This window comes from Streptomyces sp. NPDC043878 (assembly GCF_056435735.1).
In genome coordinates this window covers 93,311-148,402 of the sequence record NZ_JBWKDW010000020.1, presented here as the reverse complement: position 1 = coordinate 148,402, position 55,092 = coordinate 93,311, and the positions used below count along the sequence as shown (strand labels likewise).

Genomic DNA, 55,092 nt, shown 5'->3' with positions numbered 1-55,092 from the left:
ACCTGACCGTCGACGGCTACGACTTCGCGCCGTCCTTCAGCATCTGGACCACCATCGAGGAGTGCCTCAACCCGCCGGTGGTCTACGAGGCCGACCGCGGCTGGTTCACCACCGAGCCGTTCAGCGAGCCCGAGATCTTCGACTTCCCCGAGGGCATCGGTCCGGTGGAGTGCGTCAACGTGGAGCACGAGGAGGTGCTGCTCGTGCCGCGCTGGGTCGACGCGCGCCGCGTCACCTTCAAGTACGGCCTGGGCCGCGAGTTCATCGACACGCTCAGGACGCTGCACCTGCTGGGTCTGGACAGCACCACCCCGGTGACCGTGGGGAGCGCCGCCGGCCCGGTGGCGGTCTCCCCCCGGGACGTGGTCGCCGCCTGTCTGCCCGACCCGGCGACGCTCGGCGAGCGGATGCGCGGCAAGACCTGTGCGGGCACCTGGGTGCGGGGCGTGAAGGACGGGGCGCCGCGCGAGGTGTACCTGTACCACGTGGTCGACAACCAGTGGTCGATGGCCGAGTACGGCTGCCAGGCGGTGGTCTGGCAGACGGCCGTCAACCCGGTCGTCGCGCTGGAACTGCTGGCCACGGGCGTCTGGTCGGGCGCCGGCGTCCTCGGTCCCGAGGCCTTCACGGCCGGCCCGTTCCTGGATCTGCTGACCGGGTACGGCTCCCCGTGGGGCATGCGCGAGCAGTGAACACGTATGTTCCGGGCAAAGTCTTGTTTCACCGGCGCGTCGACAGGTGACCCGAAAGCGAGTAAGCCATCCCCGAGGGCACGATCAGATCGCAGGTGACTTTCATGGACAACTGGCGCGAGCACGCCGTGTGCCGCCACGAGGACCCCGACCTCTTCTTCCCCTTCGGTACCACCGGCCCCGCCCTGGTGCAGGTGGAGGAGGCGAAGGCCGTCTGCCGGCGCTGCCCCGTCCAGGAGCAGTGTCTGCAGTGGGCGCTCGACACCGGGCAGACCATCGGCGTGTGGGGCGGAACCGGTGAGAACGAGCGCCGCGCGCTCAAGCGGCGGGCGGGCGCCCGGCGCAGCGCCGGGTGAGCCGGGCCCCGGTCAGCCGGCCGTGCGGCGCAGCGGTCCCCACGGGTTCGCCTGCCGGGCCACCTCCGCCCGCGCCTCGTCGATGACGCCGGGGGCGATCCGGCCCACGGGCCTGACCTCGGCCACCAGTGGTTCGTTGTCGGGCCCGCGGGCCGCCTCCCTGCCCTCCAGGAGCCACGGCCGTACGCCGGGACCCTTCTCGTGGGGCAGATGGCCGTAGTCGTGCAGGCGCCGGGCCACCCACAGCTCCACGGGCCGGTCCTGCCACCATTCCTCGATGTCGAGGGGGTTCGCGGACAGTCCGGGCAGCGGGATGCCGGTCAGGTCGTCCTTGCTGGAGACCTGGGCGAGATCGATCGCGGGTCCGCGCGACCAGCGGACGTACAGGCCGCGCCGCGTCTCGACCAGGCCGGCGAGTTCGGCGAGGGTGCGTACGACCGGCAGGCCGTCCGGTGTGCTCATGGGAAAAACCTCTTTCTTCTCCTCGTCCTCGCGCGGTCGGAGTACCCGCGCGGGACGAGGAGAACCGGCCGGGTCCTCAGTCGCCCACCGGTGCGGGTGTGCCGGGAAGGGTGAGGGTGAACACGCTGCCGGCGCCGGGTTCGCTCGTCACGCCGGCCGTGCCGCCGTGGGCGGCGACCAGGTTGCGGACGATGGCCAGGCCCAGGCCGCTGCCCCCGGTGCGGCGGCTGCGGGACTGGTCGGCTCGCCAGAAGCGCTCGAAGACGTACGGAAGGTTCTCGGGCGTGATGCCCGAGCCGGTGTCGGCGACGGTGAGCACGACGTCGTCGCCGTCGCGCCACGCGGTCAGGGTGACGCTGCCGCCGGCGGGTGTGTGGCGCAGCGCGTTGGAGACGAGGTTGCCGAGTACCTGGCGCATGCGCACCGGGTCCGCGTCCAGCCAGAGGGTGTCGCCGGCCTTGGCGGGCAGGGCGACCCCGGCCGTGTCGGCGGCGACGCGGTGGGCGGCGACGACCTGGTCCAGGAGGTCGTCGACGCGCACGGGTTCGCGGTGCAGGCGCAGGGTGCCGGCGTCGGCTGCGGCGAGGTCCTGGAGGTCGTCGATGACCCGCTGGAGAACCATCGCCTCCTCGTGCAGGGACCCCAGCAGCGCCGGGTCGGGGTCGACGAGACCGTCCCGGGTGACCTCCAGCCAGCCGCGGATGTTGGTGAGGGGGCTGCGCAGTTCGTGGGCGATGTCGCTGACCATCGCCTTGCGCTGGGCCTCCAGGCGTTCCCGGCGCTCCGTCAGGTCGTTGAACGCCTCGGCCAGGATGCCGGTCTCGTCGTTGGTCGTCACCGGCACCCGGACGTGCAGTTCGGGCGGCTGCTGCGCCGCCTCGGTCAGGGCGCGCAGGGGCCGTACCAGACGGGTCGCGACGACGGCCGTCACGAGGACGGTGAGGGCGAGGACTGCGGCGGCGGCGCCGACGACCTTGGTCTTGTTCTTCGCCGACACCTCGAAGCGGGGCGCGATGCTGTTCCCGCCGCCCAGGAACAGCTCCGCCACGGGCGCGACATACGGGTCCAGCTGGGCGCGGCGCGCCTTGTCGGTGCAGGACCGCGCCTTTCGTACGTCGTCCTCGTCGCCCAGTTTCGCGTAGGCGCCCAGGACGTAGCGGGAGGTGAGACTGCTGTCCGCGATGTCGACCCCGAAGGACGGCGTCCGCAGGTCCTGGCCCACCAGGGGGCCCAGACAGTCACGGGCGCGCTCCATCAGGTCCTTCAGCGCCCTGCTCTCGGTGGCGGTGGGGGTGTTGAGCCGTCCGTCGGCGCACTTCAGGGGCACGTAGTCGGAGGAGGCGGTGCCGTCCGGGTCGGTGAGGACGGGGCGGCCGCTCGGCGTGGTCGAGAGGCTCCGGACGGCGCCGAAGAGGGCGAAGCACTTCTGCCGTTCCCTGGCCAGCTTCTGCAGCCGGGTGCGTTCGGCGGCGGGCAGGAGGTAGGGCCCGACGACCCGCGGGTCGATGCCGCTGCGCTGCGCGCCGGGTTCCGTGTAGGTGTCGGTGTGCAGCGGGTCGACGGTGGCGGCCGCGCGCGGCGGCAGGGAGGTGCCGTGCGGCGCGGAGTCGGCTATCAGGGAGCGGTCGGAGGCGGTGAGGGCGATGCGCCGGCCCATCTTCCGGGACAGGGCACGGAGCGTGGGGTCGACGCCCTTCCAGTCGGGGTGGGTCGCGGCGTATCCGCTCAGCCGGGCGAGGATGCGCATGTCGTCGGCGAGGTCCTGTCCCTGCTCCTGCTGGATGGCCCGGGTGGTGGTCTCCACCGCGAGCCAGGCCGTCGCCGCCACCGAGCAGAGCGCGATGAGCACGGTGGCGACGAGCAACCGGAACAGGAGCCTCTTGTGCACCGGTATCCGGGCTCTCACTCGCGGCCTCCACTGAGTTTGTAGCCGAAGCCGAACACCGTCACCAGCCGGACGGGCCGGCGTGGATCGGCTTCGGTCTTCCTGCGCAGGTTCATGATGTGGACGTCGATCGCCCGTTCCGTGGACGCCCGGTCGAAGCCCCGGGTGCACTGCAGCAACTGCCGCCGGGTGAAGACCCGTTCCGGTTCGGAGGCCATCGCCAGCAGAATCTCGAACTCGGCCGGCGTGCACTCCACCGGCACCCCGTCGCAGCGCACCTCGTGCCGCAGCCGGTCGACGGACAGACCCCCCGCCCGTACGACGGTGTCCTCGCGCCGGTCCCCGGCGGTGCGGCCGCTGCGCCGCAGGACCGTGCGGATGCGGGCCATCAGCTCGCGCGGGCTGTACGGCTTGGTCATGTAGTCGTCCGCGCCGAGTTCCAGGCCGAGCAGAACGTCGTCCTCGGTGGAGCGCGCGGTCAGCATCAGTACGGGGATGTCGTCGTCGCCGCGCAGCGCGCGGCACACCCCGAAGCCGTCGATCACCGGCAGCATGAGGTCGAGCACGACCAGGTCCGGCCGCGACCGCCGGGCCTCGTCCAGGGCGGCCCGTCCGTCGTGGACCACGGTCACGGTGTGGCCCTCCGACAGCAGGGAACGCCGGATGAGTTCGGCCTGCATCTCGTCGTCCTCGGCGACCAGCACGTATGCGCACACTCGGCGGATCCTAGGCGCTCACCGGGCGAGGGACGCGGCGTCCCCCATGACCACGACGGGATGCCGGGCGGGGTCCAGCTCCCGCAGCAGTTGCCTCATGTGGTCCTCGGCCAGGGACACGCAGCCGTGCGTGGGGCCGCCGTGGTCGACGTGGAGCCAGATGCCGCCGCCGCGCCCCGCGCCGAGCGGGCGGGTCCAGTCGAGGGGCGAAGTGCCCGGCCGCCGGTTGTAGTTGATGGCGATCACGTAGTCGAACGACCCGGCCAGCGGCTCGCCCTCGAAGCCGGTGCCGGGTGAGGTGAAGCCGGGCCCGCGGTCGTACGTCAGCCGGGTACCGGGGTCGCGGAGCAGCCCTCCGGCGTCGGTGAGGGTGTAGACGCCGGTCGGTGAGCGCAGGTCGCCGGCCGTGTGGTGGTCCGACCAGCCCTTGAGCGCGTTGTGCGCGGGCCAGTTCGCGCCGGGTTGCCAGCCCCGCTCGGTGCGCTCGTACAGGACGACCGTGGACCGGGGGGAGTTCACGCCCCGTCCGGTCACGAGGACGACCTGCCGGGTACGGGCGGGTATGCGGGCCAGCGTCCTGGGACCGACGCCCGACAACCGTGCGGGGGCCGCCTCGGCGGACATCCTCGCCGAGGGCGAGGAAGTGACCGAAGGAGTGGGGGTGGCCTCGGGGGCGGCCGAGTCGCCCGTCGCCGCCACGACGCCGCCGCCGCATCCCGTCAGGAGCAGGGACGCGGCGAGCAGCGCGACGCGGGGTGTGCGTGTGATCATGAGTCGACCATGACCGACGCATGTGAGGAACTCGTCAGGTCCTCATGGGGTGTTCGGCTTTCCCGCGGCGTACAACCAGGTGTGGAACAGGCTGTCGAGGTCCTGGCCCGACTCCCGCTCGGAGAGGCGGACGAACTGCGCGGTCGTGCCGTGGCCGTCGCGGTGACCGGTCGCCCAGGCCCGCAGGATCCGGCGGAACGCCTGGTCGCCGACGGCCTTGCGCAGTTCGTGCAGGGCCATCGCCCCGCGCGCGTACACGGGCGTGCCGAAGATGTTGGCGCCGCTGCCCGGGTTGCCGGGCGGGAACGCCCACAGGTCGTCACCGGCCGGACGCGCGTAGAGCTGGTCGAACGACTTCTGCGCGCTGTCGCCGCCGTGCTGCTCGCTGTAGAGCCACTCGGCGTAGGTCGCGAAGCCCTCGTTGAGCCAGATGTCCTTCCAGGAGGTCAGCGACACGGAGTCGCCGAACCACTGGTGGGCGCTCTCGTGGACGAGGGTGCTCAGGTCGGGCGCCGAGTCGTAGACGGGACGCGTCTGCGTCTCCAGCGCGTACCCGACGTCCGGGGCCTTGTCCACGATCGAGCCGGCGGCACGGAACGGGTAGGGCCCGAAGAGCCTGCTCTCCCACTTCAGGACGGAGGGCAGCTTCTTCAGCACGGGGGCGGCCGCGGCGGCCTCGCGCGGGTCGACGGCGTTGTAGACCTGGATGCCGTCGGCGGTGGTGTAGCGCTCGACCTTGAACTTCCCGACCGTGGCCGTGGCCAGGTAGGCGGCCATGGGTTCCCGCTGGCGCCAGCGGAACGTGGTCTTCCCGTGCGCGGTCCTCGCCCCGAGGTAGACGCCGTTGGCGACCGCGGTGCGCCCCTTGGGCACGGTGAGGGTGAAGTCGTACGACGACTTGTCCAGCGGGTGGTTGTTCGCCGGGAACCAGGTCATCGCGCCCTGCGGCTCACCGGCGACGAAGGCCCCGTCGTCGGTGGGGATCCAGCCGTCGGCCGAGCCGTCCGGGTCGGTGACCGGCTTCGGGGTGCCCTTGTAGGTGACGGTGACCTTGAACGTCTGGCCCTCGCGCAGGGCGTGGCGCGGGGTGACGACGAGTTCCTGGCCGGAACGCCGGTAGGCGGCCCTGGTGCGGCCGACCGTGAGGCCGGTGATCTTCAGCCCCTTGAAGTCGAGGTCGAAGCGGGTCAGTTTCCGGGTGGCGACCGCGGTCAGGACCGCCTTGCCGTCGAGGTGGCGGCCGGCCGGGTCGTAGCCGAGGGTGAGGTCGTAGTGCTCGACGTGGTACCCGCCGTTGCCCGCGAGCGGGAAGTACGGGTCACCCGCACCGGACGCGCCGATGGTGCCCGCCGCGGCGGGCCCGGCGGCCGCGAGCAGCGCCGCCAGGGCGACGGGGACGGTCACGACCACGGCCTCCCGGCGGAGGACGGCGGTACGTCTGAGGGCCTGTGTCACATGCGCTCCTGCGTCTTGCGGGGTGGACAACCGCCCCAGCGTAGGGGCCACCCGGCTCGAAATCCCCCTCGATCAGGTCAAGTCGCGCCGTGTGACCCGCTGTGCACCACCGTCTCCCGGACCCCGGCAGTACGCTCCCGGCACACCGCCGGACCTCGCAGAAGGGCTCCGTCCATGACTGTGCGCGTGCGTCGCGTCTACGAACCGCCCGAGCCCGGCGACGGGGTGCGGGTCCTGGTCGACCGACTGTGGCCGCGCGGCCTGTCGAAGGACGCGGCGCGGGTCGACGAGTGGCCCAGGGATCTGACGCCGTCGACCGGACTGCGGCGCTGGTACCACACGGACGAGGCGTCCTACGAGGAGTTCACCCGCCGCTACCAGGCGGAGCTGGACCGCCCCGCGGCCGCCGAACTCCTGGACCGGCTGCGCGCGTCGGCGGACCAGGGTGCCGTGACGCTGCTGACCTCCGTCAGGACACCCGAGCGCAGCCACGCGTCGGTGCTGGCCCGTCTCCTCCAGGCGTGAGGAGACGGGCCACCCGGCACGCTCAGGCGGTCTGCCGGGCCGCCGCCCGCCCCGCCGCCCGGCCGGAGAACAGGCAGCCGCCGAGGAAGGTGCCCTCCAGGGCGTTGTAGCCGTGCACGCCGCCGCCGCCGAACCCGGCCACCTCGCCGGCCGCGTACAGGCCCTCGATCGCCTGCCCGTCGGCGCCCAGGGCGCGGGAGTCCAGGTCGGTCTGGATGCCGCCGAGCGTCTTGCGGGTGAGGACGTGCAGCCTGACGCCGATCAGCGGGCCGGCCGCCGGGTCGAGGATGCGGTGCGGGGTGGCGACCCGGCCGAGGCGGTCGCCGATGTAGCGGCGGGCGTTGCGGATGCCCTGGACCTGCGCGTCCTTGCTGTAGGCGTTGGTGATCTGGAGGTCGCGGGCTTCGATCTGGCGGCGCACCCCGGCCGCGTCGAGGAGCGGCTTGTCCGTCAACGCGTTCATCTTGTCGACGAGTTGCTCCAGGTTGGGAGCGGTCACGAAGTCCGCGCCCCTGCGCAGGAACGCGTCGACCGGTCCCGGCGCGCCCTTGCCGAGCACCCGCTCCCTGAGGAATCCCGCGCGGTCCTTCGCGGTGATGTCCGGGTTCTGCTCGGAGCCGGAGAGGGCGAACTCCTTCTCGATGATCTTCTGGGTGAGGATGAACCACGAGTGGTCGTGGCCGGCGATGTCCTCGGTGGTGCGCAGGTGTCTGAGGGTGCCCAGCGTGTCGTAGCCGGGCAGGCAGGGGTCGGGCAGCCGGCGGCCCAGGGCGTCGAACCACATGGAGGACGGGCCGGGCAGGATGCGGATGCCGTGGCCGGGCCAGATCGGGTCCCAGTTCTGCAGACCCTCGGTGTAGTGCCACATGCGGTCGCGGTTGACCAGCCGTACACCGGCCTCCGCGCTGATGTCGAGCATCCGTCCGTCGACGTACGCCGGGACGCCGGTGACCATCTCGGCGGGCGCGGTGCCCAGCCGCTCGGGCCAGTGGCGGCGGACGATCTCGTGGTTGGCGCCGATGCCTCCGGTGGTGACGACGACGGCCTGCGCGGTGAGTTCGAAGTCGCCGACGCGGTCACGGTTGGAGGCGACGCCCCGCGCCGAGCCGTCCTCGGCCAGCACGGTGCCGCGCACCCCCCGCGCCGTCCCGCCCTCGATGACGAGTTCGTCGACCTGGTGGCGGTGGTGGAAGGTGAGCAGCCCGTCGCGCGCGGCCTGCCGGGCGTAGCCGACGAAGGGCTCCACGACACCCGTGCCGGTGCCCCAGGCGACGTGGAAGCGGGGGACGGAGTTGCCGTGGCCGTCCGCGCGCAGGTCGCCCCGCTCGGCCCAGCCGACCGTCGGCAGGAAGGAGATGCCGTGGCCGCTCAGCCAGGACCGCTTCTCCCCCGCCGCGAACTCGACGTAGGCGCGCGCCCAGCGCAGCGCCCACGCGTCCTCGTCGTCGGTCCGGTCGAACCCGGCGCTGCCCTGCCAGTCGTTCCAGGCCAGGTCGAAGGAGTCCTTGATGCCGAGGCGGCGCTGTTCGGGGCTGTCGACGAGGAACAGCCCGCCGAAGGACCAGAACGCCTGTCCGCCGAGGTTGGCGGCGTTCTCCTGGTCCACCAGCGCGACCCTCCTGCCGCGGCTGGTCAGTTCGTGCGCGGCGACCAGGCCGGCGAGGCCGGCTCCGACGACGATGACGTCCGCATCCATGGCGACCGTTCCCTTCTTCATCCGGGGGTGCGACTGCCGTCGGTCAGCAGCGCGGTGAGCAGCTGACCGAGCCAGGCGCGAGCGCGCTCGACGTCCTTGTCCAGCAGCAGTTGAGTGGTGACTCCGTCGTACGCGGCGACCACGGCGCGGGCGGCGCCGTCGACGTCGCCGAGGACGGCGGGCAGTTCGGTGTGGCCGCGGGCCCGGGCGAGCCGGTCGGCGACCGCCTGCCGCAGCCGCTCCCGGTGCTCCAGCAGGGTCTGCGCCACGTCGGGGTCGCGGGCCGCGTGCACCAGGAAGTCGGTCTTCACCAGGAGCCAGTCCAGGTCGAGCAGGAGCACCTCGGTGACGCGGTCGACGGCGGCCGGCACGTCCAGTCCGGGGCCGTCCAGGGCGAGCGCGTCGGCCACCTGCCGGGCGATCAGGTCGGCCCGGTCCCGGTAGAGGGCGAAGAACAGCGCGTCCAGGCTGGCGAAGTTGGAGTAGAAGGCGCCCCTGCTGTAGCCGGCGGCCTCGCAGACCTCCTCGATGGAGACGCGGCCGAACCCCTTGGCCGCGAACACCTCGAACGCGGCGTCCAGCAGTCTGGCGCGGGTCCGGACCCGGCGCCTGGTCACGCGCGGGGTCGGGTCGTTCCCTGCCATCGGCCGCCTCCGTTCGATACATGAATGTATCCGATACACCAACGTATCCAACAGGTCCCGGCAGAGACGGTTCGACCCGCCTCCCGACATCCAGGATGGAACACATTTTCGAATACGGAGTACGCTGGCCTCATGACCAGGCACCTCCAGGGCTCCCTCTTCGACCAGAGCGACCAGTTGCGGCTCGGCTCCCTGCGCGGGACGCACCGGACCTCGCTCGGCCGCGGCGCCTGGATCGACGTGCTGCCCGGATGGCTCGGCGGCTCCGACGCACTGTTCGAACAGCTGGCCGCCGAGGTCCCGTGGCGGGCGGAGCGCCGCACCATGTACGACCACGTGGTCGACGTACCGAGACTGCTCTCGTTCTACGGCGCGGACGACCCGCTGCCGCACCCCGTGCTGGACGAGGCACGCGAGGCGCTCTCGGCGCACTACGCCGGGGAACTGGGCGAGCCGTTCACCACGGCCGGGCTGTGCTACTACCGCGACGGCCGCGACAGCGTGGCCTGGCACGGCGACCGGATCGGGCGGGGCGCCCGCAGGGACACCATGGTCGCGATCCTCTCCGTCGGCGCGCCCCGCGACCTGCTGTTGCGGCCGGCGGGCGGCGGCGACACGGTCCGGCGTCCGCTCGGACACGGCGACCTCATCGTGATGGGCGGCTCCTGCCAGCGGACCTGGGAGCACTGCGTCCCCAAGTCCAGCCGCGCCACGGGACCGCGCGTCAGCGTCCAGTTCCGCCCGCACGGCGTCCGCTGAGACCGCGGGGCGGGTACCCGCCGCCCGTTGGGACCCGGGAGGCCGGACCCGCCGCGTCCGCCTCCGCGCCGATCTGCTTTGCTGACTCCGTCGGGCAGACACCTCACCACCCGGGGACGAACATGCAGACGGACGTGCGGCACGTCGCCGACGGCACCTACCTGGTGCACGGCAGCGACACCAACTGGGTGATCCTCACCGAGGGCGACGCCGTGACCCTGGTCGACACCGGCTACCCGGGCGACCGGGAGCGGCTGCTCGCCTCCCTGACGGCGGTGGGCAGTTCACCCGAGGCGGTCACCGCGGTGCTCGTCACCCACGCCCACAACGACCACCTCGGCTCCGCCGAGTACCTGCGCACCACCTACGGCACGCCCGTCTACCTCCACGAGGCCGAAGTACCGCACGCGCGCCGCGACTTCCTGCACCAGGTGTCCGTCGGGACCGTCGTGAGGAACGGCTGGCGGCCCGGGGTCCTGCCGTGGGCCGTGCACGCGCTCCGCTCGGGCGGCACGGCCGAGGTCCCCGTGACCGCCCCCGAGCCCCTCCCCTCGGCCGGGCCGCTCGACCTGCCCGGCCGGCCGGTGCCGGTGCCCACGCCCGGGCACACCGACGGGCACTGCGCGTTCCACCTCCCCGGCACCGGAGTGGTGATCTCGGGCGACGCCCTGGTCAGCGGTCACCCCACGTCCCGGCTGAAGGGACCGCAGCTGCTGCCCGACATGTTCCACCACGAGCGCGCCCGCGCCGTGGACTCGCTGCGGGCCTTCGAGGACCTGACGGCCGACATCATGCTGCCCGGCCACGGACCGGTGCACCGGGGCTCCGTGCGGGAGGCGGCGGCCCTGGCCCGGGAGCGGGCGGCCTGAGCGCCGACCCAGGCTCTAAGGTCGGGCCATGGCCCTGCAGATCAACGCGACCAACCCGGAGCACCCGGCGCTCCTGCTCGAACTGCCCTGGCAGCTGCCCCTGGAGGAGTGGCCCGAGGAGTACCTCGTCCCGCTGCCCCGCGGCATCTCCCGCCACGTGGTGCGCTACGCCCGCGCCGGCGACGAGGTGATCGCCGTCAAGGAACTCGCGGAGCGGCCCGCGCTGCGCGAGTACGAGCTGCTGCGCGACCTGGACCGCCTCGGCATCCCCTCCGTCGACCCGCTGGCCGTGGTCACCGGCCGGGCCGGCCGCGACGGCGAGCTGCTGGAGCCGGTGCTGATCACCCGGCACCTGGGCGGCTCGATGCCCTACCGCTCGATGTTCGAGACGACCATGCGTCCGGCGACCATGCACCGGCTGATGGACGCGCTGGCCGTGCTCCTGGTCCGGCTGCACCTGGCCGGGTTCGCGTGGGGGGACTGCTCGCTGTCCAACACCCTCTTCCGGCGCGACGCGGGCGCCTACGCCGCCTATCTCGTGGACGCCGAGACCGGTGACCTGCACCCGCAGCTCAGCCCCGGCCAGCGCGACTACGACCTCGACCTCGCCCGGGTGAACATCAGCGGCGAGCTGCTCGACCTGGAGGCCTCCGGGGCGCTGCACCCCTCGGTGGACCCGATCGAGTTCGGCACGGAGATCTGCGCCCGCTACGGGGCCCTGTGGGAGGAACTGACCCGCGTCTCCGTCTACCCGGCCGGCAAGTACCACTACATAGAGCGCCGCATCCGGCGCCTGAACGAGCTGGGTTTCGACGTCGCCGAGATGCAGATCGAGCACTCCTCCAACGGGGACACCGTCACGTTCGTGCCGAAGGTCGTGGACGCGGGCCACCACCAGCGCCAGCTGCTGCGGCTGACCGGCCTGGACACCGAGGAGAACCAGGCACGGCGGCTGCTGAACGATCTGGAGAGCTGGATGGCCACCCAGGACGACTACGCCCCGGGCGACCCCCTCGCCGCCCGCCCGGAGGTGCTGGCCCACCGGTGGGTGCGGGACGTGTTCCGGCCCACCGTGCGCGCCGTACCGCCGGAACTGCGCGGCTCCATGGACCCCGCGGAGATCTACCACGAGCTGCTGGAGCACCGCTGGTACCTGTCGGAGCGGGTCCAGCACGACATCGCGCTCGACGCGGTCGTCGAGGACTACGTCCGCACCATCCTGCCCACGGCCCGCGAGACGCTGGTGCCCACGACGCCCGAGTGAGCCCGGCGCGGCGGCTCAGCCGTGCGGGACCACGGCGACCGGGCAGCCCGCGTGGTGCAGCACGCCGTGCGCCACCGAACCGATCCGGGCCCCGACGGCGGTGCGGTGGGCGCGCCGGCCGACGACCATCAGCTGGGCCCGTCCGGCCAGCGACAGCAGCACCTGCCCGGCACTGCCCATCTCCACGTGCTCGACCACCGCGACGTCCGGGAAGCGCTCCCGCCACGGCCGCAGCGCCGCGTCCAGCGCCTTCTTCTCATACGGCTCCAGGCCGCCGGCCTCGTCGAGGAGCTTGAGGGAGCCCGGGCTGTAGGCGAACACCGGGGGCAGGGTCCAGGCCCGCACCGCCCGGACGCTCGCGCCGCGCGCGGCGGCCGTCTCGAAGGCGAACCGCAGGGCCTCGGCGCTGTCGTCGGGCTCGCCCTGCTGGCCGACGACGATCTCCCGGCCGGCCGCCTCCGCGGCCGGGTCGTCCCCGGCCCGCACCAGGACGACGGGCCGGCCCGCCTCGGCGATCACCTGCTGTCCGACCGAGCCCAGCAGGAAACCGACGACCGGTCCGTGGCCGCGCGAGCCGAGCACCAGGACCTCCGCCTCAGCCACCGCGGCGACCAGCGCCTCGACGGGGCTGCCCTCGAGGACGTCGGTGGAGGCGTCGAGCCCGGGATGGTGTCCGGTGACGGTCTTCGCGGCCTCGGCGAGCGTCTCCCGCACCCAGCCGGCCTCCGTGGCCGGATCCGCCGCCCCGATCGCCTCGTACGGCTCGAACTGCCAGGCGTGCACCACGCGCAGGGCGAGCCCGCGGCGGACCGCCTCCCGGGCCGCCCAGGCCAGCGCGGCCAGGCTCTCCTCGGTTCCGTCGACCCCTGCCGTGATCCGGCGCGTCATGCGGTGCCCTCCCTCTGTAGCGATCACTCGGTACGGAGCCAGTCTTCACTACGCTGGTGACATGACCTTGGAGTGGGAGCAGGTTGTCGTGGACGCGGCCGATCCGGGTGCCCTGGGGCGCTGGTGGGCCGAGGCGCTCGGGTGGGTGGTGGTGGGCGACCTGCCCGACGAGTTCGAGATCCGTCCCGCCCCGGACCGGCTGCCGGGCCTGCTGTTCGTGCCCGTCCCGGAGGCCCGGTCCGGCAAGAACCGCCTGCACCTCGACTTCCGGCCCGTCGACCAGGAGGCGGAGGTCGCCCGGCTGCTCGGCCTCGGCGCCCGCCGTGCGGACATCGGCCAGGGCGAACAGGCCTGGGTGGTGCTCGCCGACCCGGAGGGCAACGAGTTCTGCGTGCTGGGGCCGCGCCGCGCCTGAGGCCCGGGCCGGCCGCACGGTATGTCCGAGCGGAGTGCGACGATCGAACATACGATGGGCGGGAACCGGCGCGGTGGGGACGGGGAACACCGCGCCGCGCATCCGACCGCTCGGGGTGGAGACGTATGGCACAGGCCGCGGACGCAGCGCGGACCGTCATCATGACCGTGGACGACGACCCGGGAGTCTCCCGCGCCGTCGCCCGGGACCTGCGGCGGCGCTACGGCGAGTCGTACCGCATCGTGCGCGCGGAGTCCGGCGAGTCCGCGCTGGAGGCGCTGCGCGAGCTGAAGCTGCGCGGGGACCTGGTGGCCGTGCTGCTGGCCGACTACCGGATGCCGCAGATGAACGGCATCGAGTTCCTCGAGCAGGCCCTGGACGTGTACCCGGGCGCCCGGCGGGTCCTGCTGACCGCGTACGCGGACACGAACGCGGCGATCGACGCGATCAACGTCGTCGACCTGGACCACTACCTGCTCAAGCCCTGGGACCCGCCGGAGGAGAAGCTCTATCCCGTTGTGGACGACCTGCTGGAGGCCTGGCGGTGCAGTGACCACCGGTCGGTGCCCAGCACCAAGGTGGTCGGACACCGCTGGTCGGCGCGCTCCTCGGAGGTACGGGAGTTCCTGGCCCGCAACCAGGTGCCCTACCGCTGGTACTCCGCCGACGAACCGGAGGGCCGGCGGCTGCTGGCGGCCGCCGGCGCCGACGGGCAGCGGCTGCCGCTGGTGGTCACCCCGGACGGCACGCCCCTGCTGGAGCCGGAGGCGCCCGAGCTGGCCGCCCGGGTGGGTCTGGCGACGACCCCGACAGCCGACTTCTACGACCTCGTGGTCATCGGCGGGGGCCCCGCCGGACTCGGCGCGGCCGTGTACGGGGCGTCCGAGGGACTGCGGACCGTGCTCGTGGAGCGGTCGGCGACGGGCGGACAGGCGGGCCAGAGCTCGCGGATCGAGAACTACCTCGGCTTCCCGGACGGCGTCTCGGGCGCGCAGCTCACCGACCGGGCCCGCCGGCAGGCCGGCAAGTTCGGCGCCGAAGTCCTCACCGCGCGCGAGGTGACGGGCCTGGAGGTCAACGGAGCCGCGCGGACCGTGCGCTTCTCCGACGGCTCGGCGATCGCCGCGCACAGCGTGATCCTGGCGACCGGCGTGTCCTACCGGCAGCTGGACGCGCCCGGCGCGGACGACCTGTCGGGCCGCGGGGTCTACTACGGCTCGGCGCTCACCGAGGCGGCCTCCTGCCAGGGCCACGACGTGTACATCGTCGGCGGCGCCAACTCCGCCGGGCAGGCGGCGATGTACCTGGCCAGGGGCGCCAAGTCGGTGACCCTGCTGGTGCGCGGGCCCTCGCTGACCGCGTCGATGTCGTACTACCTGATCCAGCAGATCAACGAGGCGCCCAACATCACCGTGCGCTGCGGCACCGTGGTGGACGCCGCCCACGGGCCCGACCACCTGGAGCAGCTGACCCTGCGCGACGTGGAGAGCGGGCAGACCGAACTCGTCGACGCGCAGTGGATGTTCGTGTTCATCGGCGCGGCCCCGCTGACCGACTGGCTCGACGGCACGGTGCTGCGCGACGCCAACGGGTTCATCCTGACCGGGCCCGACCTCACCCCCGACGGACGGCCGCCGCAGGACTGGGAGCTGGACCGGCCGCCGTACCACCTGGAGACCAACATTCCCGGCGTGTTCGTCGCGGGCGACGCCCGCGCGGAGTCCGCCAAGCGGGTCGCGTCCGCCGTCGGAGAGGGAGCCATGGCCGTGATGCTCGTCCACCGTTACCTGGAGCAGTCGTGAGCGGCGAGTGCGTGCCGTGCAGCCCCCAGGAGATCGGGGCGCTGTTCCTGTTCGAGAAACTGTCCCCCGAGCAGCTCGGGCGGCTGTGCGGCGAGGGGCGGGTGGAGCTGTTCCAGCCCGGGCCGGTGTACGCCGAGGGTGAGCCGGCGACCTGCTTCTACGTCATGATCGAGGGCACGGTCGTGTTGTCCCGCCGGGTCGGCGCCGACGACGTGGAGGTCTCCCGGACCTCCCAGAGCGGGGTGTACTCGGGCGCCATGCAGGCGTACCTGGGCGACCGGGTGATGCAGGTCTACAACAACTCGATGCGGGTCACGGAACCCACCCGGTTCTTCGTGCTGCCCTCGGACGTCTTCGCGAGCATCATGCGCGAGTGGTTCCCGATGGCGGTGCATCTGCTGGAGGGGCTCTTCTTCGGTTCGAAGAGCGCCCAGCGGGCCGTCGGGCAGCGCGAACGGCTGCTGGCGCTGGGCTCGTTGTCGGCCGGCCTCACGCACGAGCTGAACAACCCCGCGGCGGCCGCCGTCCGCGCCACCGCCACCCTGCGCGAGCGGGTGGGCAAGATGCGGCACAAGCTCGCCGTCATCTCCTCGGGCCCCTTCCCGCGGGAGGTGCTGGCCAACCTCATCGAGATCCAGGAGCGCACCGCCGAACGCGTGGCGAAGGCGCCCGTGCTGACCCCGCTGGAGGCCTCGGACCGGGAGGACGCGGTCGGCGACTGGCTGGAGGACCACGACATCCCCGAGGGCTGGCGGATCGCCCCCACCTTCGTGCAGGCGGGGCTGGACCTGGACTGGCTGGACCAGGTCGCGGCGGCCGTGGACCCGGAGATCCTCCCGAGCGCGATCGGCTGGCTCAACTACACCGTCGAGACCGAGCTGTTGATGGACGAGATCGAGGACTCCACCACCCGCATCTCGCACCTGGTCGACGCCGCCAAGCAGTACTCCCAGCTCGACCGGGCGCCCTTCCAGAACGCCGACGTCCACGAACTCCTCGACAGCACCCTGCTGATGCTCTCGGGGAAGACCGGCCGGCAGATCAAGGTCGTCAAGGACTACGACCGTACGCTCCCGAAGATCCCGGCCTACCCCGCGGAACTCAACCAGGTGTGGACCAACCTGATCGACAACGCGGTCTCCGCCATCAACAGCGCCGGCGGCGAAGGCACGTTGACCGTGCGGACGGCGCTGGTCGGCGAGCAGCTGCTGGTCGAGTTCCGCGACACCGGACCCGGGGTGCCCGCGGAGATCCGCGGCCGGATCTTCGACCCCTTCTTCACCACCAAGCCGGTGGGCGAGGGCACCGGGCTGGGCCTGGACATCTCCTGGCGGATCGTCGTGAACAAGCACCACGGCAGCCTCCAGGTCGAGTCCGAGCCGGGCGACACCCGTTTCCAGGTCCTCCTTCCCCTCACCGCAGCCGAGAGCGACACGCCAGAGGAGCCCGCATGACCGGCGACACCCCCATCGACCCCACCGTCCCGCCGAGCGGCGCCGGCTGCCTCGACTGCGACGCGGCCGGCGGCTGGTGGTTCCACCTGCGGCGCTGCGCGGCCTGCGGCCACGTCGGCTGCTGCGACTCCTCCCCCTCCCAGCACGCCACCGCCCACTTCAAGGCCACCGGTCACCCGGTGGTCTCCAGTTTCGAACCGGGCGAGGACTGGTTCTGGGACTACTCCGCCAACGAGATGTACGAGTCGGGCCCCGAGCTCGCCCCGCCCGTCAGCCACCCCGAGGACCAGCCGGTGCCGGGCCCCGCCGGGCGGGTGCCGGCGGACTGGACGCGGTCCCTGCACTGAGCCGCCCGACAACGGGCCCCAGGTCACGGGCCCGTTGTCGGTCCCGCGTGCCAGGATGACCCCGTGTCGCAGATCCCGTTCACCACTCCGCTCATCGGCCGGCAGGACGAACTCGCCCACCTCGCCGGTGTGCTGGAGCGTGCCCGGGACGGCGAGGCCCGCGCCGTCCTCGTCGCCGGGGACGCCGGCGTCGGCAAGACCAGGATGCTCGACGAGGTCTCCGGGCAGGCGGCGCGGGCGGGCATGACCGTGCTCACCGGGCACTGCGTCGACCTCGGGGACGTCGGTCTGCCGTACCTGCCGTTCACCGAGATCCTCGGCGTGCTCGCCGCCGACGACCGGTTCGCGGACGTCCTCGCCGCGCACCCGGTGGTGGACCGCCTGCTGGGCGCGGGCACCGACACCGCCCGGGACGTGGGCGGACGGCTCAGGCTGTTCGAGCAGATGGCCGGGCTGCTGGCCGGTCTGGCGGACATCGCGCCGCTGCTGCTCGTCCTGGAGGACCTGCACTGGGCCGACCAGTCCTCCCGTGACCTGCTGCGCTTCCTGCTCAGCCGGGGCATCCTCCAGCGGTCGGCGGGCGGCGCGCCCACCCACCGGCTCGCGGTGCTGGCCTCCTACCGCGCGGACGACCTGCACCGCCGGCACCCGTTGCGGCCGCTGCTGGCCGAGCTGGTGCGGCTGCCCGCCGTCGAGCGTCTGGAACTGCGCCCGATGGCCGACGCCGAGGTGACCCGGCTGGTACGGGCCCTGCAGAACCGCCCGCTGCCGGACACCACGGTCCGCCGGATCGTCGAGCGCGCCGAGGGAAACGCCTTCTACGCCGAGGAACTGCTCGCGGCGACCGACCCGGAGGCGGGCGGGGTGCCCAGCGGCCTGGCCGACGTCCTGCTGATCCGCTTCGAGCAGCTCTCCGACACCGCCCAGCAGGTGCTGCGCACCGCCGCCGTCGCCGGGCGCCGCGTCGAGCACGACCTGCTGCGGGACGCCGTCGGCCTGCCCGAGGAGGAGCTGGAGGCGGCGCTGCGCGAGGCCCTGGGCCGCCAACTGCTGGTGCCGGGCGGCTCGGACACCTACTCCTTCCGTCACGCCCTGGCCCGCGAGGCCGTCTACGCCGACCTGCTCCCGGGCGAACGGGCCCGGCTGCACGGCGCGTTCGCCCGGCTGCTGGCCGGCCGCGGCCACCCGGCGGAGAGCGCGGCGGAGCGCGCCCACCACTACCGCGAGAGCCACGACCTGACCGAGGCGCTCGCCGCCTCCCTGGAGGCCGCCGACCATGCCCAGCGGGTGGGCGCGCCCGCCGAGGAGCTGCGGCACCTGGAGACGGCCCTCGACCTGTGGTCGGCGGTGGAGCCGGCCGCGCGCCCCGCGGGCGCCGACAGCGTGACGCTCACCCTGCGGGCCTCGGCCGCCGCCGCGCACGCCGGCGAGGCGCACCGCGCGGTGTCCCTGACCCGCTCCGCGCTCGCCGGCATCGGCCGCGACACCGACTCCGAACTCGCCGCCCGGGTCCGGTACACGCTCGCCGGGAACCTGATGAGCGTCGACAGCCAGTCGGCGGCGTTCGCCTACAGCAGCGAGGCGCTCGCCATGATCCCCGCCGAGCCGCCGTCCCGGACCTGGGTGTGGGCCGCGGCCACGCACGTCCTGGCGGCGCGCCAGGTCGGGGACAACGAGACCGCGCTGCGGGTGGCCCGGCAGGCCCTCGTCGTCGCCGAGCGGTTGCGGGTCACGGACGCGCAGGCGGACCTGCTCATCTCGCTGGCCCGGATCGAGGAGGGCGGCCGCCGTACTCCGGAAGGCCTCCGGCGGCTGCGCGAGGCCCGGGAACTGGCCCGCCGTTCGGGCAACGCTCCGGTGGAGATGCGCGCCCTGTTCAGCATCGCGATCGGCTGCTTCGAGTCCGGTGACCTCGACGCCTGTCTGCCCTGGCTGACCGAGGGGCTGGACCGGGCCCGCCGCGCCGGGCTGCTGTCCTCGCCGTACCCGCTGGAGATGCGGTATCTGCGGCTGCTGGTGCTGTACACGCTGGGCCGCTGGGACGAGTGCCTGCGTGCCGCCGCCGACGACGCCGAGGTGCTGCCGGCGGCGGCCGGGTACACGGCCGGGCCCGCGCTGTACGTCGCTCTGGCGCGCGGTGACGGCACTGTCGCGGACCGCGCCCGCACCCTCCTGTCGGGCCGGTTCGACTGGATGGGGACGCTGGTCGCGGGCATCGTACTGACCGACGACGCGGCGCTGCGGGGGGACGCGGAGGCGGCCGTGGAGCGGATGCGGTCGACCGTCGCCGCCCTCACCGACGACGCCGGCCGTCCGCCCGACGTCACGGTCCGGCTCGCCGCCCTCGCCCTGTCCGCGGTCGCCGACCGGGCCGCCGCCCTGCGCCTCGCCGGTGACGAGCCGGGGGCCCGGCGCTGGGCGGATACGGCGACCGGCCTGGTGGCGACCGCGCGGGCCGTCGCCGCGCGCGGCGGCGACGGCAACGCGCAGGGCCCGGAGGGGCAGGCGTGGCTGGCGCGTGCGGAGGCGGAGTGGACGCGCGCGGTGTCCGGGCCGGACCCGGAGGTCTGGGCCGGGGCCGTCGCCGCCTTCGGCTACGGCGAGGACTATGAGCGGGCGCGCTGCCGACTGCGGTTCGCCGAGGCCCTGGTGACAGCGGATCGGCGCCCGGAGGCGGCCGCCGAGGCGGGCGCGGCCCGGGAGACGGCGGTCCGGCTGGGTGCCGCTTCCCTGCTGGAGCGGGCCGACGCGCTGATCCGCCGGGGCCGCCTGGCACAGCCAGGCCCGTCCGCCGGGGAGCGCGCTCCGGCGCTCACCGCCCGCGAGCAGGATGTGCTGCGGCTCCTCGCGCGGGGCCGCAGCAACCGGCAGATCGGCGAGGAACTGTTCATCAGCGGCAAGACGGCGAGCGTGCACGTCTCCAACATCCTCGCCAAGCTGGGCGCCGCGAGCCGCACGGAGGCGGCCGCGATCGCCCACCGGGACGGGCTGGTCGCCCCCGAGACGACGACGCCTCCCTGACACCGGACCGGCACCGGGCCGGCACCGGGCCGGCACCGGGCCTCACCGCCGCACGCGAACTGCTCACCGTCCCGGACCGGGAACCGAGCGTCTTCGTGTACCTGCAGATGGCCGTCCTCGCCTTCGAGGACGACAGCGTGTGGGCCCAGGCGCTGGAAGGCGTCAACAGCGAGGAGTACGAACTCGAGTGCCCGGGATGCGAGGACGGCCTGTTCGTCGCGTTCGGCTCCTACGGCACGTTCGTCTCGTCCGGTGACTACGTGACCGCTGCGGGCGCGGAGCGGGCGGAGGGCCGGGCAGAGCTGTCGCCGGCCGATCCGGCACGGCTGGAGGGCATCGGCGCGCGGCTCCACCAGGAGGCCGTGCGGGCGGGGCAGCCGACGGTCGCGCGGGCGCTGACCCATGTGTTCGGCACGGCCCGCTGCCCGTCCTGCGAGACCGCGTTCGCCGTCGGCGACGAGGTGGAGCGGCAGTGGGTCTGATCCGGGATCCGGACCGGCACCGGCACCGCTGTCCGGCCCGGGTCCTGACCGGGAGACGCCGGATGCCCCGCCGTCGGGCGGGGCATCCGGGTCACTTCTGCCGGTCGGACGTCAGCGCTGTGCGGCCGGCCGGTTGGCGGAGGTCACGTTGACGGCGGCCCAGGACCGGTTCACCGCCTTGTACTCCGTGCTGTTCAGCCCGTAGAGGGCCTTCGCCGCCTTCAGCGTCGCCACCCGGGCGTCGTGGAAGTCGGTCGTGGAGACCATGTACCGGGTCAGGGCCCGGTAGTAGATCTTCGTGGCCTTGGCGCGGCCGATCCCCGTCACCGGCAGACCGTCGTAGGTCGGCGAGTCGTAGGTGACGCTGCCGATCCTCTTGCGGCCACTGCCCTCGGCGAGGAGGTAGTAGGCGTGCGAGGAGACACCGGAACCGGCGTGCACCTCGGCGTCGTACGTCGACGGGTCCCAGTAGTCGATCGTGCCCTCGAGCACGTCGAGGGAGGGGTGGTCGAGGCGGCGCAGGAACTTCTGGTCGAGCCCGAGCTTCTCGCCCACGAGGTAGTTGGGCGGGTTCTTCGCGTTGTTGGCGCTGAACTCGACGTTGGAGCCGAAGATGTCGGCGAGCGACTCGTTGAGGGAGCCGGGCTCGCCGTACTGTCCGTTCGCGTCGACGCGGGTGGGCTCCAGCTTGGCGGTGGCGTCCACGACCCCGTGGGTGAGTTCGTGGCCCGTGACGTCGAGGACGACCAGGGGCTTCTTGAACATCTCGCCGTCGCCGTCGCCGTACAGCATGCAACCGCAGTAGGAGTCCCAGAACGCGTTGGCCACCTTGTTGCCGAAGTGGACCATGGCGCGGGCGCCCTTGCTGTTGTCCTTGATGCCCTTGCGCCCGAAGGTCTTCTTGTAGAAGTCCAGCGTCTTGGCCACGCCGTACTGGGCGTCGGCGGCGGCGCTGACCCGGCTGGAGGTGGCGCCGTTGCCCCACTTGTCGGTCGTGCTGGTGAGCTTCTTGCCCTGCGCGAAGTCCTCGAAGTACTGACCCTTGGCGTCCCGTGTCTCGGTGCCCCAGCGGGTGGTGTCCTTGAGGAGGAAGCTCGTGCGCGCCGTCTGCGTGGTGCTCAGCGTGACCTTGCCGGCGAAGAGCGAGTAGCCGGTGCCGGTGGCCTTCACCGGGTAGTGCACGGCGGCCGCCGTGGAGTTCGCGGCGAGCCCGGTGGGCTGCGCGGCGAAGCCGGTGGCCGGGTCGAGCGTCTCGCCGCGCTCGCGCAGGGTGTCGAGCAGCCGGGGCGAGAGGAACCCGTCGTTGTCGGGCGCGTTGCTGCGCACCTTGCCGGTGACGGCGTCGATGACGACGGTCCGCGAACCGCCGGCCTCGGTGGTCGCGCTGTCGCTGACCCGTACCTGGTAGGCGAGGGCGGAGGCACCGCCGCGGGCGTCGACGACGAGCTGGGCGGTGCCCGCGTCGCCCTTGGCGACGGCGGCCGCCTTGGCCTGCGCCTGGTCGGCCGTCAGCTTGGCCGAGGCGGCGGGCGCGACGGCGTGGTCGGCCGCCCGGGTGACACCGGCGTACGCCGACTGCCGGGTGAGGTGGACGACGAGGTCCCCGCCGAGGACGGGCATGCCCTGGTGGGTCCGGACGAACCGGACGTGCCGCGCGCCCTCGGGGTCGATCATCACGTCCTGGGCGTGCAGTTCGTCGCCCTGGGTGACGCCCGTCGCGGAGGCGTGGGCGACGGCGGCGGCGCGGGCCGCCCGGACGACGGACGCGGCGGATCCGTCGGCGACACCGGCGGAGACCGCGGACTGGTCCGCCCCCGTGGCCGGGTCCGCGAAGGCCGTGCCCGCGAGGCCCGTGGCGGCCGTCGTCACGGCGACGGCGACCGCCAGGCTGCGTATGTGGGCTCTACGCACTGATGAGGGTCCTTCGTTCAGAGGTGGCCGGAAGCCGGCCACCCCGAGGCGTGGCGCCCTGAGCCGCCACGGAGGCTGGTCAGCCCCGGAACGAAACCCTTACGGATGAGTCATGTACATGTAAAGGCTTATCAGTCCTTTTCCTGATCATCTATGGCAATACTTTGCACTTTCATGCCATTAGGTGATCAGCGGACCATCAACTGTGCGTCGTCTGTGGAGATGTGACGGGATGCGAGATGGTTGCCCCGCCCGGATGTGACGCATCTCGCATCACAGTCGGGCGGACCGACACCCACACGACAGGAGAAGACCCGGATGGCATCAGCAACGATGCGCGGCGGGGCCGTGGCGGGGGCGCTCGCGCTGTCCCTGCTGGCGGTTGACGCGCAGGCCGCGCCGCGGACGGCCGGCACCCCCACGGTCCGGGCCTCGGCGGCCGCGCTGCCGCAACCCGATCTCGCGGGCCTGCGCGCCGCCCTGCGCACCGCGCTCGGGCAGGGCGCGCCGGGGGCGACGGCCCGGATCGACGACCGCGGCACGGTCAGCGGAGTGACGGTGGGCCTCGCCGACCGGAGAACGCGACGGGCCCTCGACAGCGCCGACCGCTTCCGCATCGGCAGCATCACCAAGATCTTCTCGGCCGTGGTGCTGCTCCAGCTGGTCGACGAGCGGAAGCTGAAGCTCGACACCTCGGTCAACCACTACCTGCCGGGGCTGCTGCCGGACGACCGGATCACGGTCCGGCACGTACTGGGCCATCGCAGCGGCCTCTACGACTACACGAACGACATGTTCGCGAGTTCGGTCACCGGGTTCGAGGCGGTCCGCAACAAGGTCTTCACCTACCGGCAGCTGGTGGACCGCTCCCTGCGGCACGCGCGCACCGGCGCGCCCGGCGCCGCCTACTCCTACTCCAACACCAACTTCGTCGTCGCCGGCCTGCTCATCGAGAAGCTGACCGGTCACCCGGTGGGCACCGCGTACACCGACCGCGTCATCAAGCCCCTCCGCCTCACCGACACGTTCTACGTGCACCCCGACACCCGTATCCCCGGCCGCCACGCCAACGGCTACCTCACCCAGGACCGGGCGGGCGCGGCCCCGGTTGACGCCACCGAACAGACGGTGTCGTGGGCCCAGAGCGCGGGCGCGGTCATCTCCAGCACCCGGGACCTCAGCACCTTCCTGTCCGCGCTGCTGGGCGGCAGGCTGACCTCGGCCGCGCAGCTCGCGCAGATGGAGCGCTGGCTGCCGGCGGGCGCGGGACAGGCCTACGGGCTCGGTCTGCGGCGGCGCGACCTGTCGTGCGGTGTCTCCGTGTACGGGCACACGGGCGCCGTCCAGGGCTACTACTCCTACGCGTTCGCCACGAAGGACGGCAGGCGCACGCTCACCGCGCTCGCCAACACCTCCAACAACGGCCCGGTGCACACGACGATGCTGCGCACCCTGGAGTCCGCGTTCTGCGGCAGGCCGGCGACGACACGAAGCGGTGGCGCACGCCGTCCAGACCAGGGCACGGCGCCGACCGAGCGACCGGAGGACGTCACCGTACGGACCACGCAGACCGCCACCAGCGCCCGCGGCTGACCCACCCGGGGCCCCGCTCCCGCCACCGACGGGAGCGGGGAACCCGCACGCCCTGGTGGACGTTGTCCGGACACCCGCAGCGGGTTTCGAGCCACGACACCAGGGCGGCGCCATGAGCGAGTTGGTCCCCGGGGGGAACGTGCCCCTGCCGGGCGGAGCCGTGACCGTCCGGGTGCCCGGCCCGTTCGACGTGTCCGCGCTCATCACCGGCGACAGCGGCAGGGTGCGCGGCGACGGCGACTTCGTGTTCTACAACCAGCCGGCCGCTCCCGGCGCCCGGCTGGCCGGCGACACGCTCAGCATCGATCCGAGGGCACTGCGCGCCGGGGCCACCCGGGTCACCGTGGTGGTCAGCCCCGCCGACTCCGGCACTCCGCTGAGCCGGCTGCCCGCGCCCACCCTGCGCGTGAGCGGTGCGGACGGCCGGCCGCTGGCCCGGTTCGTCCCGCCGCGGCCGCGACAGGAGACGGTGCTGCTGCTCGCGGAGATCTACCGGCGCGGCGACGGCTGGAAGCTGCGCGCGCTGGGGCAGGGCTACGCCGACGGACTGGCGGGTCTGGCCCGCGACTTCGGGGTGGACGTCGTCGACGACACTCCCCCGCCCGCCGTACCCGTGATCGCCCCGGGCCCCGTCCTCGGCCCGGCCGGCTCCCGGCGCGCCCTGCCCGGTTCACCGCCGGCCGTCTCGGACCCCTTCCTCGGTCCGGTCAACTCCGCCCGCGCTCAGGTGGGTTCACCGCCGGTCGCGTCCGACTCCCGCCTGGCCGCCGCGGCACGGGCCCACGCCTCGGCGATGGCCGCCGCCGGACGCCTGTCGGCGGAGGGACCCGACGGCGTCTCGGTGCACCAGCGAGTCACCGCCACCGGATACGCCTACCTCACGATCGGGGAGCACCTCGTCTCCGGGCCGCGCACGCCCGACGAGTTCGTGGCGTACTGCCGGCGCACCCCGCAGGCGCGACGCACCCTGCACGACCCGGCGTTCACCCACGCCGGGGTGGCGTCCGTGACCGGCGGCCCCTCAGGCGACACCTACTGGACGGCGCTGTGGGCCCGGCCGCTCACCCCCGAGGGGCTGGCGCGCACCGAGTCGGACGTGGTCACGCTCACCAACCGGGAGCGGGCCGGTGCCGGGCTGCCGCCGCTCGCGGCCGACCCCCTGCTGGCCGTCGCGGCGCGGGCGCACAGCGCGGACATGGTGGCCCGCGCCTTCTACGCGCACACCGCGCCCGACGGCTCCGAGCCCTGGGACCGGGCGGCCGCGGCGGGCAGCGCCCGGCGCACGATCGGGGAGAACATCGCCTGCGGCCAGCGCTCGCCCGCCGAGGTGGTGGAGGGCTGGATGAACAGCCCCGGCCACCGCGCCAACATCCTCAAGCCCGGCTTCACGCACATCGGCGTCGGTTTCGCGGGCGGCGGAGCGGCGGGCACCTACTGGACCCAGCTGTTCGGCGCCTGACCGGCGCGTCCCTGGCCGCCGCAACAGGGTGGCCGGCACGCGATCTTGGCCGAACGGCGCCTGACAGGCGCGTCCCGGCCGCCGCAACAGACGGGCCGGCACGCGATCTTGGCGGAACGGACGCCTCCGGGAAAGGATGCGCGCATGAAGGGTGATCTGTTTTCCAGTGAGCACATGGTGCGGCCGGCCACCGAGCCGGGCATGACGGTCGAGAACGCCAAGTGCGTCAGGTACGCGGTGCAGGGCGAGATGCTGGCCCGCCAGGGCGCGATGATCGCCTATCGCGGCAATCTCCAGTTCGAGCGCAAGGGCCAGGGCGTCGGCGGGATGCTCAAGCGGGCGATGACCGGCGAGGGGCTGCCGCTGATGGCGGTGCGCGGACAGGGCGAGGCCTGGTTCGCGCACGAGGCGCAGAACTGTTTCGTCGTCGAGGTGGACCCCGGTGACGAGTTCACGGTCAACGGCCGCAACGTCCTGTGTTTCGACGCCTCGTTGACGTACCGGATCGCGACCGTGAAGGGGGCCGGTATCGCCGGCGGCGGCCTGTTCAACAGTGTCTTCACGGGGCAGGGCAGGCTCGGCCTGGTGTGTGAGGGCAACCCGCTGGTCATACCGGTCTCGCCGCAGTACCCGGTGTACGTCGACACGGACGCGGTGGTGGGCTGGACCTCGGGACTGGACACCTCGCTGCACCGCTCGCAGTCCATCGGTTCGATGCTGCGCGGCGGTTCGGGTGAGGCGGTTCAGCTGATGCTCCAGGGCGAGGGACACGTGGTCGTCCGGCCGAGCGAGGTGACGCCGCAGAAGGCGCAGCAGCACTGAGGTCCCGGCGCGGGCGTCCGGGAACCGTGCCGCAGGATGGTCCGCGCCCCGGCCCCACCCCTGAGCCGCGGCCCCCACCCCGCTTCTCGCCCCTCGGAGTGATCTGCGCCTCACGGGCAACCCGCCCGGCCCCGCCGACGTCTTGATCGGCAACGGATGACGCCCTGGCCCTTCGGGACCAGGGCATGTTCTCGACGCACTATACCCACCATGTATACACAGAGCGTATACGTGGCGGGTACAGGGGGACCGAAAGGGATTCATGTACGGCAAGGCATTCGCCCCGGAATACCAGGGCGCCCTCACCACTCTGTCCGTCAACTCCTCTCTGACCGACGTACTGGCCGCCGGCACCGAGCAGTTGAGGGCGGCCGAGGGGGCGGGCCGGCACGACGAGGCGGCCCGCTCCGGGCTCGCGGTCGCCGAGGCCCACCGCCGGCTCGGCCAGGTCGGGGACGCGGAGCGGGCGTGGAAGGCCAGCTACCGCTCAGCCCGCGAGGCCGGGGACACCGCGGCGATGGCCTGGGCGCTGTGGAGCGGCGGCACGCTGGCCCGGCAGCGCGGGGCGTTCCCCCTCGCCCGGCGGCTGCTGCACCTCGCGGCCGAACTCGGCGAGCTCGGCGGGGACGTCGTCGTACGCGGCTACTCCCTCGCGGGCCTCGCGGAGACGGGCCGTATCCAGGGTGACTACGAGGCCGTCGGCAGGCTGCACGAGCAGCTGCTCGCGGAGGCCCGGCGGCGCGGCGAGGCCCGGCACACGGTGTGGGCGCTGGAGGGCATCGCGCAGATGCACCGCAACACCGGTGCGTACGACTCCGCGTACGCCCTCTTCGAGGAGGCGGCCCAGATAGCCGAGCGGGCCGAGGACCGGCGCGGCCACGCCTGGGCCCTGCGCGGACTCGCCGACGTCGTCTCGGTGCGCGACGGGGACACCGCGCGGGCGCTCACCCTGCTGTCCGAGGCGGAGGCCACGTGCCGCGAGATGCGGCTGTCCAGCGCGCTGGCCTACAACCACAAGATGCGCGGCAACGTCCTGTACCGCTCCGGCCGTTACGCCGAGGCACGCGACTGGTACGAGCGGGCGCTCGCCGGCTTCCGCGCCATGAGCGAGCCGCGCGGGGAGGCGCTGGCCCGGCTCGGACTCGCCAAGTCCCTGGCGCGGCTCGGGCATGACCGGGACGAGACGGCGGCGGAACTGGCGGACCTCGCCCGCGTGCTGGAGCGGATCGGACTGCGGCACGCCCGGGCGATGGTCGCGCGGGCCCAGCGCGAGCTCGGCATCGACGCGGACACGGAGGCCGTACGGTGACGACACTCGACGCGATGACCCCGGCCACGCTCACCGCTCCCCAGGTCCTCGACCGGTGCCGCACGTCGGTGGCGCCAGCCCTGCGGGAGGCGGTCGGCCGGCTGCATCCGTGGCTGGGTGAGATGGCGGCGTACTCGTTCGGCTGGTGCGAGGTGGGCGGCGCGCCGGTCGCCGCGTCCGGCGGCAAGGGCGTACGGCAGGCACTCGCGCTGCTCGGGGCCGAGGCCGCGGGCGCCCCCGGGCGGGCCGGAGTCCCGGCGGCGGTCGCCGTCGAGCTCGTGCACGCCTTCTCGCTCCTGCACGACGACATCATGGACGGCGACCAGGCCCGGCGCCGCCGCCCCACCGTGTGGAAGGCGTACGGCACCGGAGCGGCGGTTCTCGCCGGTGACGGCCTGTTCGCGCTCGCCGTCGAGATCCTGGCCGAGACCGGAACGGGCGGCGCGGCGGTCCGCCTGCTGTCCGCGGCGCTGGGCGACCTGGTGCGCGGCCAGGCGGACGACCTGCTGTTCGCCACACGCGACTGGACGGGCCCGGGGCGGGTCCGGCCCGCGGAGTACCGGGCGATGGCCGAGCACAAGACGGGCTCCCTGCTGGGCTGCGCGGCCGCGCTCGGAGCCCGGCTCGGCGGCGCGCCGCCCGCCACGGTCGCCGCCCTGGACCGCGCCGGGCGCCACCTCGGGATCGCCTTCCAGGTCGTCGACGACATGCTCGGCATCTGGGGCGACCCGGCCGTCACCGGCAAACCCGTGCACGCCGATCTACGCGAACGCAAGAAGACCTACCCGGTGCTCGCCGCGCTCGGCTCCGGGACCCCGGCGGCCCGCCGGCTCGCCGCCCTCCTGGAGGGCGAGGGGGAGCCCGCCGAGGCGGCCGCGCTGGTCGCGGAGGCGGGCGGCCGGGCGGCGGCGGCGGCCGAGGCACGCCGCCACGCCGACGCCGGGGAGGCGGCCCTCGCCGGTGTGCCACTGGCGGCACCGGCCGCCGGCGAACTGCGGGCGATACTGGAATTCCTGGTGCGGCGCGACCTGTAGGAAACGTTCTTGACGCGCGCCGCCGGGGCGCGCCAGGGTGCGAGGCGGCGGGCGTCGCCGCCCGCCGGGAAAGGTGACTGTTTTGATCGAGATATCGGACGTCGAGGCCGCGGCGGAGAAAATCGCCGGGCATGTCGTGCGCACTCCGACCGTGCCGAGCCCCGGTCTGTCCACGCTGCTCGGCGTCCCCGTGACCGCGAAACTCGAATTGCTGCAACGCACCGGTTCGTTCAAGGCGCGGGGCGCGACCGCCCGGCTGCTGTCGCTCGGCGAGGCGGAGCGGGCCGCCGGAGTGGTGGCGGTCAGCGGCGGCAACCACGGCATCGCGCTGGCGGTGATGGCGGCCGCCCTGGACGTCAAGGCCACGGTGGTCATGCCGCGCTCCGCGCCCGCCCGGTCCGTCGAACTCGCCCGCGCCGCCGGCGCGTCGGTGCAGCTGACCGACGACATGCCGAGCGCGTTCGCCCTGGTGAACCGGTTGCGGGACGAGGGCCTTTCACTCGTCCACCCCTTCGACGACCCCGTGGTGGTGGCCGGACAGGGCACCGTCGGGCTGGAGTTCGCCCAGGACGCCGGGGACCTCACCGACGTCCTCGTCAGCATCGGCGGCGGCGGACTGATCGCCGGCGTCGCGGTCGCGCTGCGGGCCCGGCGGCCGGACGTGCGGATCTGGGGCGTGGAGACCGAGGGCGCGCAGGCGATGTCCGAGGCGCTGGCCGGCGGCGGACCGGTGCCGGTCGCGTTGTCGTCGATCGTGACCACCCTGAGCGCTCCGTCCGTCTCGCAGCTCACCTACGACCATGTGTCCGCGCTGGTCAACGACGTCCTGGTGGTCCCGGACCGGGAAGCCGTCCAGGGCACTCTGGACCTCGCCGACCACGCCAAGGTGTGGGCCGAGCCGGCGGCGGGCTGTCTGCTGCCCGCCGCCCGGCAGGTCGTCGAGCGGGTCGGCCCCGGCGCGCGGCTGGGCCTCGTCGTGTGCGGAGGCAACGCGACGACCGGCGATGTCATGGCCTGGTCGCGGCGGTTCGGACTGCGCTGACCGTCCTCGTGGCCCAATTCCCGTCAGGACCGCGTGATTTCACCGCGTTCGTTTTCACCGGCGCCGCTTCCTGTTTACCGGTGGTTACCGCCAGGTCGGGGCGGGAAATCGGCTGCCGCCGGTAAGCGCGGGTGAATTGCGGCGCCCGGAGCACACCGTGATGAGCTCGTACGACGGTGCCGTGCCCGCGCCCCGGCTTCTTCTTTTCGCACGCCTGCTCGCAGCGCACGGGAAAAGCAGAAAAACACAGGGTTGTTGGGGATTCATTGAACGCACCCCGTCACACGCGTCGTACCTAGGGGAAAGGTGAGAGCCAGGGGTTCAGCGAGGGATGACCATGGGCAAGGCGCACGTCTCCACACACGAGTTGGTCGCCGGAAGGTACCGGCTCGGGGAGGTCCTGCACCGAGAGACGAACCGCGTCTGCTGGTCCGGGGAGGACGTCGGGACCGGACGGCCCCGCCTCCTCACCCAGATCGGCCTGCCTCCTGACCCGGACGGCGAGACCTCGCGGCGGGCCACCGCACGCGTCGTCCGCACCTCGGAGGCCATGGCGCTGCTGTGCCCGGGCCGGGTGGCCGAGGTCGTCGACGCCGTCGTGGAGGCCGGCACCCTGTGGACGGTCGGCGAGTGCGTCGACGGCGTTCCGCTGGGCCAGCTCCTCGCCCAGGAAGGCACCCTCGACCACGTCCGGGCAGCCCGCATCGGTCTGGAACTGCTGGACGTGCTGGAGGCCGGGCACGGCGAGGGCATCACCCACGGCGAGCTGAGCCCGGACCAGATCCATGTGCGCGCGGACGGCCCCGTCGTGGTCAGCGGCTTCGGCCTGGCCGGCGCGACGCTCGTCCCGCGGGTCACCGCACCGTCGTACGCCTCCCCCGAACAGGCCCGCGACGAGCGCATCGGGCCGGCCGCCGACCTGTGGGCGCTGGGCGCGATCCTCTACACGATGGTCGAGGGACGTCCGCCGTTCCGGGACCGGGACCGGCCCGAGGCCACGCTGCGCGGGGTGGACCGGCTTCCGCTGCGCACCCCCGTGCGCGCCGGGCCGCTCACCCAGGTCGTGCAGGGGCTGCTCCGCAAGGACTCCCGGGAACGGCTGACCCGCCCGGTGGTCCGCGAGTCGCTCCTGCGGGTGCTCGGCGAGGACCCCGACACGGCGCCGCAGACGATGCGGCGCTCCCGGCTGCGCGGTGACGGTCACGCCCTGGGTTCCGGCTGGAACCGGCGCGCGATGGCCGCCGGCACCGTCCTCGCGGTGATCACCGTGGCGGTCGCCGTCCTCGCCGTGACCCGGCAGCTGCCCGGGGCCGACACCTCCGCCGCGCACCCGACACCGCGCCCGACCGCATCGGGTTCCGGTGCGGGTGCCGGCGCGGGTGAGCGCACCGAGGGCCGGACCGCCGCGCCGTCCACCGCCCCGGCCACCTCCGCCTCGGCGTCCGCCCCCGCCTCCCCCACGTCTCGTCCCCCGTCCCCGTCCCCGTCCGCTTCCGCTTCCGCCCCGGCCTCCTCCCCCGACGCCACCGCCGCACTGCCGGCCGGCTTCCGCCGGTACGACGCGCCGGAGGGTTTCTCCGTCGCCCTCCCCGCCGGCTGGAAGCGGCTGAACACGACCCGGGCGGCGGGCGGCGCGTACCGCGTCATCTTCGGCGCGGACGACGACCCGCGCACGCTCGCCGTCACCTACAGCGAGCAGGCGGGCCCGGACCCGGTCGCCGTCTGGCGGGACGATGTCGAGCCGGAGCTGAAGCGGGAGGACGGCTACCGCAGGATCGGCGCGATCCAGGCGACGACCTACCAGGGCCACAAGGCCGCCGACATGGAGTGGCTCAGCACCGTCGACGGCACCCGGGTGCGCACCTTCGGCCGCGGTTTCCTCCTCGGTGGCGGCCGCAGCTTCTCGCTGCGCTGGACCACTCCGGCCGCCGACTGGGACGACAGCGCCAACCGCGCGGCGCTCGACGCCTTCCTGCGGACCTTCCGGGAGACGTCGGGCTGAGGGTCAGGCCGGGGTCCGGGGCGCTCCCAGGGCGCGGAGCGGGCGGGGGTCCAGCGGGGTCGTCCGCCACCGCGCCGTGAAGGTCCGGTCCGGGAGGGAACAGGTCACGGCCAGCCGGTGCGGAGTCTCCAGGAACACCAGCTCGGCGACGAGGGTGTCCGCGTCGGCCCATCCCCCGCTCAGCGCGGTCGGCACCGGCTGCTCGGCGACGCTCCAGCCGTCTCCGCCGAGCCGCAGGCCGAGCCGGTCGCCGCCCTCGGCGAGGGTGATCCGCCAACCGTCCGCCTCCGCGGTGACCTCGACCGCCGTGAGCGTGGGCCGGTCCGCGCAGACTCCGCCGTACGGCGTGAACGCGGCGTCCCGCCACGCCTCGGCGCGTTCCGTTGGCGCGGGCTTGCCGGCGACCGGTGGCAGCGCGAGCCCGGCCAGCCGCTCGGCGAGCGCCGCGTCACCGTCCTCCTGGCCTTCCCCGCCCGGCCGCGGGGTGCGGGGAGCCGGCCCGAAGGCGGGCAGCAGGTGCCCCCAGACCAGGTTCAGGACCTCCTGCAGCTGCGTCGTCGCCCCGGTCAGCGCGATCACGGCGTCCTGCTCGGGCAGCACGAGACAGAACTGGCCGTACGCGCCGTCCCCCCGGAACCCGTGTCCGGGCCGGGACCTCCAGAACTGGAAGCCGTAGCCGTGCTGCCAGTCGGACAGCGCGTCGGGCGCCGTGGCGTCGGCGGTCGCGACGTGCACGCGGCCGGCCTCGGCCGCCCACCCCTCGGGCAGCAGCCGGCGGCCGTTCCACATCCCGTCCCGCAGGTACAGCTGACCCAGCCGGGCGATCGCGTCGGTGGTGGCGTGCAGTCCGCTGAAGCCCAGTTCACGGCCGTGCCGGTCCTGCTGCCAGGCCACCTCGCCGACGCCCAGCGGGTCCAGCAGCCGCGGCCGGAGGTAGTCGGTGAGCGACTGCCCGGTGAGGCGCTGGACGATCGCGGCGAGTGTGTAGGTGGCGGGCTGGTTGTAGGCGAAGACGGTCCCCGGCTCGCCGTCCGGCGGCACCAGGAGGAACCCGCGCACCAGTTCGCTCCGGTCGCTCTCGCGGGCGCGGTCGAAGGTCTCGGCGAGATGGCCGCTGGACATCGACGCCACGTGCCGCACGAGCATGGACCGGCTGCGCGGGTCGGTGATGTCGGCCTCGAACTCCGGGAAGAAGGAGATCACCGGGTCGTCGAGGCGCAGCAGCCCCTCCGCCACGGCGATCCCGGCGGCCGTCGCCGTGAAGCTCTTGCTCAGGGAGTACAGGAGGTGTGGGCGCTCGGCGGTGTACGGCGCCCACCAGCCGGACGCCACCAGATGACCGTGCCGGAGGACCATCACGCTGTGCGGCTCGATGTCGGGTGCGGCTTCGAGGGCGTCGAGGAAGGCGTGGACACCGGACGCGTCGACGCCCTGGGCGGCGGGAGTGCTGGCGGGCAGCGGCTGGACACTCATACGGTCATCCTCCCCCGCCGCCCGGCCGGTGATCGAGGGGGTGACAGGACGCCGGAGACGGGTTTTCGGCCCCCGCGGCCGGGGGCCCGACCCTTATGGTGCAATTCGGATACACGATGATGACCGAGCAGGCCGGCCCCCGTGACCTCGTCGACCACGTGGTGCGCGCGGAGGAGGCCGGCTACGACTTCTCGGTGACCTCGGACCACTACTTCCCGTGGCTGCGCTCCCAGGGCCACTCTCCGTACGCGTGGAGCGTGCTGGGTGCGGCCGCCCAGGCGACCTCGCGCATCCCGCTGATGACGTACGTGACCTGTCCCAGCTTCCGCTACCACCCCGCCGTCGTGGCGCAGAAGGCGGCGACGATGCAGCTCCTGTCCGAGGGGCGGTTCCGGCTGGGCCTCGGGTCGGGCGAGAACCTCAACGAGCATGTGGTGGGCGGCGGCTGGCCGTCCGCCGACGTGCGGCACGAGAGGCTCGAAGAGGCCGTGGAGATCATCCGGGGGCTCTTCGAGGGCCGTCACGTCAACCACCGCGGGAAGCACTTCGACGTGGAGTCGGCGCGGCTGTGGGACCTGCCGGACCAGCCGCCGCCGATCGGCATCGCCGTCTCCGGGGAGCGGTCCTGCGCCCTCGCGGGCCGGCTGGCGGACCTCGTCATCGCCACCGAGCCCAAGGCCGGACTCATCGACGCCTTCGACCGGCACGGCGGCGCGGGCAAGCCCCGCGTGGGCCAACTGCCGGTGTGCTACGACCCCGACCGGGACGTGGCGGTGAAGCGGGCCCACGACCAGTTCCGCTGGTTCGGCAGCGGCTGGAAGGTCAACTCCGAACTGCCGCACCCGGACGCCTTCGAGTCGGCGACGCAGTTCGTCACGCCCGAGGACGTCGCCGCCTCGATCCCCTGCGGCGACGACCCCGAGGACTTCGTGGAGGCCGTACGCCCGTACGCCGAGGCCGGGTTCACGGAGATCGCCCTGGTGCAGATCGGCGGCGAGTCGCAGTCGGCGTACCTGGAGTGGGCGGCGAGGACGCTGCTGCCGGCGCTGCACGACGCGCTCGACTGACCCGCACCGCACCGCGGCGCCCGCCACACGGGGGCGGTGTCCCGGAGGGGGCCCCGGGGCGCAATAGGCTGCCGGACGGTACCGGCGCGGTCCGCCGCGCGGGTGCCGTCCGAGCCCGGTTCTGCCCAGGAGAGTCACCCGTGACCGTAGCGATCTCCCCGTCCGAGGCGTCCCCCGCGCCCCTGTCCGACCTCGTGGCGCGGGACGCCCGCGAGTTCGGGACCTACGCACGGACCGGAGGATGGGCCTTCGGCCTCATGGTGGCCCGCAGCGTCCGGCCCGGCGGGCAGGGCGCGGACGAGACGCCGAAGGTGTCCGCGAAGGAGTTCGCCACGCTCGCCGGATGCTCCGCCGAGCGCGTCATGCGCTACTACAAGGCCTGGGACCGGGCCGCCGACGACGGCATGGTCCCGCACTTCGAGGCGCTGGCGCCGGGCCAGGAGGTGGAGCTGCCGGACGCCGACGTGTGGCTCGGCTACTACGTCTCCCGCTCCGGCGCCGCCTCCGAGCGCGGCACCGCCATCGCCGAGGCCGCGGCGGCCGAGGGCATCCGGCCGACGAAGGCGCTGGAGGTCGCCGAGAACCCGACCGCGCTGCGCGCCGCGATCCTCGCCGACCCCTCCACCGCCCGGGCGGCCCGCCAGGCGCTCCTGGACCGGGTCCGCGAGGACCCCGGGCTGCAGGCGGAGCTGGCCCGTGACGTGGTGCGCACCGACGACCTGAAGAAGGCCGTCGCCAGCGAGAGCCGGGCGGCCGACCGGATCGGATACGTCCGCCAGATCGCCGAGTCCGGTCAGGTCAAGACGCCGGCGGGGCAGACCATCGACGCCCCCACCGACCTCCGTGAGGAGGCCGAGCGGCACCTGTCGCTGCTCGACGAGCTCGACGACGGCGAGGACTGCGGCCCGTGGGCCGGCGAGGCCTACGACACCATGAAGTCCCTCGTGGCCGACGTCGTGGAGGCCGATCCCGAACTGCGCGTCCAGGAACGGCGGACGAGGTTCTACAGCGGTCTCCAGAAGGCGACTAAGGTCTTCGAGGAGCTGACCTTCGACGACGCGCAGGACTTCTACGAGGACGACATGGTCGAGCGCCTGGAGGACCTCCAGCAGGCGATCGCCACCTGCATCACGGCGTTGCGCGGTGCGCGCACGAATCACCCCGAGCGTTGAGCATCTTGTGCGCGAACGGGGTACTAGAGGGCTCCACGTCCGAACGTGCTCCACGTCCGTCCCCCTCGGAGGCCCCCGTGAACTCCTTCGCGCACAAGTCCCTGGTGGTGCAGCTCCAGGCGGGCGCCACGGACCGCTTCCCGGTGCTCGCCCACCTCAGCTACGACGCCGACGACCCGTTCGCCGTCACCGCGGTGTTCAGCCACGACGGCCGGGTCCTCGCCCAGTGGCGGCTGGACCGGGAGATGCTCGGTGACGGACTGCTGCGGCCGGTGGGCGTGGGGGACGTGCGGATGCGCCCGGTGTCGACCGGCATGTGGGAGGAGCTGCGCATGGACTTCTTCGGCGACGTCCGGGCCGACGGGGAACGCCACCACGCCGTGGTGTTCGCGTGGGCGCCGGGGATCGCCGCGTTCCTGCGCCAGACCCACCAGGTCGTCGCGCCGGGACGGGAGCAGGTCCGGGTGGACGACTTCCTGGCCGCGGTCATCTCCGGAGGCTGACGAGGGGCCGACCGCGGGCACCGGCACGGGGCGCCCGCCGACGCGACGACGGAGGGGGCGTCCGGCCTGCCGGACGCCCCCTCCGTCGTCGCGTCCCCCGTCAGTCCGTCGTGTGCCGGTGCCGCGTCCACAGCGGCACCCCGAACCAGCACACCAGGTACCAGGCGACCACCGCGGTGACCAGGTAGGGCACGTAGCCGTCGTGGGTCGCCACGCGGAGGATCAGCAGCAGCGAGGAGGTCATGGTGGCGAGCAGCAGCACCAGGCCGACGAAGGTCATCCGCGACGCCCACTGGACCGCCTGGGGTTTGACCCGCCGCCCCGACACCAGGCGGTGCAGGGAGACCGGGCCGATGAGGGCACCGGTCGCGCAGGCTCCCAGTACGACCGTCACCAGGTAGATCGTTTTGTCCGTCTGGGTCAGTTGTGTGTAGCGCGGGGTGAAGACGACGGTGAGCAGAAAGCCGAACAGGATCTGCACGCCGGTCTGGGCGACCCGTATCTCCTGGATCAGCTCGACCCACTTGCGGTCGGCTCTCTCCTCCTCGGTCTCGTCGCGCCCCGTGTTCTTGGCGCTCGTAGCGCTCGCCCCGGCTGACAAGGTTCCTCCCGCGGTGATGCGTTCCCGTGTTCGTCTGCCACCCGTGTTCCCCGTTTTGCGCGTGCTTTGCCTGCCCGTCACCTCCCGTCCGTCCGGGACGGCGGATCGTGTTTGCCGTGGAGCCGAACGGCAAGGCGGTTCCCATGAAGGAAACGGAGAACACGACGAACGAGAAGGCCACCACCACGCGGGTGTCGGCCAAGGCGCAGCGGACGACGGACCGGGCCACGGCTCCCGCCTCCCGCGCGGCAAAGACCGCCGCGAGCAAGACGGATGACGCCACGTCAGCCGCCAAGGCGGGCGTGGAGCGCACCGCCGACGCGGCGAGCCGGGCCGCGAACACCGCGGCCAGGAGCGTCGAGGCCGGTCGCCAGGCGATCGTCTCGGCCTCGGGCCAGGTGGCGGCCGGCGCGAAGACGGCATGGACGCTGCTGGCGAACCGCAAGCTCGTCGCCGCGGGTGTCGGAGCGGGGCTGACGGTGCTGAGCGCCGCGTCCTTCGCGGCGGGCCGGCGTACCGAACGCCACTCCCACGGACCCGTCACCCGGCTCACCGGCGGACGGTTCTGAGGACCGGCCGCGGTTTCAGCGATCACCGGGCGGTTACACGGGGGCCATGACCCATGGCCCCGGCTCCCCGGCAGGGGGGCCGCGCCCCCCACGCCGATCACGGAGGAGATCCGTTGACCATGTCCGGCACCGAGCTCACAGTCACTCTCAGCGGCGGCAGTGCCGCCGACGCGCGGACGGTCGTCCAGGCCCTGGAGCCCGCCTTCGGGGCCCCGGACGAGCGGCCCGCCGACGACGGCGCCACGGTCCACACGGCCACCTTCGCGCACGGCTCAGGCGACGGGTCCCCCGAGGACACCCCGGGGGACGCCGGCCGGCTGTCCGCGCCGGTGACCGTCACCGTCCAGGGCACGCCGGAGGCCGTCGAGAAGGCGAGCGCCGCCCTGTCCCGCACCTTCACGACGCGGGACCGGGGGGCCGCCTCGGGCGACCAGGAGCAGGAACGCGAGCTGGTACTGGAGCCCTGAGCGAGCGGTAGGGAACCCGTCGGCGGGTTCCCTACCAGCGGTTCTCCACCTGGTCCCTGATCCGGCGATCGTAGAGGTCGCGGATCGCGTCGAGCGTGTCCCGCTCCAGCTCCGGCAGCTTGGCGGCCGCCGCGTTGGCGCGGGCCTGCTCCGGCGAGCGGGCCCCCGGGATCACCGTCGTGACACCCGGCTGCCCCACGATCCAGCGCAGCGCGAGCTGGGCCGGGGTGTACCCCTCGGGGGTGAGCGCGGCGAACTCGACGGCCGCCTCCACACCGGTGGCGAAGTCGACGCCGGAGAAGGTCTCGCCCTGGTCGAAGGACTCCCCGTGCCGGTTGTAGGTGCGGTGGTCGTTGTCGGCGAACACCGTGTCCTTGGTGTACTTGCCGGACAGCAGGCCCGAGGCCAGCGGCACCCGGGCGATGATGCCGACTCCGGCCTCCCGCGCGGCGGGCAGCACCTCCCGCAGCGGCTTCATGCGGAACGGGTTGAGGATGATCTGCACACTCGCCACGTTCGGCCGGGCGATCGCCGTCAGGGCCTCGGCGCAGGTCTCGACGCTGACGCCGTAGGCGGCGACGCGCTCCTCCTCGACCAGGGTGTCGAGGGCGTCGAACACCTCGTCCGTCGAGTACACGGGCGTCGGCGGGCAGTGCAGCTGCACCAGGTCGACACGGTCGACGCCGAGGTTGCGCCGGGACCTGTCGTTCCAGGCGCGGAAGTTGTCCAGTACGTAGTTCTGCGGGATCTGGTCGACCCGGCGGCCCATCTTCGACGCGACCAGTACGTGCAGATCGGGCCGGCCGCTCAGGAAGGCCGCGATGGTCTGCTCGCTGCGCCCGTCGCCGTACACGTCGGCCGTGTCGAAGAAGGTCACCCCCGACTCGGCCGCCGCCTCCAGCACCGACAGAGCTTCCTTGTCGTCGACGTCTCCCCAGTCGGCGCCCAGTTGCCAGGTGCCGAGGCCGATGACGGATGCGTGCTGCTGGGACCTACCGAAAGTGCGCTCGTCCATGCCGTCAGTCTGTCATCCGTACCCGCCGCACGCGGCGCCGCTGGACAGCGGCCGGGCGGCGCCGCTCAGGGCGTCAGGTGGGTCTGGACCCCGGGGGCGTACCGGTCCACCATGTCCTCGATCCCGGCCTCGCGCACGTGGACACCGCGGGCCACCCCGTACATCACGCCCAGGCCCACCAGGGTCGCCACGGCCAGTTCGGCACGCAGCCCGGCGTCGGGGCCGGTGAGCCGCGCGGCCAGGCGCTCGACCACCTGGGTGCGGAAGTTGACCCGCAGGACGTCGCCGTGCTCCCCGTGCAGCGGGGCGAAGGCGATGCGCAGCAGCGGGTCCGCGCCCCGCTCGCGCTGGCTGAGCAGCACATGCCGGACCATGTGCCGGCCGAGCTCGCCGAGCGGCGCGTCCAGCAGGGCGTCGGCGTCGGTGTCGAAGGACATGACGCGGGCGACGAGGGCGTCCTTGTTGCCGAAGTACTTGAGGATCAGCGGTGGACTCACGCCGGCGCGGTCGGCGATCGCCTTGAGCGTCACCTCGTTGTGGGCGTGCCGGGCCAGAAGGTGGCGGGCCGCCTTCTGGATGGCCGCCCTGGTCGCCTCGGCGTCCCTGCGCGCGAAGGCGGAGGGCGAGGTGGCAGCGGCGGGGGCCGAAGCCGCGGTGTCCGGTGCGGCGCAATCGGCGGCGGCCGGAGCGGCGGAGGCGGCGGCCGATGCCGAGGCGGCGGGGGCGGGTGCGGTGGCGTCCGGTGCCGGGGTGGGCGCGGTGGGTCGGTTGCTCACGGCTCTCATGCTCCCTCCAGCGCCTCGTCCCGCGCACCGCGGGTGCCGCCGCCGGCCCGTCCGGTGCCGCGTCGCGCGGGACGCTCCCCCGGGATGGTCAGCGCCGTGGCGGAGGCCAGGAGGGCGACCGCGCCGGCGATGCCGAAGGCCAGCAGGTAGCCGTGCAGGGTGGGCACCGGTGTGCCGTCGAGCAGACTGGTGTGATGGACCAGTACCGCGGCGACGACGGCGCTGGAGGTGGCCTGGCCGATCGTGCGCATCAGGACGTTGACGCCGTTGGCGGACGCGGTCTGCCCGGCCGGGACGGCGTGCAGGATGAGGGTGGGCAGCGCGGAGTACGCCAGGGTGGTGCCGGTGCCCACGACCGCCGCCCCCAGGATGATCATCCACAGGTCGCGGCTGTCCATGATGCGCACCCCGTAGCCGAGTCCGATGACCAGCGCCCCGAGGGCCAGGGTGACGCGGGGGCCGCGGGAGGCCGAGATACGGGCCGAGACCGGCGAGAACAGGAGCATGATCAGGCCGCCCGGCAGCAGGACCAGGCCGGTGGCGACGATGGACAGTCCGAGCCCGTACCCGGTGGCCTCGGGCGCCTGGACCAGCTGGGCGGTCACCAGGGAGTTGGCGTAGAAGGCGAACCCGGTCAGGAGCGCGGCGACATGGGACAGCCCGACGCTGGGGCGCGAGACCAGCCGCAGGTCCACCAGGGGGCGTTCGGTGCGCAGCTGGTGCCACCACCACACGGCCAGCGTGAGGGCGGCGCCCAGGAACAGGGCGAGGACGCGGGTGCTGGTCCATCCCCACTGCCCGCCCTGGGACACGCCGAGCAGCAGGCACACCAGTCCGGCCGCCAGCCCCAGCGCCCCCGGTACGTCGAAGCGGCCCGGTTCGCGCACGGGCGACTCGCGCACCGCCCACCACACCGACGCCACGCCCAGGGCGCCGAGTCCGGCGGTCACCCAGAACATGGTGTGCCAGTCGGCGTACTGCACGATCAGCGCGGCCAGCGGCAGCCCCAGCGCGGCCCCGATGCCGACCGTCGAGCTCATCAGCGCCACCGCGTTGCCCCGGCGCTCCGGCGGGAGTTCGTCGCGCAGGATGCTGATGGACAGCGGCACGACGGCGGAGGCGGCGCCCGAGAGCGCGCGGGCCGCGATGAGCACGCGGATGTCGGAGGACAGGGCGCACATCACCGACCCGACGACCATCAGGGCGAGTGCCGCCAGGAGCACCCGGCGTTTGCCGTACATGTCGCCGGCCCGCCCGAGGACCGGGGTGAGGACGGCCCCGGCCAGCAGGGTCGCCGTGACCGTCCAGGAGACGGCGCCGGGAGAGGCTCCGGTGAGCCTCGGCAGGTCCGGGAGCAACGGCACCACCACGGTCTGGTTGACGGCCATGAGGATGCCGCCGAACGCCAGGACCGGCACGGTGAGCCGCTTGCGCACACGTCCGCCGGTCGGCACGGATATCGGGGCGGGCTGGTCCATCGGCACTCCGCGGCGGCACGAAAAATGGGTGAATGGCGATTCACCCTATCGGTGAATCGCCATTCACCCAATACGGGAAGGCGGCGGCCGCCCTACTTGCGGGAGGCGAGCGCCCGGGCGTGCACGGTCCGGGCGACCTTCGGCCCGAGCCAGCGCTTGAACCGGCGCAGCGCCTCCAGCCGCTCGGCGGCCCGGTCGACGCGGTAGTAGAGCTGCGGCGGCACGTACGGCAGCAGGGGCGAGTGCCGCTGGCCGAGCAGGGCGAACATCTGCTCCGGGGGCAGGTGGATGTAGCGCGGCAGGTTCTCGTACCACTGGGCGCTGTAGCGGGCCGCGCTCTGGATGGACAGCAGGGCCGACCTGCGTTCCTGTTCGTAGGCGGCGAGCGCCCGGGGCAGCTCCGCGTGCCGGCCGAGCGCTCCGGCCAGGGCGACGGCGTCCTCCAGGGCGAGTGTGGTGCCGGCGCCGATGGAGTAGTGCGTGGTGTGGGCGGCGTCGCCCATCAGGACGAGGTTGCCGCGATGCCAGGTGCGGTTGGTGAGGGTGCGGAAGGTGAGCCACTGGGCGCCGCCCCCGCCGGAGGACCGGCCGATGAGGGGGTGGCCGTCCAGTACCCCGGAGAAGAGCTTCTCCAGCAGGGCCAGTCCGTCGGCCTCGTTCGCCGCGTCGAGCCCGAGCCCGGCCCAGGTCTCGGGGGCGCACTCGACGACGCAGGTGCTGCGCTCGGGGCCGAACGGATAGCCGTAGCACCAGATCCAGCCGTGGTCGGTCTCCACGAAGGCGAAGGTGAAGGAGTCGAAGACCTTGCTGGTGCCGAGCCAGACGTACCGGTTGCGGCCGGCCCGGATCTCGGTGCCGAAGTGGTCCGCGTGCCGGGTGCGCAGGGCGCTGTGGACACCGTCGCCCGCCACCACGAGGTCGGCGTCGGGCAGGTTCCGGTCGGTGACCTCGTGCTCGAACTCGAGGCGTACGCCGAGCGAGCGGGCCCGGCCGGCGAGGATCTCCAGCAGGCGGTGCCGGCCGATGCCGAAGCCCTCGTCGCCGGGGTGGCGTGTCGCCACGTCCCCGACCCGGGCGACGCCCTCGTTCCAGCGGACCGAGTGCTCGTCGAGGGCGCGGGCCGATTCGGGGTCGTGGTCGTGGAGCTTGTCGAGCAGCCCGCGCCAGTAGGTCACACCCCACCCGTAGGTCGAACCCTCCGGGTCGCGCTCGTGGACGGTGATGTCATGGGACGGGTCCTGCTTCTTCAGCAGGATCGAGAGATACAGGCCGGCGGGCCCGCCGCCGACGCAGGCGACCTTCACGCACACTCCCAGAAGTCACACACTGCGGTCAATTGACAGCGCAGGGTAGCAGTCCTGGCGGCGCTCGCCGCGGCTTCGTGTTCGCGCCACTTTCCCCGCGTGAGACAGGACACTCGGGGCGCGCCCACCCGAGAAGGATCTTCGAAAAGGCCACCCCGCACAGGAGGAATTCCCTCCTCCGGGCTAGGCGGGCCCGGCTCACAGCAAGATCAACTTCGTTCAACGCTGCACGACATGTGAGCAATTGTCGTGATCCGGGCCAACCACTCCCGGGCGATTTCACTCGCTCTCGAACAGCCCTATAGGCATACGGAGTCGTCAACCGAACGAACCTCCGGAGATCCGTATGCCCGACCTCAGCAGGCGCCGCGCGCTCACCGCGACGGCCGCCCTCGCCGCCGCGACCGGTGTCCCGGCACGTACCGCCCGCGCCGCCACCCCGGCCTCCCCCGCGTCTCCCGCGTCTCCTTCCGGACACCGCCACCACTCCCCCGACGAGTTCGACGAGGTCTACCGGGGCCGCCGCATACAGGGCCGCGCCGCGGCCGGGGGCGGCCACCATCACGGCGGCGGCTACGCCGTGTTCGTCGACGGGGTCGAGCTGCACGTGATGAGCAACGCCGACGGCAGCTGGATCAGCGTGGTCAGCCACTACGCCCCGGTGCCCACGCCCCGCGCCGCCGCCCGCGCCGCGGTGGACGAACTGCAGGGCGCCGCGCTCCTGCCCTTCCCCGCCAACTGACCCGTCGACACGGGGCACGGCGGTGCCGGACTCCGGACGCCGGGACCCGGCCCCCGGAGTCCCCGACGCGGGACCCAGCCCCCCCGTAGCCCCAGAACCGGGACCCAGAACCCCGGCACCCGCGAACCCGGGAACCAGTACGCCCGGTCGCCACCGCCTTCGCCAACCACCCCTCACCGCCCGCACCTTGGGAGCACCCGCGCATGACCGTCCGCAAGAACCAGGCAAGCCTCACCACCGACGAGAAGCGGCGCTTCGTCGACGCCGTACTGCAACTCAAACGCAGCGGCCGCTACGACCGGTTCGTCACCACGCACAACGCCTTCATCGTCGGTGACACCGACAACGGCGAGCGCACCGGACACCGTTCGCCCTCCTTCCTGCCCTGGCACCGCAGATTCCTCCTCGACTTCGAGGGCGCCCTGCAGTCGGTGGACGCGTCCGTGGCCCTGCCGTACTGGGACTGGAGCACCGACCGCTCGCCGCGTTCCTCGCTGTGGGCGCCGGACTTCCTCGGCGGGAGCGGGCGCGGCCTGGACGGCCGGGTGATGGACGGCCCCTTCGCCGCGTCCACCGGCGACTGGCCGCTCACGGTACGGGTGGACAACCGCACGTATCTGCGGCGCTCGCTCGGCACCGGCGTCCGCGAACTGCCCACCCGGGCCGAGGTGGAGTCGGTGCTGTCCATGGCGACGTACGACATGGCGCCCTGGAACAGCGGTTCGGACGGCTTCCGCAACCATCTGGAAGGGTGGCGCGGGGTCAACCTGCACAACCGGGTGCATGTGTGGGTCGGCGGGCAGATGGCGACCGGTGTCTCCCCCAACGACCCGGTGTTCTGGCTGCATCACGCCTACATCGACAAGCTCTGGGCGCAGTGGCAGCGCCGGCATCCGGGGACCGGCTACGTCCCGGCCGGCGGCACACCGGACGTGGTGGACCTGGACGAGACGATGAAGCCGTGGAACGACGTGCGCCCGGCCGACCTGCTCGACCACACCGCCCACTACACCTTCGACACCGACTGACGGCCGCGACGGGGCGGTTTGCCCCGCACCTCGCGGGTACCCGACCGGAACCCAACCGCCGAGAAGACGAAGGAGTGAATCACGCGTGTCGCAGGTCGAGGAATCCATCGAGGTCGACGTCCCCGTCCACACCGCCTACAACCAGTGGACGCAGTTCGAGACGTTCCCCGAGTTCATGAGCGGCGTGGATCGCATCGAGCAGCGCTCCGAGACGCTCACTCACTGGGTGACCAGCGTGAACGGCGTACACAGGGAGTTCGACGCGGAGATCACGGAGCAGATCCCGGACGAGCGCGTCGCCTGGACCACGGTCTCCGGTGAGGCCACCCAGGCCGGTGTGGTGACGTTCCACCGGCTGGGCGAGGAGCACACCAAGGTCATGCTCCAGCTGGACTTCCACCCGGACGGCGTCGCCGAGACCGTCGGCGACAAGCTCGGGTTCGTGAAGCGCCAGACCAAGGGTGACCTGGAGCGCTTCAAGAAGTTCATCGAGGAGCGCGGCCGGGAGACCGGCAGCTGGCGCGGCGCGGTCGTCTGACCGTCCCCTCGGAGCGCTACCCGGCCGCCTCGGTACGGCAGTCCGGGTGGCCCCAGCCCTGGGCGTTCTTGGTGATGGGTTCCCCGGCCGCGTAGGAGCGTCCACAGACGCAGCGGCCGGGGAACTTCGCCTTGATGGTCCGCGCCGAGCCGCCCGGCCCCTTCGCCCCGCCCGACGCCCCGCCCGACGCCCTGCCCCCGCCGGACCTGCGGCGCGGGGCGGCGGACGGCGGGGTGTCCGGTGCCGGCGGCGGTTCCGGCGAGCCGAGGGCGCTGCCCGCCGGTTCCTGGACGATCGCGGCCAGGCTGGCGGCCCGGTCGGCGAAGTCGTTGAGCGGATCGCCGTCGACCTGGTGGGCGGGCACGTAACGGAACTCCACGGAGCGCCCGGCGAGCAGTTCGTCGATGCGGACGACCAGCTCCTGGTTGGCGACCGGCTTGCCGCCGGAGGTCTTCCAGCCGTTGCGCTTCCAGCCGGGCAGCCAGGTGGTGACGGCCTTCATGGCGTACTGCGAGTCCATCCGGACCTCCAGCGGTACGTCCGGTTCCGTGGCCGTCAACAGGCGCTCCAGCGCCGTGAGTTCGGCGACGTTGTTGGTGGCCTTGCCGAGCGGTCCGGCCTCCCAGCGGGCCGGTGTCTCCGTCTCGTCCGCCACCACCCAGGCCCAGCCCGCAGGTCCCGGGTTTCCCTTCGAAGCCCCGTCGCACGCGGCCACCACACGTTCACGCATGGGACCGATCATGCCACGGGCGGGCCGGGCCGCTGTGGGCGAGGGGTCTCACCTGCGGGTCCTCAGACGTCGGTCGTCCTCGGCAGGTCGCCCTCGGTCCTGCGGAGGTCGATGACCGAGAAGGACGCGCCCTGCGGGTCGCTGAGCGCGGCGAACCGGCCGAAGGGGCTGTCCATGGGCCCGAACCGCAGGATGCCGCCGAGCTTGGTGGCCCGGGCGACGGCGTCGTCGCAGTTGTCGACCGTGAAGTAGACGTTGATGTACGGCGGCACCTCGGGCGGGAAGTCCTCGGTCATCCGCATCCGGCCGAGCACGGTCTTGTCCCCGAGGTCGAACATGCGGAAGTCGACCGCCGCGTCGTCGATCTGCTTCGCCGTGTAGGGGAAGACGGCGGTGAGGAACGTGTCCGACTTCTCCGGCTCCCGGGTGAAGACCTCGGCCCAGCAGAACGCGCCGGTCTGCTCGGGCGGCGCCTCGAAGCCCTCGTGGGTGCCGCCCTGCCACAGGCCGAACACGACGCCGCTCGGATCGCGCGCCAGGCACATCGTGCCGAAGTCACCGACCTGCATCGGCTCCATCAGCACCTCGCCGCCGTGGTCGCGGATCCGGCCGGCGGTGGCGGCCGCGTCCGGGGACGCGAAGTACAGGCACCACTGCGACTGGCCCTCCTGGCCCGGCATCGGCGGTACGACGGCGGCGACCGCCTTGCCGTCGGCGTAGGCCTGGGTGTAGTTGCCGTACTCCGACGACGACTCGCCGAAGGTCCAGCCCAGGACGTCGCCGTAGAAGCTCTTGGCCCCCTCGACGTCACCGAACATCGCGTCGGCCCAACAGGGCGTTCCCTCAGGTTGTACGGCCATGGCAGCGGCCTCTCCGAATCGGTGGATGGTCCGGTTCCTCACGCTAGCGAGCGGTACGCCCACTCGCGCGGTGAATCGACAGGGCCGCGGTCAGGGGCGAGCGGCGAGGCCGGTGCCGGGAGGCCGACGGTGATCGGCGGCCACGTCCCAGGGCCGTCAAATCGTTCGACATCCCGGCCGCCGGGCGCTGGGATGGTGGGCATGCCTGCCATGAAGATGCACCCGGACGAAGTGGACCTCGACGCGACCCTGGTGGGCCGGCTGGTCGCCGGACAGTTCCCCGGGTGGGCGGGACTGCCCGTCGAGCACCTGGCCTCCTCCGGGACCGACAACGCCATGTTCCGGCTGGGCACGGACAAGGTGGTACGGCTGCCCCGGCACCCCGGAGCCGTACGGAGCGTGGCACACGAGCAGCGCTGGCTGCCCCGGCTGGCGCCCCCGCTGCCCGTCCCCGTACCCGAGCCCCTCGGCCACGGCGAACCTGGCCCGGGTTTCCCGTGGCCCTGGTCGGTCTACCGCTGGCTGGAGGGCGGCAACCCGGTCGCCGGAGCGGTGCGGGAGCCGCACGCCCTCGCCCGGGACCTCGCCGAGTTCGTCCTCGCGCTGCGCCGGACCGATCCGCGCGAGGGTCCGCCGAACAGCCGGGGCGTGCCGCTCGCCGCCCGGGACGCCTCCACCCGTGAGGCCATCGGCCTGCTGGCGGGGAGCGTCGACACCGCCGCCGTGTCGGCCCGGTGGGAGGAGGCGCTGCGCGCTCCGGAGCACGACGGACCGAGCCGCTGGGCGCACGGGGACCTGATGCCCGGGAACGTGCTGGTGACGCGCGGGCGGCTGAGCGCCGTCATCGACTTCGGCACCGTGGGCGTGGGCGATCCCGCCGTCGACCTGATGATCGCCTGGAACCTGCTGCCCGGGCCGGCGCGGGACACCTTCCGGCGGGCGGTCGGCGCCGGTGACGCCGAGTGGGCCCGCGGCCGCGGCTGGGCGCTGTCGGTCTCGCTGATCCAGCTTCCCTACTACCGGGACACCAACCCGCCCCTGGCCGCGAACTCCCGGCACGTGATCAGGGAGATCCTGGCCGAGCGGCCGGCCGCGCCCTGACGGGCGGGGCGGCCGCCACGGCCGGTGGGTTCACTCGCCCGCGTACGCCTTGTCCAGGGCGGCGATGTCGAGCTTGCCCATCGCCATCATGGCCTTCGTGGTGCGCGACGCCTTCTCCTGGTCGGGGTCGCTGACCATGCCGATCAGCCGGTCGGGGACGACCTGCCAGGACACGCCGTACCGGTCCTTGAGCCAGCCGCAGGGGCCGGGCTCGCCGCCGTTCTCGGTGAGCCTGTCCCAGTAGTGGTCGATCTCCTCCTGGTCCTCGCAGAAGATCTGGAAGGAGATCGCCTCGCTGAAGGTGAACTGCGGTCCGCCGTTGAGCCCGACGAACTTCTGGCCGTTCGCCGTGAACTCCACCGCCATCACCGACCCGGGCTCCCCCGGACCGCCTTCCGTGTAGCGGCCGATCCGCCCGATGCCGGAGTTCTTGAAGACCGAGACGTAGTAGTGGGCGGCTTCCTCCGCCTGCCCGTCGAACCAGAGACAGGTGGTGAATCCGTCGGTGGCCATGAGTACCTCCTGGTGAGTGGGACACGGTCGTCTGATGTGTCGACCGATCGTTCCCCCGGAACTCATCGGTCGGACGGACGGCTCCTCCAGGTGGCCGCACCCGCTCGCGAAATAGCATCGCCGCCATGACGTCCTCGCCCGCTGACAGCATCAGCCCCTTCCGCCTCGCCGTACCCCAGCGCGACCTCGACGACCTGTACGACCGGCTCGACCGCACCCGCTGGCCGGACGCGCTGCCGGGGGTCGGCTGGTCCTACGGTGTGCCCGCGGACTACCTGCGGGAACTGGTGCGGCACTGGCGGCACTCCTACGACTGGCGGGCGGCCGAGGAACAGCTCAACGCGTGGCCGCAGTTCACCACCACCATCGACGGGGCGAACGTCCACTTCGCACACGTCCGCTCCCCCGAGCCCGGCGCCACCCCGCTGATCATCACGCACGGCTGGCCGGGGTCGGTCGTCGAGTTCCTCGACGTCGTAGGGCCGCTCACCGACCCGGCCGCCCACGGCGGCGACCCGGCCGACGCGTTCCACGTCGTCGTACCGAGCATCCCGGGGTTCGGGCTGTCGGGTCCCACGCCGGACACCGGCTGGGAGGCGGGGAGGATCGCCGACGCGTGGGCGGAGCTGATGCGGCGGCTCGGCTACGCGCGCTTCGGCGCCCAGGGCGGCGACTGGGGCGCGGCGATCTCCCGCGAGCTGGGCCGCGCGCACCCCGGGCGGGTCATCGGCGTCCATCTCAACCTGCTGCCCGGCGCGCAGGCCACCACCGAGCCGACCCCCGGGGAACTGGCCGCCCTCGGCCCCGAGGAGCGGGAGAACACGCTCACCTCGTGGCGCCGGTGGAGCGCGTGGTCGCGCGAGGGCACGGGCTACGCCGTCCTGCAGTCCACCCGGCCGCAGACCCTGGCCTACGGCCTCACCGACTCACCCGTGGGCCAACTGGCCTGGATCATCGAGAAGTTCAGGGAGTGGACCGACTCGCGGGAGCTGCCCGAGGAGGCGGTGGACCGGGACCGGCTGCTCACCAACGTGATGCTGTACTGGCTGACCGGGACGGCCGGCTCGTCGGCGCGCGTCTACTACGAGCGGGCCCACACCACCGGCCGCGCGGCGGCGCCCGCCGAGCCGTCCACGGTCCCGACCGCGCTCGCCCTCTTCCCGGCCGAGCCGCAGCTCCCCCTGCGGCACAAGGCCGAGCGCACCGAGAACCTGGTGCGCTGGACCGAGTTCGACCGCGGCGGGCACTTCGCGGCGCTGGAGGAGCCCGACCTGCTGGTGGGCGACGTACGCGCGTTCTTCCGCGAGCTGCGTGAGAAGGGGACGGTCTGAGCACTCTGCTGTCGGCGAATCTGCCGCGGGCCGAGAAACCCGTCGCGTCGGCGGAGCGCCCCCGAGAGTGGAGACCGCGGCGACCACCGCCGCGTCCGACCCCTCCGACGACTCGACGAGGAGCGCCGATGTCCCCACTCACCACCGGTCTCGCCCCGGCCCGTGTGCCGCGGGCCGAGGACGGCGACACCCCCGCGACCCGGTTCGACGACCACCTGGCCGCCCAACTGCTCGACCAGCGCATCGTCTTGCTGGGCACCCAGGTCGACGAGGTCTCCGCGAACCGGGTCTGCGCGCAACTGCTCATCCTGTCCGCGCAGGACCCGCGCACCGACATCGGCCTGTACATCAACAGCCCCGGCGGCTCGGTGCACGCGGGCCTGGCGATCTACGACACGATGCGGCTGATCCCCAACGACGTCTCCACCCTCGCCATGGGGTTCGCCGCCAGCATGGGGCAGTTCCTGCTCAGCGTCGGCGCGCGCGGCAAGCGTTACGCGCTGCCCCACGCCCGCGTGATGATGCACCAGCCCTCGGCGGGCATCGGCGGCACCACCGCGGACATCGAGATCCAGGCGGAGAACCTGGAGTTCACCAAGCGGACCATCGAGCGGATCACCGCCGAGCACACCGGCCAGAGCGCCGAGACCATCTCCCGCGACGGTGACCGCGACCGCTGGTTCACGGCCGAGGAGGCCAGGGAGTACGGCATGGTGGACCGGGTCGTGGAGTCCCTCGCGGACGTCCGCCCGGCCGCCGCACGACGACGGATGGGACTGTGACATGGGCAGCTACACGATCCCGAACGTCGTCGAGCGGACCCCGCAGGGCGAGCGGTCCTACGACGTGTTCAGCCGGCTGCTGTCCGAGCGGATCATCTTCCTCGGCACCGAGATCGACGACGGCGTCGCCAACGTGGTCATCGCGCAACTCCTCCATCTGGAGTCGGCGGCCCCGGAGCAGGAGCTCGCCGTCTACCTCAACTCGCCCGGCGGCTCGTTCACGTCGCTGATGGCCATCTACGACACGATGACGTTCATCCAGGCACCCGTGTCGACCTTCTGCGTCGGCCAGGCGGCGTCCACGGCCGCGGTGCTCCTGGCGGGCGGGGACCCCGGGCGGCGGTTCGTGCTGGAGCACGCGCGCGTGCTGCTCGGACAGCCGGCCAGCGGCGGGCAACAGGGGACGGTGACCGACCTCGCCCTCCAGGCCAAGGAGATGATCCGCATCCGCTCCCAGGTCGAGGAGGTGCTGGCCCGGCACACCCATCACGACATCGCGACCCTGCGCGCCGACATGGACCGCGACAAGGTCTTCACCGCGCAGGAAGCCGTGGCCTACGGCCTGGCGGACGAGGTGCTCAGCCGACGCCTGGTGCCGGCCTGAGGTACGGAAGGCGGCGTACCCGCCAGGCGCCCGGTGACCTCTCGGGCGCCGGCCGCGTACGCCGCCGGCGGGCGGGGTGCGGCGTCAGGCGGCCAGGCACAGTCCGTCGTACGACGAGCTGGTCGCCGTCCGGCTCCTGCCGTGGCGGCGGGCGGAGTGCCGGGTGAGCTCGCCCTGGGCCAGCGACAACAGGTCGCCGAGGCCGAGGCCGAGGGCGCGGGCGGCGGCCGCGAGGACCTCGGACGAGGCTTCCTTGCGGCCGCGCTCCACTTCCGAGAGGTAGGGCATGGAGATCCGGGCCGCGTCGGCGACGTCCTTGAGGGTGCGTTCCTGCGCGAGGCGTTCCCGCCGCAGGACGTCGCCCACCAGGTCACGCCACAGCGGCTCCCTGGCGGTGGGAGCCGGTGGCGCGGGAGCGGCGGCCGGGCGCGCGGTCGGTGCGCGCAGCGGGATGACGCGGGCTTCGTCGGGCGCTTGGTTGCTCACCCTCCCAGCCTAGGTATTCCCGGCCGTGGCGGAAGGGACCGGCGTTCCGCCCTGGGGGGAATCCCCGGGCGGGACGGCGCAGGCGGGGGCCCTCCCGGGCCGGGTGGCGGGCCCGGCCCGGGAGTGACAGATTGGACCTGGGAACCGCTCTCACCGCACGGCCTCTCCCCCGGGCCGGACGGCCGGGTCCGACGGGTCGAAGGCCGTCGGACGGGCGCGGTCCCCGCCTCGGCGACGCCGGCCACCGCGCCGGTGCCGGCACCGTTGAGCGCCGCGCCGTGAATTCTCCGGCTCGCGGGCATGGTCCGCCGGAGTCGGGGTACGCGCTGTGCAGAAGGTCTTCCGGGCGGTCCGCCGCCCCGCGGCCGATGTGTGCATACGTCGCCGCGGACCGGGTACACGCCAGCCGCGTGACCCGGACGGGGACCAGCACAACCGAGGCCGTAGAGGCAGATGCCGTGACTTGGGGAGAGGTAATGGACACCGCCGTGATCCGGCCGGAGGCACAGGCCGTCGAGCAGACAGCCGAGTCCACCAGCACCAGGACGACGGGTGACGGTCCGCTGCCGGGAATCGCCAACCCGAGGACCGTGGCTCCGCGCGACGCGCGTGAGCTTTCCCGCCAGTTCTTCAGGCGCCTGACGGAACTCGAGGAGGGCACGCACGAGTACCAGTACGCGCGCAACACCCTCATCGAGATGAACATGTCCCTGGTGCGGTTCGCGGCCGGCCGCTTCCGCGGTCGCGGCGACGACATGGAGGACATCGTCCAGACCGGCATGATCGGTCTGATCAAGGCGATCGACCGCTTCGAGCTGGCGCGCGAGGTCGAGTTCACCTCGTTCGCGCTGCCCTACATCGTGGGTGAGATAAAGCGGTTCTTCCGGGACACCACCTGGGCGGTGCACGTGCCGCGGCGGTTGCAGGAGCTGCGGGTCGAGCTGGCCAAGGCGCGCGAGGAACTCGCCAGCCGCCTGGACCGCGACCCGAGCGTCGCCGAGCTGGCCACGCTGATGAACATCTCCGAGAAGGAGGTGGTCGAGGCCCAGATCGCGTCCAACGGCTACAACTCCTCGTCCCTGGACGCCGCGCTCACCGGTGACGGCGCCGAGGGCGGCGAGGCGGTGCTCGCCGACTTCATCGGCGTGGAGGAGGAGGGGCTGCGGCTCGTCGAGGACTTCCAGTCGCTGGCCCCGCTGATGGCGGAGCTGAGCGAGCGCGACCGGCAGATCATCCACATGCGGTTCGTGGAGGAGGCCACCCAGGCGGAGATCGGCGAGCTGCTCGGCTGCTCGCAGATGCACGTCTCCCGGCTGATCAAGCGGATCATCACCCGGCTGCGTGAGGGCATGCTGGGCGAGCTCGGCTGCGCCTGAGCGAGAAGAAGACCGCACAAGCGAGTGCCGCCCCACCTTCAGGTATGGGGCGGCACTCGCGTAGGTGGGGTCCGGGCGGACGGAGCCGGACGGGACGGGGCGGGTCGAATCAGGCACGCGGGACGAGACGTACCGCTGCGGTGACCCGCTTGCCGACCGGTACGCGTTCCACGGCGACCTCGGCCGCGAGCGCGTGCACGATCTCCAGGCCGTGCCGGCCGATCCGCTGGGGATCGCGCGGGAAACGCCGGGGCAGGACGGCGCTGCTGTCGCAGACGGCCACCAGGAGCGAGGCGTCGGTCCCCTCCAGCTCCAGGATGTACGGCCCGCCGCTGTGCCGGTCGGCGTTGGTGACCAGTTCACTCACCACCAGAAGCACCTCGTCGTGCACCTGCCGGTCGATCTCGGCGCACCACTCGGTCCTGAGCTGATCCAGGAAGAGCGCGGCGAAATGCCGGGCGTCGGCGATGCACCCCGGTTCACCGGTGTAGTGCGCCGCCCGACGGAGGGGTTCCACGGGCACGTCGAAACCAGTCGGTATCACTGCCCCGTACAGATGGTCGGTCATACGTTTCTCTCTCGGAGGCCGGACGGGCCGGACGCTGCTGCACCCGTCCTGATACCCCGACTCGCGCCGCCCAGTCCACGCGACCGCGTGACGCCGCTTACGGCGCCGCGTCCCCGCTCGGACCGCCCGCCGGGGTCACGGCGGTCGGCGGCCGGAGGGAGGTGTCCGGGAACGCCGGGGAGCCGGCCCGGACGCACGCGGGGCTGACCGTGGTGCCGCTGTCGGTGGCCCTCGCCGGGGCGCGGTCGCTCGCCGCCGGTTTCCCGCGGCCGCCGCGGCACCGGGCGGCCGCGGGCGGCGACCTGGCCCGCCGGGCGGCACGCCGTGCGCAGGACGGTGGCGCCTGCCGTGACCGTCCTCGTGATCTGCCCGACGGGCCGCGTCCACGCCCGATACGGCCTGCCGGTCGTCCTCTCCGGCGACCTGGGCTGCGGCCTGTCCGGCGGAGCTGCCGCTGGGCCCGCGGATCTGACGGGCCGTCGGCCTGGCCGCGCTGCGGGGACCGGCCACCGGCCTGCTCGGCGCGCTGACGGCCCGCCGCACGCGCCGAGCTGTGGGGACCGGCCACCGGCCTGCTCGGCGCGCTGACGGCCCGCCGCACGCGCCGCAGAACCGCGCCCGCCCGAAGGACACTCCGGGTTCGGTCAGGCGACGGGTACGACCAGGCCGGGGGTGGTGCGCTGCATGCGCAGGGCGTCGACGGACTCGGCCATCAGCTCGTACTCGGTGGTGTCGTCGCTGACGGCGATCCGCACCAGCCGCCCGGCCGCCAGTCCGTCCGCGACCAGTTCCTGCCGGGCCGCGTCGCCGCACCAGGCCCGCAGCACGGCGGGTACGTCGCGCACGGCGTCGGAGACCGGGACGAGCGCGCTCGGCGGGAAGTGGGCCGCCTCGGGCCGGGGGTCGAGCCGGTCGGCCATCCAGGAGGCGCGGTCGCGCAGCCACCACAGGGCGAGGGCCAGGGTCGGCGCCCGGTACGTTCCCAGGGGTACGCCGATGCGCCGGCCGGCGCAGGTGCCGTACGCCGTGACGTGGCACAGGAATTCGTCGTGCACGGTTCACTCCCCCGTAGCGTCGCTCGCCTCTCGGCAGGGCCTCTCTTTCGGGTGCGGCTCGTGCGGCTCATATGACTCATGTGACTCGCGTGACTCGTGTTGCGGTGTGTGATCGTTGCTTCGCTCGTCGTGAAGTCCTTCAACTGTTGAGTATGTTCACTGCCGAAACACTGTCACCACGACTTTTTGGCCACTCTCCTGGCATATTCACCCGTCCTCATGGCCGAAAGCTGACGGGTGTGCGTCCGGTGTCGTCATTACCCCGGGGGTAATCGACCCGCACGGGCGGCACGGGCATGGTTGCGGTACGGGGGAACGAGCACCTCACCCCCGCTCCCACCAGCACAGACATCCCGACGGAGGTCGATCACCCATGTCCACATCCACCGACCGACACACGAACGCGGTCGCCCGCTACTTCGAGGCCTGGAACGCCCGCGATCCGCAGGCGCGCGCCAGGGCGGTGGCGGCCGCCTGGACCGCGGACGGCGGCTACACCGACCCGCTGGCCGACGTCAGCGGCCACGAGGACATCGCGGCCGTGATCGCGGCGGCCCAGGGGCGGTTCCCCGGCTTCGCCTTCCGGCCCACCGGTACCGTCGACGGCCACCACGACACGGCACGCTTCTCCTGGGAGCTGGTGAGCGAAGCCGACGGCGCCGCCCCGGTGGCCGGCTCCGACGTGATCACCCTGGACCCCGACGGCCGGATCCGCCGCGTGGTGGGCTTCCTGGACCGGCTGCCCGAGGGGGCCGCCTGAGCCGTACCCCGGCCCGCGATGAGTTCCGCCGCTCCCGGCGGTCTTGTGAATGCGGGGGCCGGCGAGCGGAGGACGACATGGGTACGAGCACGAAGCTGGACGAGGAGTTCACGGCCGTACTGCGCACCAGCCCGAGTGACCGCGGCTGGACCTACCTCGTGTGGCCCGGGTCGGCCGAGTTCTTCGGCACCCGCGGCCTCGTGAAGGTGCGCGGCACGATGGACGGGCACCCTTTCCGCAGCTCCTTCATGGCCCTGGGCGACGGCACCCACAAGCTGCCCGTCAAGGCCGAGCTGCGCGAGGTTCTCGGGAAGGGCGAGGGCGACACGGTGACCGTACGGCTGGAGGAGCGGCTGAACGGCTAGGGGGCCGACACGGCGGAGGGGGGGGGGGGGGGGGGGGGGGGGCCGGGGGGGGGGGGGGGGGGGGGGGGACCGCAAAGGGACTTTGCTGGCTCTTCCTGCAAGTGGCTCCGCGCCGCTTTTTTTCTTTTCAAGACAAGCTGGCGG

Annotated in this window: 55 protein-coding genes (1 of these 55 running past the window's edge); 34 read left to right on the top strand and 21 right to left on the bottom strand. The window is 73.0% G+C overall.

Annotated features, from left to right (window positions below; genetic code table 11):
• Positions 1-692, top strand: the 3' portion of a protein-coding gene (locus AC07AZ_RS26535) for a saccharopine dehydrogenase family protein (RefSeq protein WP_478851938.1). The gene continues 529 nt to the left of window position 1, outside the view; 692 of the gene's 1,221 nt are visible here — the last part of the coding sequence; the start codon falls outside the window, past its left edge; the stop codon is at positions 690-692.
• A gap of 104 nt (positions 693-796) precedes the next feature.
• A complete protein-coding gene (locus AC07AZ_RS26530; RefSeq protein WP_478851936.1) occupies positions 797-1,048 on the top strand; it encodes a WhiB family transcriptional regulator in 252 nt (83 codons plus the stop codon).
• A 12-nt stretch (positions 1,049-1,060) separates the two neighbouring features.
• Here AC07AZ_RS26530 and AC07AZ_RS26525 read toward each other — a convergent pair whose 3' ends face one another.
• From AC07AZ_RS26525 to AC07AZ_RS26505, 5 genes are all read right to left on the bottom strand, one after another.
• Positions 1,061-1,510, bottom strand: a complete 450-nt coding sequence (locus AC07AZ_RS26525; protein ID WP_478851934.1) for a DUF6098 family protein — start codon at positions 1,508-1,510, stop codon at positions 1,061-1,063.
• 76 nt (positions 1,511-1,586) lie between these two features.
• Complete coding sequence (locus tag AC07AZ_RS26520; RefSeq protein ID WP_478851932.1) at positions 1,587-3,416, bottom strand: sensor histidine kinase; 1,830 nt, start codon at positions 3,414-3,416, stop codon at positions 1,587-1,589.
• Positions 3,413-4,111, bottom strand: a complete 699-nt coding sequence (locus AC07AZ_RS26515; RefSeq protein WP_478851930.1) for a response regulator — start codon at positions 4,109-4,111, stop codon at positions 3,413-3,415. Before AC07AZ_RS26515 ends, AC07AZ_RS26520 begins: the two co-directional genes overlap by 4 nt.
• An 18-nt stretch (positions 4,112-4,129) precedes the next feature.
• Positions 4,130-4,882: a L,D-transpeptidase family protein gene (locus tag AC07AZ_RS26510; RefSeq protein ID WP_478851928.1), complete on the bottom strand. Its 753-nt coding sequence runs from the start codon at positions 4,880-4,882 to the stop codon at positions 4,130-4,132.
• A gap of 42 nt (positions 4,883-4,924) precedes the next feature.
• A complete protein-coding gene (locus AC07AZ_RS26505) occupies positions 4,925-6,337 on the bottom strand; it encodes a M1 family metallopeptidase (RefSeq protein ID WP_478851926.1) in 1,413 nt (470 codons plus the stop codon).
• A 174-nt stretch (positions 6,338-6,511) separates the two neighbouring features.
• On the opposite strand from AC07AZ_RS26505, the gene AC07AZ_RS26500 reads away from it, so the two are divergent.
• Positions 6,512-6,862: a DUF488 domain-containing protein gene (locus AC07AZ_RS26500; RefSeq protein ID WP_478851924.1), complete on the top strand. Its 351-nt coding sequence runs from the start codon at positions 6,512-6,514 to the stop codon at positions 6,860-6,862.
• Between the two features lie 22 nt (positions 6,863-6,884).
• Here AC07AZ_RS26500 and AC07AZ_RS26495 read toward each other — a convergent pair whose 3' ends face one another.
• A complete protein-coding gene (locus AC07AZ_RS26495) occupies positions 6,885-8,558 on the bottom strand; it encodes an FAD-binding dehydrogenase (protein ID WP_478851922.1) in 1,674 nt (557 codons plus the stop codon).
• A 17-nt stretch (positions 8,559-8,575) separates the two neighbouring features.
• Positions 8,576-9,202 (bottom strand): TetR/AcrR family transcriptional regulator, encoded by a 627-nt coding sequence (locus AC07AZ_RS26490; protein WP_478851920.1) that lies wholly within the window; start codon positions 9,200-9,202, stop codon positions 8,576-8,578.
• A gap of 132 nt (positions 9,203-9,334) precedes the next feature.
• Here AC07AZ_RS26490 and AC07AZ_RS26485 point away from each other — a divergent pair, with 132 nt between their 5' ends.
• The 3 genes from AC07AZ_RS26485 (at position 9,335) to AC07AZ_RS26475 (ending at position 12,094) form a co-directional block, all read left to right on the top strand.
• Positions 9,335-9,961 (top strand): alpha-ketoglutarate-dependent dioxygenase AlkB, encoded by a 627-nt coding sequence (locus AC07AZ_RS26485; RefSeq protein ID WP_478851918.1) that lies wholly within the window; start codon positions 9,335-9,337, stop codon positions 9,959-9,961.
• 122 nt (positions 9,962-10,083) lie between these two features.
• Entirely contained in the window at positions 10,084-10,830 is a 747-nt protein-coding gene (locus AC07AZ_RS26480) for an MBL fold metallo-hydrolase (protein ID WP_478851916.1), read from the top strand.
• A gap of 28 nt (positions 10,831-10,858) precedes the next feature.
• The gene (locus AC07AZ_RS26475; protein ID WP_478851914.1) at positions 10,859-12,094 is read left to right on the top strand and encodes a DUF4032 domain-containing protein; all 1,236 of its coding nucleotides are present in this window, start codon (positions 10,859-10,861) and stop codon (positions 12,092-12,094) included.
• A gap of 15 nt (positions 12,095-12,109) precedes the next feature.
• On the opposite strand, the gene AC07AZ_RS26470 is transcribed toward AC07AZ_RS26475, so the two are convergent.
• Complete coding sequence (locus AC07AZ_RS26470) at positions 12,110-12,982, bottom strand: universal stress protein (RefSeq protein WP_478851912.1); 873 nt, start codon at positions 12,980-12,982, stop codon at positions 12,110-12,112.
• Positions 12,983-13,043: 61 nt separating this feature from the next.
• Between AC07AZ_RS26470 and AC07AZ_RS26465 the strand changes: the two genes are divergently transcribed.
• The 6 genes from AC07AZ_RS26465 (at position 13,044) to AC07AZ_RS26440 (ending at position 20,503) form a co-directional block, all read left to right on the top strand.
• The gene (locus AC07AZ_RS26465; protein ID WP_478851910.1) at positions 13,044-13,397 is read left to right on the top strand and encodes a VOC family protein; all 354 of its coding nucleotides are present in this window, start codon (positions 13,044-13,046) and stop codon (positions 13,395-13,397) included.
• Between the two features lie 125 nt (positions 13,398-13,522).
• Positions 13,523-15,199 (top strand): NAD(P)/FAD-dependent oxidoreductase, encoded by a 1,677-nt coding sequence (locus tag AC07AZ_RS26460; protein WP_478851908.1) that lies wholly within the window; start codon positions 13,523-13,525, stop codon positions 15,197-15,199.
• Entirely contained in the window at positions 15,196-16,653 is a 1,458-nt protein-coding gene (locus AC07AZ_RS26455) for an ATP-binding protein (RefSeq protein WP_478851906.1), read from the top strand. Before AC07AZ_RS26460 ends, AC07AZ_RS26455 begins: the two co-directional genes overlap by 4 nt.
• On the top strand, positions 16,650-17,000 hold the full coding sequence (locus AC07AZ_RS26450) for a UBP-type zinc finger domain-containing protein (RefSeq protein ID WP_478851904.1): 351 nt from the start codon (positions 16,650-16,652) through the stop codon (positions 16,998-17,000). Before AC07AZ_RS26455 ends, AC07AZ_RS26450 begins: the two co-directional genes overlap by 4 nt.
• Positions 17,001-17,063: 63 nt before the next feature.
• Positions 17,064-20,021, top strand: a complete 2,958-nt coding sequence (locus tag AC07AZ_RS26445; RefSeq protein ID WP_478851902.1) for an ATP-binding protein — start codon at positions 17,064-17,066, stop codon at positions 20,019-20,021.
• A gap of 95 nt (positions 20,022-20,116) precedes the next feature.
• Positions 20,117-20,503 carry a hypothetical protein gene (locus tag AC07AZ_RS26440; RefSeq protein ID WP_478851900.1) on the top strand — a complete coding sequence of 129 codons (387 nt, stop codon included), beginning with the start codon at positions 20,117-20,119 and terminating at the stop codon, positions 20,501-20,503.
• A 111-nt stretch (positions 20,504-20,614) separates the two neighbouring features.
• On the opposite strand, the gene AC07AZ_RS26435 is transcribed toward AC07AZ_RS26440, so the two are convergent.
• Positions 20,615-22,414 (bottom strand): M4 family metallopeptidase, encoded by a 1,800-nt coding sequence (locus AC07AZ_RS26435; RefSeq protein WP_478851898.1) that lies wholly within the window; start codon positions 22,412-22,414, stop codon positions 20,615-20,617.
• Positions 22,415-22,732: 318 nt separating this feature from the next.
• Between AC07AZ_RS26435 and AC07AZ_RS26430 the strand changes: the two genes are divergently transcribed.
• The 7 genes from AC07AZ_RS26430 to AC07AZ_RS26400 all read left to right on the top strand — a co-directional run bounded on the left by AC07AZ_RS26430 (position 22,733) and on the right by AC07AZ_RS26400 (position 31,675).
• Positions 22,733-24,007 (top strand): serine hydrolase domain-containing protein, encoded by a 1,275-nt coding sequence (locus AC07AZ_RS26430; RefSeq protein WP_478851896.1) that lies wholly within the window; start codon positions 22,733-22,735, stop codon positions 24,005-24,007.
• Positions 24,008-24,119: 112 nt separating this feature from the next.
• Positions 24,120-25,466 (top strand): CAP domain-containing protein, encoded by a 1,347-nt coding sequence (locus AC07AZ_RS26425; protein WP_478851894.1) that lies wholly within the window; start codon positions 24,120-24,122, stop codon positions 25,464-25,466.
• 144 nt (positions 25,467-25,610) lie between these two features.
• A complete protein-coding gene (locus AC07AZ_RS26420; RefSeq protein WP_478851893.1) occupies positions 25,611-26,288 on the top strand; it encodes an AIM24 family protein in 678 nt (225 codons plus the stop codon).
• 262 nt (positions 26,289-26,550) lie between these two features.
• Positions 26,551-27,597, top strand: coding sequence for a tetratricopeptide repeat protein (locus tag AC07AZ_RS26415; RefSeq protein WP_478851891.1), 1,047 nt, complete (start codon positions 26,551-26,553; stop codon positions 27,595-27,597).
• 14 nt (positions 27,598-27,611) lie between these two features.
• Positions 27,612-28,631 (top strand): polyprenyl synthetase family protein, encoded by a 1,020-nt coding sequence (locus AC07AZ_RS26410; protein ID WP_478852021.1) that lies wholly within the window; start codon positions 27,612-27,614, stop codon positions 28,629-28,631.
• An 82-nt stretch (positions 28,632-28,713) separates the two neighbouring features.
• The gene (locus tag AC07AZ_RS26405; protein ID WP_478851889.1) at positions 28,714-29,673 is read left to right on the top strand and encodes a threonine/serine dehydratase; all 960 of its coding nucleotides are present in this window, start codon (positions 28,714-28,716) and stop codon (positions 29,671-29,673) included.
• A gap of 331 nt (positions 29,674-30,004) precedes the next feature.
• The gene (locus AC07AZ_RS26400; RefSeq protein ID WP_478851887.1) at positions 30,005-31,675 is read left to right on the top strand and encodes a serine/threonine protein kinase; all 1,671 of its coding nucleotides are present in this window, start codon (positions 30,005-30,007) and stop codon (positions 31,673-31,675) included.
• Positions 31,676-31,678: 3 nt separating this feature from the next.
• Here the strand turns inward: AC07AZ_RS26400 and AC07AZ_RS26395 are convergent, their stop codons facing one another.
• Complete coding sequence (locus tag AC07AZ_RS26395) at positions 31,679-33,148, bottom strand: serine hydrolase domain-containing protein (RefSeq protein ID WP_478851885.1); 1,470 nt, start codon at positions 33,146-33,148, stop codon at positions 31,679-31,681.
• Positions 33,149-33,243: 95 nt separating this feature from the next.
• Between AC07AZ_RS26395 and AC07AZ_RS26390 the strand changes: the two genes are divergently transcribed.
• The 3 genes from AC07AZ_RS26390 (at position 33,244) to AC07AZ_RS26380 (ending at position 35,890) form a co-directional block, all read left to right on the top strand.
• Entirely contained in the window at positions 33,244-34,215 is a 972-nt protein-coding gene (locus AC07AZ_RS26390; protein WP_478851883.1) for an LLM class F420-dependent oxidoreductase, read from the top strand.
• Positions 34,216-34,355: 140 nt separating this feature from the next.
• Complete coding sequence (locus AC07AZ_RS26385) at positions 34,356-35,387, top strand: hypothetical protein (RefSeq protein WP_478851881.1); 1,032 nt, start codon at positions 34,356-34,358, stop codon at positions 35,385-35,387.
• A gap of 77 nt (positions 35,388-35,464) precedes the next feature.
• The gene (locus AC07AZ_RS26380; RefSeq protein WP_478851879.1) at positions 35,465-35,890 is read left to right on the top strand and encodes an SsgA family sporulation/cell division regulator; all 426 of its coding nucleotides are present in this window, start codon (positions 35,465-35,467) and stop codon (positions 35,888-35,890) included.
• Between the two features lie 100 nt (positions 35,891-35,990).
• Here the strand turns inward: AC07AZ_RS26380 and AC07AZ_RS26375 are convergent, their stop codons facing one another.
• A complete protein-coding gene (locus AC07AZ_RS26375; protein WP_478851877.1) occupies positions 35,991-36,491 on the bottom strand; it encodes a DUF6328 family protein in 501 nt (166 codons plus the stop codon).
• 143 nt (positions 36,492-36,634) lie between these two features.
• On the opposite strand from AC07AZ_RS26375, the gene AC07AZ_RS26370 reads away from it, so the two are divergent.
• Positions 36,635-37,060, top strand: coding sequence for a hypothetical protein (locus AC07AZ_RS26370; RefSeq protein ID WP_478851875.1), 426 nt, complete (start codon positions 36,635-36,637; stop codon positions 37,058-37,060).
• A gap of 119 nt (positions 37,061-37,179) precedes the next feature.
• Positions 37,180-37,527 carry a hypothetical protein gene (locus tag AC07AZ_RS26365; RefSeq protein WP_478851873.1) on the top strand — a complete coding sequence of 116 codons (348 nt, stop codon included), beginning with the start codon at positions 37,180-37,182 and terminating at the stop codon, positions 37,525-37,527.
• A gap of 31 nt (positions 37,528-37,558) precedes the next feature.
• On the opposite strand, the gene AC07AZ_RS26360 is transcribed toward AC07AZ_RS26365, so the two are convergent.
• From AC07AZ_RS26360 to AC07AZ_RS26345, 4 genes are all read right to left on the bottom strand, one after another.
• Complete coding sequence (locus AC07AZ_RS26360) at positions 37,559-38,542, bottom strand: aldo/keto reductase (RefSeq protein ID WP_478851871.1); 984 nt, start codon at positions 38,540-38,542, stop codon at positions 37,559-37,561.
• 65 nt (positions 38,543-38,607) lie between these two features.
• Positions 38,608-39,318 carry a TetR/AcrR family transcriptional regulator gene (locus tag AC07AZ_RS26355; protein WP_478851869.1) on the bottom strand — a complete coding sequence of 237 codons (711 nt, stop codon included), beginning with the start codon at positions 39,316-39,318 and terminating at the stop codon, positions 38,608-38,610.
• Positions 39,319-39,323: 5 nt separating this feature from the next.
• Positions 39,324-40,805 carry an MFS transporter gene (locus tag AC07AZ_RS26350; RefSeq protein ID WP_478851867.1) on the bottom strand — a complete coding sequence of 494 codons (1,482 nt, stop codon included), beginning with the start codon at positions 40,803-40,805 and terminating at the stop codon, positions 39,324-39,326.
• A gap of 92 nt (positions 40,806-40,897) precedes the next feature.
• Entirely contained in the window at positions 40,898-42,109 is a 1,212-nt protein-coding gene (locus AC07AZ_RS26345) for an FAD-dependent monooxygenase (protein ID WP_478851865.1), read from the bottom strand.
• 346 nt (positions 42,110-42,455) lie between these two features.
• On the opposite strand from AC07AZ_RS26345, the gene melC1 reads away from it, so the two are divergent.
• From melC1 to AC07AZ_RS26330, 3 genes are all read left to right on the top strand, one after another.
• Entirely contained in the window at positions 42,456-42,851 is a 396-nt protein-coding gene (gene melC1 / locus AC07AZ_RS26340; RefSeq protein ID WP_478851863.1) for an apotyrosinase chaperone MelC1, read from the top strand.
• A 203-nt stretch (positions 42,852-43,054) separates the two neighbouring features.
• The gene (gene melC2 / locus AC07AZ_RS26335) at positions 43,055-43,879 is read left to right on the top strand and encodes a tyrosinase MelC2 (RefSeq protein ID WP_478851861.1); all 825 of its coding nucleotides are present in this window, start codon (positions 43,055-43,057) and stop codon (positions 43,877-43,879) included.
• 85 nt (positions 43,880-43,964) lie between these two features.
• A complete protein-coding gene (locus tag AC07AZ_RS26330) occupies positions 43,965-44,417 on the top strand; it encodes an SRPBCC family protein (RefSeq protein ID WP_478851859.1) in 453 nt (150 codons plus the stop codon).
• 16 nt (positions 44,418-44,433) lie between these two features.
• Here the strand turns inward: AC07AZ_RS26330 and AC07AZ_RS26325 are convergent, their stop codons facing one another.
• Together AC07AZ_RS26325 and AC07AZ_RS26320 are read right to left on the bottom strand one after the other, a co-directional pair.
• Positions 44,434-45,159, bottom strand: a complete 726-nt coding sequence (locus tag AC07AZ_RS26325) for a ribonuclease H family protein (RefSeq protein ID WP_478851857.1) — start codon at positions 45,157-45,159, stop codon at positions 44,434-44,436.
• A 50-nt stretch (positions 45,160-45,209) separates the two neighbouring features.
• A complete protein-coding gene (locus AC07AZ_RS26320) occupies positions 45,210-46,007 on the bottom strand; it encodes a VOC family protein (protein ID WP_478851855.1) in 798 nt (265 codons plus the stop codon).
• A 201-nt stretch (positions 46,008-46,208) separates the two neighbouring features.
• Here AC07AZ_RS26320 and AC07AZ_RS26315 point away from each other — a divergent pair, with 201 nt between their 5' ends.
• On the top strand, positions 46,209-47,108 hold the full coding sequence (locus AC07AZ_RS26315; protein ID WP_478851853.1) for an aminoglycoside phosphotransferase family protein: 900 nt from the start codon (positions 46,209-46,211) through the stop codon (positions 47,106-47,108).
• A 30-nt stretch (positions 47,109-47,138) separates the two neighbouring features.
• On the opposite strand, the gene AC07AZ_RS26310 is transcribed toward AC07AZ_RS26315, so the two are convergent.
• Entirely contained in the window at positions 47,139-47,621 is a 483-nt protein-coding gene (locus tag AC07AZ_RS26310; RefSeq protein ID WP_478851851.1) for a VOC family protein, read from the bottom strand.
• Between the two features lie 125 nt (positions 47,622-47,746).
• Between AC07AZ_RS26310 and AC07AZ_RS26305 the strand changes: the two genes are divergently transcribed.
• The 3 genes from AC07AZ_RS26305 (at position 47,747) to AC07AZ_RS26295 (ending at position 50,338) form a co-directional block, all read left to right on the top strand.
• On the top strand, positions 47,747-48,952 hold the full coding sequence (locus tag AC07AZ_RS26305; RefSeq protein ID WP_478851849.1) for an epoxide hydrolase family protein: 1,206 nt from the start codon (positions 47,747-47,749) through the stop codon (positions 48,950-48,952).
• Between the two features lie 128 nt (positions 48,953-49,080).
• The gene (locus AC07AZ_RS26300) at positions 49,081-49,734 is read left to right on the top strand and encodes an ATP-dependent Clp protease proteolytic subunit (RefSeq protein ID WP_478851847.1); all 654 of its coding nucleotides are present in this window, start codon (positions 49,081-49,083) and stop codon (positions 49,732-49,734) included.
• Position 49,735: 1 nt separating this feature from the next.
• Positions 49,736-50,338, top strand: a complete 603-nt coding sequence (locus tag AC07AZ_RS26295; RefSeq protein WP_478851845.1) for a ClpP family protease — start codon at positions 49,736-49,738, stop codon at positions 50,336-50,338.
• An 84-nt stretch (positions 50,339-50,422) separates the two neighbouring features.
• Here the strand turns inward: AC07AZ_RS26295 and AC07AZ_RS26290 are convergent, their stop codons facing one another.
• Entirely contained in the window at positions 50,423-50,824 is a 402-nt protein-coding gene (locus tag AC07AZ_RS26290) for a helix-turn-helix domain-containing protein (RefSeq protein ID WP_478851843.1), read from the bottom strand.
• Positions 50,825-51,300: 476 nt separating this feature from the next.
• On the opposite strand from AC07AZ_RS26290, the gene AC07AZ_RS26285 reads away from it, so the two are divergent.
• Positions 51,301-52,200 carry an RNA polymerase sigma factor SigF gene (locus AC07AZ_RS26285; protein WP_478851841.1) on the top strand — a complete coding sequence of 300 codons (900 nt, stop codon included), beginning with the start codon at positions 51,301-51,303 and terminating at the stop codon, positions 52,198-52,200.
• A 109-nt stretch (positions 52,201-52,309) separates the two neighbouring features.
• On the opposite strand, the gene AC07AZ_RS26280 is transcribed toward AC07AZ_RS26285, so the two are convergent.
• Positions 52,310-52,768 (bottom strand): ATP-binding protein, encoded by a 459-nt coding sequence (locus AC07AZ_RS26280; protein WP_478851839.1) that lies wholly within the window; start codon positions 52,766-52,768, stop codon positions 52,310-52,312.
• Between the two features lie 644 nt (positions 52,769-53,412).
• Entirely contained in the window at positions 53,413-53,823 is a 411-nt protein-coding gene (locus AC07AZ_RS26275; protein ID WP_478851837.1) for a hypothetical protein, read from the bottom strand.
• A 373-nt stretch (positions 53,824-54,196) separates the two neighbouring features.
• Here AC07AZ_RS26275 and AC07AZ_RS26270 point away from each other — a divergent pair, with 373 nt between their 5' ends.
• Positions 54,197-54,583: a nuclear transport factor 2 family protein gene (locus AC07AZ_RS26270; protein WP_478851835.1), complete on the top strand. Its 387-nt coding sequence runs from the start codon at positions 54,197-54,199 to the stop codon at positions 54,581-54,583.
• 77 nt (positions 54,584-54,660) lie between these two features.
• Positions 54,661-54,948, top strand: a complete 288-nt coding sequence (locus AC07AZ_RS26265; RefSeq protein ID WP_478851833.1) for a DUF1905 domain-containing protein — start codon at positions 54,661-54,663, stop codon at positions 54,946-54,948.
• Positions 54,949-55,092: the final 144 nt, after the last annotated feature.

Bases quoted from the DNA above. Each gene is read 5' to 3' on its own strand.
- AC07AZ_RS26530 (WP_478851936.1), top strand. From the start codon at position 797: ATGGACAACTGGCGCGAGCACGCCGTGTGCCGCCACGAGGACCCCGAC.
- AC07AZ_RS26525 (WP_478851934.1), bottom strand. From the start codon at position 1,510: ATGAGCACACCGGACGGCCTGCCGGTCGTACGCACCCTCGCCGAACTC.
- AC07AZ_RS26510 (WP_478851928.1), bottom strand. From the start codon at position 4,882: ATGATCACACGCACACCCCGCGTCGCGCTGCTCGCCGCGTCCCTGCTC.
- AC07AZ_RS26500 (WP_478851924.1), top strand. From the start codon at position 6,512: ATGACTGTGCGCGTGCGTCGCGTCTACGAACCGCCCGAGCCCGGCGAC.
- AC07AZ_RS26495 (WP_478851922.1), bottom strand. From the start codon at position 8,558: ATGGATGCGGACGTCATCGTCGTCGGAGCCGGCCTCGCCGGCCTGGTC.
- AC07AZ_RS26490 (WP_478851920.1), bottom strand. From the start codon at position 9,202: ATGGCAGGGAACGACCCGACCCCGCGCGTGACCAGGCGCCGGGTCCGG.
- AC07AZ_RS26485 (WP_478851918.1), top strand. From the start codon at position 9,335: ATGACCAGGCACCTCCAGGGCTCCCTCTTCGACCAGAGCGACCAGTTG.
- AC07AZ_RS26480 (WP_478851916.1), top strand. From the start codon at position 10,084: ATGCAGACGGACGTGCGGCACGTCGCCGACGGCACCTACCTGGTGCAC.
- AC07AZ_RS26475 (WP_478851914.1), top strand. From the start codon at position 10,859: ATGGCCCTGCAGATCAACGCGACCAACCCGGAGCACCCGGCGCTCCTG.
- AC07AZ_RS26470 (WP_478851912.1), bottom strand. From the start codon at position 12,982: ATGACGCGCCGGATCACGGCAGGGGTCGACGGAACCGAGGAGAGCCTG.
- AC07AZ_RS26465 (WP_478851910.1), top strand. From the start codon at position 13,044: ATGACCTTGGAGTGGGAGCAGGTTGTCGTGGACGCGGCCGATCCGGGT.
- AC07AZ_RS26460 (WP_478851908.1), top strand. From the start codon at position 13,523: ATGGCACAGGCCGCGGACGCAGCGCGGACCGTCATCATGACCGTGGAC.
- AC07AZ_RS26450 (WP_478851904.1), top strand. From the start codon at position 16,650: ATGACCGGCGACACCCCCATCGACCCCACCGTCCCGCCGAGCGGCGCC.
- AC07AZ_RS26430 (WP_478851896.1), top strand. From the start codon at position 22,733: ATGGCATCAGCAACGATGCGCGGCGGGGCCGTGGCGGGGGCGCTCGCG.
- AC07AZ_RS26425 (WP_478851894.1), top strand. From the start codon at position 24,120: ATGAGCGAGTTGGTCCCCGGGGGGAACGTGCCCCTGCCGGGCGGAGCC.
- AC07AZ_RS26420 (WP_478851893.1), top strand. From the start codon at position 25,611: ATGAAGGGTGATCTGTTTTCCAGTGAGCACATGGTGCGGCCGGCCACC.
- AC07AZ_RS26415 (WP_478851891.1), top strand. From the start codon at position 26,551: ATGTACGGCAAGGCATTCGCCCCGGAATACCAGGGCGCCCTCACCACT.
- AC07AZ_RS26410 (WP_478852021.1), top strand. From the start codon at position 27,612: ATGACCCCGGCCACGCTCACCGCTCCCCAGGTCCTCGACCGGTGCCGC.
- AC07AZ_RS26400 (WP_478851887.1), top strand. From the start codon at position 30,005: ATGACCATGGGCAAGGCGCACGTCTCCACACACGAGTTGGTCGCCGGA.
- AC07AZ_RS26395 (WP_478851885.1), bottom strand. From the start codon at position 33,148: ATGAGTGTCCAGCCGCTGCCCGCCAGCACTCCCGCCGCCCAGGGCGTC.
- AC07AZ_RS26390 (WP_478851883.1), top strand. From the start codon at position 33,244: ATGGTGCAATTCGGATACACGATGATGACCGAGCAGGCCGGCCCCCGT.
- AC07AZ_RS26370 (WP_478851875.1), top strand. From the start codon at position 36,635: ATGAAGGAAACGGAGAACACGACGAACGAGAAGGCCACCACCACGCGG.
- AC07AZ_RS26365 (WP_478851873.1), top strand. From the start codon at position 37,180: ATGTCCGGCACCGAGCTCACAGTCACTCTCAGCGGCGGCAGTGCCGCC.
- AC07AZ_RS26360 (WP_478851871.1), bottom strand. From the start codon at position 38,542: ATGGACGAGCGCACTTTCGGTAGGTCCCAGCAGCACGCATCCGTCATC.
- AC07AZ_RS26350 (WP_478851867.1), bottom strand. From the start codon at position 40,805: ATGGACCAGCCCGCCCCGATATCCGTGCCGACCGGCGGACGTGTGCGC.
- melC1 (WP_478851863.1), top strand. From the start codon at position 42,456: ATGCCCGACCTCAGCAGGCGCCGCGCGCTCACCGCGACGGCCGCCCTC.
- melC2 (WP_478851861.1), top strand. From the start codon at position 43,055: ATGACCGTCCGCAAGAACCAGGCAAGCCTCACCACCGACGAGAAGCGG.
- AC07AZ_RS26325 (WP_478851857.1), bottom strand. From the start codon at position 45,159: ATGATCGGTCCCATGCGTGAACGTGTGGTGGCCGCGTGCGACGGGGCT.
- AC07AZ_RS26320 (WP_478851855.1), bottom strand. From the start codon at position 46,007: ATGGCCGTACAACCTGAGGGAACGCCCTGTTGGGCCGACGCGATGTTC.
- AC07AZ_RS26315 (WP_478851853.1), top strand. From the start codon at position 46,209: ATGCCTGCCATGAAGATGCACCCGGACGAAGTGGACCTCGACGCGACC.
- AC07AZ_RS26310 (WP_478851851.1), bottom strand. From the start codon at position 47,621: ATGGCCACCGACGGATTCACCACCTGTCTCTGGTTCGACGGGCAGGCG.
- AC07AZ_RS26305 (WP_478851849.1), top strand. From the start codon at position 47,747: ATGACGTCCTCGCCCGCTGACAGCATCAGCCCCTTCCGCCTCGCCGTA.
- AC07AZ_RS26300 (WP_478851847.1), top strand. From the start codon at position 49,081: ATGTCCCCACTCACCACCGGTCTCGCCCCGGCCCGTGTGCCGCGGGCC.
- AC07AZ_RS26295 (WP_478851845.1), top strand. From the start codon at position 49,736: ATGGGCAGCTACACGATCCCGAACGTCGTCGAGCGGACCCCGCAGGGC.
- AC07AZ_RS26285 (WP_478851841.1), top strand. From the start codon at position 51,301: ATGGACACCGCCGTGATCCGGCCGGAGGCACAGGCCGTCGAGCAGACA.
- AC07AZ_RS26280 (WP_478851839.1), bottom strand. From the start codon at position 52,768: ATGACCGACCATCTGTACGGGGCAGTGATACCGACTGGTTTCGACGTG.
- AC07AZ_RS26270 (WP_478851835.1), top strand. From the start codon at position 54,197: ATGTCCACATCCACCGACCGACACACGAACGCGGTCGCCCGCTACTTC.
- AC07AZ_RS26265 (WP_478851833.1), top strand. From the start codon at position 54,661: ATGGGTACGAGCACGAAGCTGGACGAGGAGTTCACGGCCGTACTGCGC.